The organism is Puia sp. P3 (assembly GCF_050632245.1).
Taxonomy (GTDB): Bacteria; Bacteroidota; Bacteroidia; order Chitinophagales; family Chitinophagaceae; genus Puia.
The window spans coordinates 7280687-7335713 of record NZ_CP192583.1; the positions used below are offsets into that span (position 1 = coordinate 7280687).

Below are 55027 nucleotides of genomic sequence, written 5' to 3' on the forward strand. Positions count from 1 at the left end.
TTGCGGGCCCCGGGTCCGCCGGCCCAAATAAAAATGTATGCTAAGTAGCGCCCAAAAGTCCGTGCCTACGATAAAGCAGTTCAGACAACCTTATTTTATGCATGTTGCCCCGAACGGGGCCGTCACGTCCACATGCACCCGGTTTGCCGCCTTACTGAAAAGAAGGAATATCCATGACTTTTTAGGGGTTAGCATATTGGAGGTCTTCGCCCGCCTGGGAAAGACCGATCCCCAGCCCGGCCCCGACAGCCATGGCCAGGGAATGCCCCGCACCATCGACCTTTCCGTCCAGACTCCCGGCGCCAAATCATTTATTATCCGCTGGACACCCATTCCCCGCTACGGCATGGAGCCGGCCGACGGCGGCTGGCAGTTCACCGGTCTGAAGATCTATGCAGACCCATTCCCGGCGCCGGCAGCAGGAAAGACCCTCGTCCAGGAAGAGATGCCAATACCAGCGGGTCTTATCAGACAGGTATCCGATATCATCATTACCACAGATACACAGGGACATATCGTCTATTGGAACAACGCAGCGGAGAGATTTTACGGTATCCCTGTCCGGGAGGTCATTGGTCAGCGCCTGAACCATCTGGTCCGTTATGACTATGCGAATACCACGGAAGAAGAGGTGCAAGCCCTTCTTCGCGACAACGGCTTTTGGGAAGGCGAGGCGACATATCTTTCCAATGACGGAAAAAAATCGTATCTTATTTGCTCTTTCCGTTATGTCAGGGATAGTGATCGGCGGATTTCCGGGGTTATGATCCTCAACAAGGATATCACAGAGGTCAAGCCGGTACAACCGAACCAAATAAAGGCCGGGCTCCAGCTGCGTCGGTCTGCCGGACAGATCGCCGACATCCTCGAAAGCATAACGGATGGGTTTTTTGTGCTGGACCAACACTTTAGGGTAAAACTCTGGAACCGTGAGGCCGAGAGGATCACAGCAATTTCCGCCGCTGAGATCGTAGACAGAACTATTTGGGAGAAATTACCTGGGTTGGTCGATACAGATACCTGGCAGTCCTTTCACAAGGCCTTCAAAAAGAAAATGACGGTCACGTTTGATCAATACAATGAGCGTTCGGATCGGTGGCTCGAAATGAGCCTCTATCCCTCCGACAAGGGCTTGTTTGCGTATTTCAAAGACGTGACGATCCGCAAAAAACAGGAGGCCCTGCTGGCGCTCGAGAAAAAGTCCTCGAGCTGAACACCGGCAAACGAATGAGTCTCCGAGCTATCCTCAACAATTTCCTCAAAGGCATTCAGAGAATATTCCCCGGCATGTATTGCTGTGTGCTCACCCTCGACGAGGACGGCAGCAGCGTGAGACTTCTCTCCGCGCCGGGACTTCCCGCCATCTACGCCCACGCGATTGACGGACTTCCCATCGGACCCCGCGCCGGCAGCTGTGGCACGGCCATGTACAGGAAAGAGACCGTCATCGTCAGCGACATCGCCACCGACCCGCTCTGGGAAGACTACCGCGACCTGACCCTTCGGTTCGGTCTCCGCGCCTGCTGGTCTATACCGGTAATGGATGACCGCGGCGACGTGCTTGCTGCTTTCGCGGTCTACTACGACACGGCCAAATCACCCACGGACGTCGAAATGGACACGTTCGAAAGGATCGCCAACCTGGTCGCCGTCATCATCGAAAGCAAAAGGATGGAGGATATCCTTCTCCGGCAGGAGCTCGACAAACAAAAGATGGTCGCGCAGGCAATGGTCGACGCACAGGAAAAGGAAAGGGCGGAGATCGGAAAAGAACTGCACGACAACATCAACCAGATCCTTTCCACTACCAAGCTATACCTCGAGCTGGCAAGGAACGACAACGACGAACGACTGAACCTCATCACCCGCAGCGCGGGCAATATCCATCACGCTATCCACGAGATCCGCAATATTTCCGGGTCCCTCGTCCCATCCAGTATCGGAGACCTTGGGCTCCAGTGACTCGATCGTCGACCTCGTTGAAAGCATAAAGATGACCCGCGCTATCCATATCGAATTCTATCCCATCGGTAATTTCGACGAGAAGATCAGCGACAAGGCGAAGCTCATGCTCTTCCGGATCATCCAGGAACAGACCAACAACGTGATAAAACATTCCGGCGCCCGTCACCTCATCATCGAACTGACCTATGAAGAGACCGAGAACAATATCGAACTGAGCATCACCGACGACGGGAAAGGCTTTAATCCGGAGAAGGTCAGGAAGAAGGGCCTGGGCCTGTCCAATATAATGAGCCGGGCTGACCTTTTTGGAGGAAAAGTGACCATTCAGACCGCGGAGGGCCGCGGTTGCAAGCTAAGAGTGCAGGTACCGGTAGAGCGGAGCACGGGTCCGCTGGCGCAGTGATTTAATAAAAATGTATCTTAAAACAATCCTATATGAGTAAGATCAATATTCTGATTGCCGACGACCACAAGCTGATCCGGGAGACCTGGAGTTATATCCTGAATAGTGACGCGCGGTTCCAGGTCATAGCTGAGTGCGGAGATGCGCAGGAGGCAGTGGAGCTGGCAAAAACCAAACGTCCCCATGTCGTCCTGATGGATATCAATATGACCCCTTTTCCGGTCTGGAGGCTACCCAGCGCATCCGGAAGATCTCTCCCGGCTCGAAGGTCATCGGTGTCTCCATGCACTCCCAGCCCGCCTATGCGAAAAAAATGCTGCAGATGGGGGCCCGTGGCTACGTCACCAAGAACTCTTCCAAGGAAGAGATGATCAAGGCCATCCTCGAGGTCAACCACGGCAACAAATACATCTGCGACGAGATCAAGAACATCATCTCCGAACAGCTGCTGGACGAAAAGGAGGACTCGCCGAATATCAATGCACTGACGGAAAGAGAGATGCAGATCATCAACTTCATCAAGGAAGGCCTCTCATCAAAAGAGATAGCCACCAGCCTGAACATTTCCCTCAAAACGGTGGAAGTGCACCGGCACAATATCCTCAAGAAGCTGAAACTTAAGAACTCGGCCTCACTCGTCAACTTTATCAATACAAACGCCACTTATATCTAGAGCAACATATTCATTATTAAATTGTTATATCCGTACGAGGGTGCAGAACGTCAGGGTTAACACTTAAAATTGACCGGGTTTTCCCCTAAACCGGCCAATTCCCTTCCGTTTTTCTTCATAAACTAACCGCTTTAGTGCATTTTTACAGCATGAAGTCGCTCATAAAGATTTTATTATCCAATCCTTAGAAAGACCGATGGGATTTTCGGTTCCCAAAAAAGAGTGTTCAAATTCCTGTTGTGCACCGCCCCCAAGCCTATGAAGACTGGGGGTTTTTTGACGGGGGTCCCCCCTCACCGCTAACGGTGTTAACTTTTCTTTTTCTTTAACTCTTTAGTCACTAACTTTGCGGCTTCTTTCGGGAATTCACCCATCTCCCGGGGGAGGGCCAAAGCATGAGCGATGCAATAAAACATGAATGTGGGCTGGCATTCATTAGGTTACGCAAGCCGTTCTCTCATTATCTGCAGCAATACGGCACTGTCCTCTACGGTCTGAACAAGCTGTACCTGCTAATGGAAAAGCAACACAACCGCGGTCAGGACGGCGCAGGGGTCGCAGCGGTAAAGTTGAATGTAGAGCCCGGTCACCCCTTCCTCCACCGCATCCGAAGCGCCAACAACCAGCCCATCGCGGACGTTTTCTCGAAGATCATGGGTGAGGTCAAGGACCTCGAACTATACCAGCCCGACGTCACCAAACACCCCGGCCTGATGAAAGGCCATATCTCCTTTGTAGGCGAGCTGCTGCTCGGCCATCTCCGGTATGGCACTCAGGGGAGGAACAACGCCGAATTCTGTCATCCATTTATAAAGAGGAATACCATCCCGGCCCGCAATCTGGCCCTGGCCGGCAACTTTAATCTGGTCAATACCGACGAGCTGTTCGACCTCATCGACATCGACCCCGGCGAATTTCAGAAACAGAGCGACCTGGCTGCCATGATGGAGGTCATCCACCAGCTTTCAGGTCAAGGCCGACGAAGCCGCACCAGGCAATCTCGATCTGGTAGGACTCCTGAGAAAGGCCGTCTCCCTGTTCGACGGCGGATTTACGGTAGGGGGTCTCGTAGGCAACGGAGACAGTTTTGTCTTCCGCGACGCCCACGGCATCCGCCCGGCTTATTATTATATCAACGACGACGTCGTTGTAGCCGCCTCGGAACGCTCTGCCATCCGCACGGTGTTCAATGTCGGCGAGAACGAAGTAATGGAACTGATGCCCGGAAAAGGCCTGATCGTAAAAGCAGGCGGCGAGGTCTCCGTCGAGACGATCCTCGAACCCAAAGTGCGGCGCGCCTGTAGTTTTGAGCGGATCTACTTCTCTCGCGGCAGCGACGAAAAGATCTACCGCGAACGCATTGCACTGGGCTATAACCTCAGCGAACAGGTGCTTAACGCAGTCAACCACGACCTCAAGAATACCATCTTCTCTTTCATCCCCAATACCGCGGAAGTCGCATTCTACGGACTCTGGAAAGGCGTCGACGACTACCTCGAAAGCGTCAAGATCCAGCGAATTCTGTCGTGGGGCAACGACATCAATAAGGACAAGCTGGTGGAAATGCTGAGCCGCAAGATCCGCGTCGAAAAGGTCGCGATCAAGGACGTCAAGATGCGCACCTTCATCACGGAAGACACCAGCCGCAACGAAATGGTGCAGCACGTCTATGACGTCACCTATGGCACCGTCCAGAAAGGCGTCGACACCCTGGTCGTCATCGACGACTCCATAGTCAGGGGAACGACGCTGAAGGAAAGCATCGTCCGGATGCTCACCCGTCTCGAACCTAAGAAAATAATCGTCGTCTCTTCCGCGCCCCAGATCCGCTATCCCGACTGCTACGGCATTGATATGAGCAAAATGGGCGACTTCATTGCCTTCCGCGCAGCAGTGGAACTCTGGAAGGAAAGGGGCAGGGAGAGCTGTCTGCAGGAGTTTTACGAACGGTGTAAGGAACTCCAGCGTACCGGTCAGCTGCACACGGAAAACGTGGCCCAAAAGGTCTACCAGCCCTTTACCGACGAAGAGATCTCCAATAAGGTCGCACAGCTCATCACACCACCGGATATTACTACTCCCGTACAGGTGATCTTTCAGACGATCGATTCCCTGCACAAAGCATGTCCTACCAATACAGGGGACTGGTATTTTACCGGTAATTATCCTACTCCGGGAGGTAACAGGGTCGTTAACAAGGCCTTTATGAACTATATGGAAGGAAAGAACGTCCGCGGATACTAACCCCGAAGGATAGTCCCCGGAACTTTAGCGCGGCATGGCTTCAGCCGCAGCCTCCTGGGGTAATTACCCATATACCCCCGCGTAATAATCATAACCGGCTCAAAATGATCCCAGTCCGATAAAAAAATTAAAGTACTAATTGGGGTTATCAGAGAAAATCCTTAATATTATATAAGTTTACCTGCTAGTACCCAAATCCCCTTAAAAGAATCTGCACTGGTTTAAGCGCTCCGTTAGTAATGCCTGATCATTTTGTTTTCAAAAGTTAAGCGTTATGAAGAAAGTTTCTATTATGATCGTTGATGATCATACGTTAATCCGGGAAACATGGAGTTTTTTATTGGGAAAAAATGAAAACTTCGATGTTGTAGCTGAATGTGGTGACGGTGAAAGAGCCGTTGAACTGGCAAGGGACAAAAGACCCGACGTTGTCCTGCTGGATATCAACATGGCCCCCATGAGTGGGTTCGACGTGCTCAAGATGATCCGTAAATATTCCCCCGGTTCAAAGATCATCGGTGTATCCATGCACTCCCAGCCCGCCTACGCAAAAAAAATGCTCCGTCTCGGGGCAAAAGGCTACGTGACAAAGAACTCCCCCGACAGGAAATGCTGACAGCCATTGCGGAAGTGAGCAATAATCATGTATACATCTGCCAGGAAGTAAAGAATATCCTCTCGGACCAGCTCCTCCACGGAGACCAGGCCAATCCGGATATCAACAACCTCTCCGACCGTGAGATGCAGATCGTCAGGGCGCTGAAGGAAGGCCTCTCTTCCAAGGAGATCGCCTCCGAACTCAGTATATCCCTGAAAACCGTGGAGGTTCACCGGCACAATATTCTCAAAAAGCTCAAGCTGAAGAATACGGTGTCGCTTATTAATTTTATCAATTCCCAGGCCTTTGACATATAATTTACGCTAATCACTGCCGCCGCGGGCCCGCTGTCAAATATTATCGTAGATTGAGATGGAATAAGCCCTCTGATGAAGACCCTTTTGATAGTAAGACACGCGAAGAGCAGCTGGGACGACGCTGATATGAAGGACTTCGACCGCCCTCTCAATGACAGGGGCCGGCGGGATGCGCCCGCCATGGCCAATAGGCTCATCGGAGACGGCGTTTCGATCGACCGGTTCGTATCCAGCCCCGCCAAAAGGGCCCGCCAGACCGCCGAATTTTTTGCGGAGGCCTACGGTATAAAACACCGGGAGATCCAGTTCATCCCCGAACTCTATCATGCTACACCAGAGATTTTCCGGACGGTAGTGACCGACCTCGACGACAAAGACGAGGCCGTCGCGCTGTTTTCGCATAATCCCGGCATCACCGCTTTTGCCAACATCCTCAGTACCGTCCGGCTGGACAATATGCCCACCTGCGCGATCTTCGCCGTTAGGGCCGGGGTCGATCACTGGAAGGACTTCCTTTCCGCCACTGCGCAGTTCTGGTTCTTTGACTATCCCAAGGCCGGGGTCACGACTAATCTGCCGGTTCACGCCGGTCACGGTCCGCTTCCCAGCCCGTCACGGTTCAGGTCCCAGCCCGTCACGGTTCACGCCCCAGCCCGTCACGGTTCACGCGAAACTCCTGGTTCACGATCAGCCTCTGGTTCACGCGCGGCGTCCAGTTCACGCCTGACCATGGCCAAGACTTCGGCTACCGCCTGCCGTAACAACCCTTCCCCCGCCGCCGGGTCAGGCAACTGCCGCACACCCGGTATATCCATCTCCCTCCCCTCCCCTGCGCCCTGTTCCCCCCATTCCCCCTTCGCCGCCGCCAGCGCATCCATCAACGAAAATCCTTTCTGGTCGATACAGACCGCCCAGCCCCGCGCCGCCAGATAGTTCCCCAGATATTCCTGCTCGGTCTGGCCGGGGGTCGGGACCATTATCGCCCGCCTCCCCAGCCGCACCAGGTCCATCACCGTACTATATCCCGACCGGCAGATGATCTGCCCCGCACCGCGGATCAATTCCTCCAGTTCATCCGCCGGCAAATGATCGTATACCCTTACCCGCTGGGGCAAGTTTACCCTCGGCGACGCGCCCGTCGGCCCTTCCGGGAGCGTCGCGGAAACACCTGTAGCCGGAGCCCCGGCCGGCAGACCCCTCACCAGCACCACCCGGCCGGAATAGTCCGCCATTTGGTCCAGCAGGCGCCTCTCCAGCAGAGTCCGCTGCGGTTCCGGACCCGATAGCAGTATGAGCAGATCGACGTTATCCCCCCGGCCGCCCTCCAGCCCCCATGGACCCGTACCGGGCCCTGCCGACGCCGCGCGACCGCCCCCCTGGCCAGCCCCCGCCGCACGACCCGCAAACCTCGACAACCACCCCACATAACGAACAGGCATATCCGGCATCTTCCCTGGATGGGACAACTCCCCAGCCAACCCGTCCTTCCCCTCCACGTCCGGTACCCAGCACATCCGGAACCGCCGGATCAGCGAATAATTCATCCGCTGCAACCAACGGTCAGCAATACCCCCCAGGGCGTCCGGATCTGCAGCTGGTGGGTCATAAAGACCGAAAATACTCCCGGCGCATAGAGCCCATAGCGGTTGTCGGAGATGATCAGGTCCGGGCGCTCCAGCCGCGCCCAGCGCCTCATCCACGCATTTTCCCGCTTGACGCGGATCAATATTTTTGGAATGGAAAAAATAAGACGAAGGATCGTGAGGGCACGGTTTTTGTCATATTTTATGTTGTAACCCGGTATTTCTACGATGACGAGATCCGGGATTTCCCTGACCAATACCTCTTTCTGAACACCCGAAACCGCGGCGATCACCGTACATTTCTGATTTATTAATTCTTTAATTATTGGGATACACCTGGTTGCGTGCCCGAGGCCCCAATCCAGCGGCGCTAAAACTACCTTTAGGTCTTTAGCAGGGGGATTGTTAATTTTTACTGGATTCGGCAACCGGGGATACTATTTTTAAGACAAATTAGTTAATTTAGGAGGAATAAGACAATGAAAACCACAAAGACAATATCGACTCTATTGTTATTATTTAGTACCATTGTATTGTTTAGCTGCAGCACCGGACGTGGTAGCATGGGTGGAAGCAGCAAAAAATGTGGTTGCGGAATAACAAAAGGAATGTCTGGTTATTAAAATCTAATAGAAAATGAAAGCTTGTAACAGGGATTTGCTTGTTCTGGTGAAAGATGAACACATGAACGAAAAATCGATGGAACGAGAGTTGGAACAATTGAACGACCTGCTGTTCCATTTCGAGACATTCGAATCATTCTGCACTGCCCACGAAGTGTTCGATGTCAACCGCCACAAAACGCTCTGCAAAAGAGAAAGCATCCAAAAGATAGTTCGTCAGAAAGAACTGAAACCTTTTTTCTTTATCTGTAATAAGAACTAAGCGACAAAACTTTTACACCAACCTGCTCATCGCATCCCGTAATTTTCCGATCATTTCAGGAATGTCTTCCAGTTTGCACGTACCGACCGAGAGTCTGTACCACGGCGAAGTCTTTGACGCACCAAAAGCTGAGAACGGCACGATCGCCAGACCCGCCTCATTCAGCAGATAAGACGTAACGTCGGACTGTTCCTTCAACATCACACCCTGCTGGGTCTTCTTCCCTTTCAGGTCGATCTTTATCGTAAGATAGATAGCCGCCTCGGGCGCCAGCACGTCTACGCAATAGCCATCCTTCTTCAGCGCCACAAAGCTTTCGTATATCTGTTGCAGCCTCGACGACACGGCTCCCTTGAAACCGGCGAGGTAAGAATTGATATTGTCCTTCTGCAGCAAATAGACGGCAGTCGCCTTTTGCTCCGCCATCGGCGCCCACGACCCGATATGCGTCATGATCGCCTTCATCTTGCCGATGATCTCCGCGGGACCAAAAGACCAGCCCACACGTACACCAGTAGCCGCAAATGCCTTGCTGATGGCGTCGATAAAGATCGTATACTCCCGCATCGCAGGGTAGAGGGAGACGGGATTGAAATGTTCTATCGCGCCGTAGGTCAGCTGCCAGTACATCTGGTCATAGAGTACATACAGCTTCTTCTCGTCCGGCCCGCGACGAGCGTTCTCTTCCAGCACCAGCTCGCAGATCGCCGAAAGGTCCTTTCGGGATATCGTCGTCCCCGTGGGGTTCTGCGGCGAGCAGAGACAGACGAGCGTAGCTTCCTTCACGTGGGGACGCAGTGCATCCGCCGTCGGCATGAAATTATTCTCCGCCGTTGCCTCGACGACTATATGCTCCCCGCCGTTGAGATGAGTATAGTGATTGTTGTTCCAGGACGGCACCGCATAGATGACTTTGTCACCCTTGTCGATCAGGGTCCTGAACAGCGAATAGATCAGCGGTCGTCCTCCGCTGGATACGAGGATCTCGTCCGTGTTATAGACGAGCTCTTCCCTGTCTTTCAGGAAGACGGCTATCGATTCGCGCAGGTCCAGGTTGCCCTCCGCCGCCGGATAGTTGGTGAAATGCTTTCTGTAAGCGTCGATAATAGCGTCTTCCAGCTCTTTTGGGATGGGAAATATAGCGGGATCAAAATCGCCTACCGTGAAATTGTAGATCTTTTCTCCTTTCCTGATCTTGTCCCTGATCTCTCCACCTAGTTTGACGATCTCCGAGCCGATCAGTGTCTCTGCCAGATGCGATAGCTTCATGGATAGTGACGTCTTTGTTGAAGTTTGAGCCAACTATCGGAATCGAACCGACGACCCTTTCATTACGAATGAAATGCTCTACCAGCTGAGCTAAGTTGGCTGATTGACCACCCTGGACAACCGGAGGCCGGCCAGGGTGGAATCGGGGTGCAAAAATACAGGCTAACGACCTGCCTGCAAAATATAAATTACTTACCGGCAACATACCGCAGTATCGCCGAAAGGTCCTCATCTCCAAGTCCTTCCGCTGCAGCCCTGCGATAACTGTCCTCGAGCACAAGCCCGCCCGGTGTATGCAGCCCCTGCTCTTTGGCCAGCCGCAGATCCTTGGCCATCAGCCGCAGCGCAAAAGCGGCGGGATGCTGGTCGTTTACCAGATTGGGTGTCTTGAGCTTTGTGAAAGCATTGCTCAGCGCGCTCTCGTTGATGGCTGCCATCATATCCGCTGGCTGTATGCCGTTCTCCTTCGCAAAATTTACCGATTCGGCCATTCCCTGCATATTGAAGGCCAGATACAGATTGATGGCCAGCTTCGCGGCATTCCCCGCGCCCTGCGGCCCCATATAGAATGAGACCTTGCCCAATTTTTCAAATATCGGCAGCGCCGACTCGTACACGGATCGCTTGCCCCCCGCCATAACGACCAGCTGCCCGAGCTCCGCGGGCTTGACGCTTCCCGAAACCGGCGCGTCCAGATATTCTATCCCTTTCGCAGCGAGCCGGGCGGCCAGCTCCCGCGTAGTGGCGGGAGACACTGTGCTCATATCGATCACCAGCTTGCCCGCGGGGGCTGTCGCTTCCAGTCCGCCGTCGTGCACCTGTTTTAACGCATTGTCGTCCGAGACCATCGTGATGACGACGTCTGCATTTCCCCAGAGTTCCGCAACATTGCCCACGACCGAGGCGCCCGCTTCCCGGAGCGGCTCGGCCTTCGCCGCCGTCCGGTTGTAGACTGTTACCGCAAAACCCGCCTTTACCAGATTCTTTGCCATGGGCACGCCCATATTTCCAAGGCCGATCCATCCAATTCTTGTTGTTGTCATAGCTTTTAGTTCTTGTGTTCGTCGTTATATTTTTTCTCCGCGTCCTGCGCCTTTTCAAAGTCCAAAACTACTCCGTTGATGCAATACCTCAGTCCCGTCGGTGGAGGCCCGTCGTTAAAGACATGCCCCAGGTGGGACTTACAACGGCCACACGTCACTTCCGTCCTGTCCATCCCATAGGAATGGTCGGCTGTATAAATGATGCTGGCCTTACTGATCGGCTCGTAAAAACTGGGCCAGCCACACCCGCTCTCGAACTTGGCGTCGCTCCGGAACAGCGGATTCCCGCACACGGCACAGTAGAACGTGCCGATCTCCGTGGAATGCTCGTAAGGGCTGCTGCCGGGCCGCTCCGTGCCCTTCATCCGGGCTACGGCGTAGACGTCTTTAGACAGGATCTTCCTCCATTGTTCATCCGTGATTGTGACCGGGGTCGAATCCTTGTGGGAATAGACCGGGTTGTTTTCCTTTTTAGCTGTATCCATATCGCTGTTTTTTTGCGTAATCGGTTTTATTTCAACAATTCCATCCCTTCCGGGTTTACGAAACCGCTGTAATTCTACCCTAATTCAATCAATTTTCACCGAAGAGTCAAAAATTGTTAAAGAATTTTTAAGGTGTGTGAGTTATATTTGTCACTCACAAGGGTAAGTAGTACGTATTATGTTCAATTTAATTTTATTTGGCCCTCCCGGCAGCGGAAAGGGCACGCAATCGGAAAGGCTGATCTCGAAATATGGTCTCAAACACCTGAGTACCGGGGATTTGCTTCGCAGCGAGATTGCTGGTCAGACCCCTCTGGGACTGGCTGCCAAAAGTTTTATGGACAAGGGACAGCTGGTTCCCGATGAGGTCGTCATCGAAATGATCAGCTCGGCTCTCGACAATAACCCGCAGGCCCACGGCTTCCTTTTCGACGGCTTCCCCCGTACCACCGCCCAGGCCGAAGCCCTCGACAAGCTGCTTAACCAGAAAGGCACATCCATCGCCATCGTTCTGGCGCTCCAGGTCAGCCAGGAAGAGCTGATCAAGAGGCTTCTCAACAGAGGTTTGACCTCCGGCCGTTCTGACGATGTCAACGAGGAGATCATCGCCGCCCGTATCGGTGAATATGAGAAGAAGACCGCGGCCGTCGCCGACTACTACAAGAAGTATGACAAGGTTGTCTTTGTCCACGGCGAAGGGGATGTCGACGAGATCTTCGGCTCACTCAGTAAAGAGATCGATATCCGGGACCGCGCGTAGCTGGCCTCTTCGTGAACCGCGAATCAGGCCCCGGTCTGGCGGCGTGATCCAAGCGTGAACCAGCCGTGTCCCTGGCCGCCGAATCTACCTCATTTCCGCCGGGATGGCGTGTAGCAGCAATTTCTGACCATTCCGGAGCACGCCGAGCTCGACCGAGCGTCCGATCGCATCGGCCCCCAGCTGCTTGTGCAGCTCATCTACCGTACCCACTGGCTTCCCATTGAAGGAGACGATAATATCCCCCGTCCTGATCTCATTATTGTAGGCCGGCTGGTCGGCAACGACCTCATATACGTAGACTCCGGTATTCTTTTCCAGTCTGTTGGCGGCGACCATCCGACCCGTGAGGTTGACGACCTGCCCGGCGATCCCCAGATAGGCCCGCTTTACGCGGCCTTCCATGATCAGTTTCCCTGCCACAAATGCAGCTACATTGGCCGAAACGGCGAAGCACAGGCCCTGTGCCGACAGGATCGTGGCGGTATTGACGCCGATCACCTGCCCTAGCGAATTGACCAGCGGCCCGCCCGAATTACCCGGGTTCAGCGAAGCGTCGGTCTGGATGATATCGTCGATTAACCGTCCATTGCTGGCCCGCAGCGTCCTGCCCAGCGCGCTGACGACTCCCGCCGTCACCGTATGCTGCAGCCCGAGAGGGTTGCCGATGGCGATAGCTATCTGACCCGGCTGCAGCCTCTCGGAATCCGCAAAGCTCAGCGACTTCAGGCCGCTGACGTCGATCTTCAGCACGGCAATATCCGTCGAAGGGTCCGCGCCTTTCAGCTCCGCCTGGACCGTGCGCCCGTCCGCCAGCGAAACGCTTATTTCTTTTGCATTCTCGATCACGTGGTTATTGGTGACTACGAATCCATCCGTGCTGATGATAAACCCCGAACCCGATCCCGGCGCCAGCCTGGGCTCCCCGCCCCGGACCTGGGGCAGCCGTGAACCACCAGGCCCCCCGGCCTGCCCCCTGCACGTTCCTCCACCGGCTTCATCACCTGTATATGCACGACCGATTCGGCCACCTGCCCCACCACTCCCGTGATCGTCCGGGAATAGCTGTCAAGCAGCTCAGCATCCCGCTGAGGTGCATAGTCGATCCATGAATATGTACTTTCCATAGCACCAACAGGGACAAATTGCTGACCAATCTTTTCTTCCTGTCAGAGTGGCACCGGCCTGCTAAACTTTACTACCTTCGACAAAACAACGATTGACGTCTATGCTGAAGCTTGAGAACTATATCACCGGATCCTGGATTTCCGGCGATGGCGAAGGCCAGCCTCTATATAATGCGTTCAACGGAGAAGTCATCACCAACGCCACCACAAAAGGGCTCGACTTTGCCGGCATCCTGAACTACGCCCGCAGGACCGGTAACCCGGCCCTGCGCCGCATGACCTTCCCGGAAAGGGGAAGGATGCTGCGGGCCCCGGCCATGCACCTGCGCGAACACCTCGATCAATTCTACCGCATCAGCTATCTCACCGGCGCCACCCGGGCCGACAGCTGGATCGACCTCGAAGGGGGTATCGGCAATCTTTTCTCCTATGCCTCCCTCCGCCGCAAATTTCCCGATGAAACCTTCTGCCTCGACGGAGAAGGACATAACCTCGGTAAGGCCGGCACCTTTATGGGCCAGCACCTGCTGGTGCCGAAAGAAGGGGTCGCCATCCATATCAATGCGTTCAATTTCCCCGTTTGGGGCATGCTGGAGAAAATAGCGGTCAACCTGCTGGCAGGCGTGCCCGCCGTGGTAAAACCCGCCACCGTCACCTCCTTTCTGACCGAGGCGGTGGTACGCGAGATCGCCGCATCCGGGATCCTGCCGTCCGGCGCCCTGCAGCTGATCTGCGGCAGCGCCGGCGACCTCCTCGACCACGTGGAGTCCCAGGACGTGGTCACCTTTACCGGATCGGCGTCCACCGGCCAGCTGCTGAAGGCCCACCCCCGGATCCTGAAAGAGAATACCCCTTTTAATATGGAGGCCGACTCCCTCAACTGCCTGGTACTCGGAGAGGACATTATGCCCGGCAAGTGGGGAATGGGACCTGTTCGTCAAAGAGCTCCGGAAAGAAATGACGGTCAAGGCTGGCCAGAAATGTACCGCGGTGAGACGGATCTTCGTCCCTGAGAACCGCCTCGAAGACAGCTGGAAGGCCCTGACAAAGGCGCTCTCCCAGACCACCATCGGCAATCCGGAGAACGAAAAAGTGAGGATGGGCTCGCTCGCCGGCCAGTCCCAGCGGGAGGAAGTGCGGACCCAGGTTCGCCGACTGCTGGCCAGCTCGCAACTGGTCTATGGTTCGCTGGACAGTGTGGAAGTGATCGACGCCGACTCTCAGAAGGGCGCATTTATCAGCCCCCTGCTGTTGCTGAATACGACCCCTTTTACCAGCGAAGAGCCACACGAGATCGAAGCCTTCGGCCCCGTCAGTACGCTGATGCCCTACAAGGGAATGGACGAGGCCATCGAATTGTCCAGAAAAGGGAAAGGGTCGCTCTGCAGCTCGATCGTCACGGCCGACACAAATATAGCCCGCCGCTATGTCCTGGGCGCCGCCACCCACCACGGCCGCATACTCATCCTCAACGAAGAATGCGCGAAGGAAAGCACCGGACACGGCAGCCCCTGCCGCTGCTCGTTCACGGCGGACCGGGACGCGCAGGAGGAGGAGAGGAGATGGGAGGCATCCGCGGCGTAAAACACTATATGCAGCGGGTTGCGGTACAGGGCTCGCCAACCATGATCACGGGGCTCACACATACCTATCAGCCCCGTGCCCGCCAGGCGGTTGACGAAAAGCATCCTTTCCGGAAGTACTTCGAGGAGCTGCAGATAGGGGATACGGTGATCACACATAAAAGAACCATCACGGAAGCGGACATCTCCAATTTCGCCAACCTGAGCTGGGACCACTTCTACGCGCATACGGACCATACCTCCCTCGAAGGCACCCTCTTTGAAAAACCCGTGGCCCACGGTTACCTTATCCTCAGCGCCGCCGCCGGACTGTTCGTAGACGCCGGCAAGGGACCCGTCATGCTCAACTACGGGCTGGAAGAATGCCGGTTCCTGAAACCAGTTTATGCCGGGACGACCATCGGCGTAAAGCTGACCTGCAAAGAAAAATACCCCAGGAAAAAACTGGATACTGATATCCCCCGGGGCATCGTTAAGTGGTATGTAGATGTCTATGATAATACGGGGGAGTCCGTAGCCATAGCGACTATACTGACGATGGTTCAGGCGAAGGCCGAGCCAGGGTCCGCCGGGCCCGGGTACGCAGTCGTCAGACATTAGCCAACGATCCTAAAACCACCTCTCATATGCACCACGCGATCAAAGAAGGACATGTACAGACCGAGACCCACAATGGCGTAACGACGATCGAGTTTTTCCACCCGCAAAGCAATTCCATGCCCGGCGCGCTGCTGGAAGCGCTGACCCGCGAGATCCACAGCGCAGGCAACGACCAGCATACAAAGGTTATCGTCATCCGTAGCGGCAGCGAAAAAGCGTTCTGCGCGGGGGCGTTCTTCGACGAACTGCTCGCCATCGAGACCGCCGACCAGGGTATACAGTTCTTCAGCGGCTTCGCGCACCTTATCAATGCCATGCGCAAGTGCCCGAAATTCATCATCGTTCGCGTACAGGGCAGATGCGTGGGCGGAGGGGTCGGTCTCGTAGCCGCGGCGGACTATGCCATCGCCGTCAGCGGCGCGGACGTCAAGCTGAGTGAGCTGGCCATCGGCATCGGCCCGTTCGTGGTCGGACCCGCCGTCGAAAGAAAGATGGGTGTGGCGGCCTTCAGCAGCCTCGCGATCGACGCCACCATGTGGCGGGACGCCGAATGGGCGAGGAGAAGGAACCTTTATTGCGAACTGCATAGCAATGTGGCCGAAATGGACGAGTCCATCCGCCGCCTGTCCGAGAACCTGGCGCACTCCAACCCTGAAGCTATGGCCTTATTAAAACAGAGCCTCTGGAAGGGCACAGAACACTGGGACCATCTGCTGCTTGAGAAGGCAGCTATCAGCGGCCGCCTGATCCTAAGCCCCTTCAGCCGCAACGCGATCCAGAAATTCAAAAAGAAATAGCTGCCATACCTGTCCGCCCGACCTATCCACACAAGCCGACCCGCTGCTCCTGCGACGCTAAATACGAGTTCAGGGGCCTTTTCCGACATTTTAGAAGATTAAAATCATACTTCGATAAAAAAATACAGCGACTTCTTTACTTTTTTATGAAAGTTATTTAACTTAATGTTAAATTAGCGGACCAAAACGGCGGAAATGTCCAAAACTGTATTTTATAAAAGACAGATTATAAGGGAACTGTACTTCGCCAAGACCTTATCCTGCTCCGACCTTAGCCTACAAACAAAAAAAGTCTCCCGCTCACTACGAAAATGGTCAATGAGCTCATCGAAGAGCAATACATTATTGAGATCGGCTATGCCCCGTCGACAGGGGGACGCCGGCCACTGATGTACTCCCTCCGGCCCGATGTGCTCTACGTAGTGTCGGTAGCAATGGACCAGCACTTCAGTCGCATAGTGATCATGGATATGAATCACAAACAGGTGACGGAATGCGAACGGTTTCAGCTGCCGTTGGGAAAAAATCCGCAGGCGCTGGAGACGCTGCTGGAAAAGGTCGAATCGCATATCAGCCGCTCGGGTATCCGGCGCGAAAAGATCGCGGGTGTCGGCATCGGCATGCCGGGATTCGTGGACGCGGCAAAAGGGATCAACTACTCGTTCCTCGAATCCAATGGGAGGTCCATACCCCAGTATCTGAGCGAACGACTGAAATTGCCCGTACATATCGAGAACGACTCAAGCCTTATCGCCCTGGCAGAATACCGGTTCGGAGCCGCAAGGGACAGAAAGAGCGCGATGGTGATCAACCTCGGATGGGGTATCGGTCTGGGACTGGTGATGAATGGCGAGCTGTTCCGGGGTCACGAAGGTTTCGCGGGTGAGTTCAGCCATATCCCGCTGTTCTCCAATAATAAGCTCTGCTCCTGCGGCAAGAGCGGATGCCTCGAGACCGAGGCCTCTTTGCTGGTCGTAGTCGAAAAAGCGAGGGAAGGAATAAAAGAAGGGAGGGTGACGACACTGAAGAGCGAGCAGCTGATGGCCGATCTGGACATGGCCTCGATGGCTGTGATCAAGGCGGCGGAGAAGGGGGACAAATTCGCGGTCGAGCTGCTGTCCGAAGCCGCTTACCATATCGGCAGAGGCGTAGCGATCCTGATCCACCTGCTGAATCCGGAGGCGATCGTGCTCAGCGGAAGAGGCTCATTCGCCGGGAAGATCTGGAGGGTACCGCTGCAGCAGGCGTTACACGAGCACTGTATACCCAGGCTTTCGGCCAATACGGTCATCGAAGTGTCCGAGCTCGGGCTGGACGCGGAACTGATCGGAGCGGCGGCACTGGTCATGGATAATTACGAAAAAGGACACACTAAGAAAACAAATAACACAGTGATGGCGCTGTGATAAGGTTACCAGCCATACGGAAATAGTTTCATTTTCTTAAACCAAAACAATAAGTCGATGAGAAAGTTAAAGGCTCATTTGCTCCTGCTACTGCTATGCACATGGAGCGCGGCACTACTTGCCCAGGACCGGATACCAGTGACCGGTAGTGTAAGGGACAGTGTCGGAAATCCCCTCTCAGGAATCAGTGTTTCAGTCAAAGGCGCCAAAGGCGGTACGTCGACCGACGCCCTTGGAAATTTCAAGATCAACGCAGAAAGAGGCGGACATCTGTTGTTTTCTGGCATCGGTTTCCTGTCTCAGGAAGTCAACATCACAGGCAGCACGATGACTGTCGCGATGCACAATGACCCCAAGAACCTCAACGAAGCTGGTGGTGACCGGTTTCGGTACGAAGACCAACCTCCGCAAGGTTCCTTACTCGGTTACCCAGATCAAGGGCGACGAGATCACCCGCGCGAATAACGCGAACTTCGTCGACGCCCTTCAGGGTAAGGTCGCCGGTGTGTTCATCGGCCAGGGCGCCGGTGGTCCTTCCTCCAGCGCCAAAATCCGCATCCGTGGTAATGCGAGTCTCAAACCGAATACGCAGCCGCTGGTCGTCATCGACGGTATCCTGATCCAGCCCGGAAATACCGGAGCCGACTCATGGGGCCAGAACCGCGACATGGGAAATATCATTAAGGACCTGAATCCCGATGACTACGAAAGCATCGACGTACTGAAAGGTTCTGCCGCTACCGCATTATATGGCAGCAAGGGCCTGGACGGCGTGCTGCTGATCACTACCAAAAAGGTCGCGCCCGTAAAGACCTCGGCATCAGCATCACGCATACCGAGTCTTTCGACCATGCCTACAAGCTGCCCGACTATCAGAATACCTACGGCGGTGGTATCAAACCCACTTTCGATAAGGACGCTCAGGGCAACGACATCGTCGATCCGCTGAACGCGAGCATCTACAACACCCCCGACGCCAACCAGTCGTTCGGACCGAAATTCGACGGTCATACGGTCAAGGACATCAACGGCCAGATGGTGCCCTGGGTCGCCAACAATCCACTGAAGTTCTTCCAGACAGGTAAATATATCAATACGAACCTGGCAGTAGAAGGCGGCAACGAAGGCAGCACTTATCGTTTCTCAGTATCCGATCTGCAGAACAATAGCATCATGCCGAACAACAAGTTGCAGAGAGATGCCTTCTCGCTGCGGGCAACCCATAAGATAGGCAGTCTCATCAACCTCGACGCCAGCGTCAGCTATACGATGTCCACGATCAAGAACCCGATCTGGCAGGGTGGCAACTACAGCCCGCTGTTCGCCTTTACCTATTTCATGCCGCGTAATGCGCCGATCGAATGGTGGAGGAACAACTATATCGACACGATCAACGGTGGCCAGAAGACCGGCCCCAGTGGCGACCCCTACTATCTCGCGCACACGATGTGGAACTATTTCCAGGACAATAGCACCCAGAAAGAGAATAATCTGCTCGCCAATATTGACCTGACCATTAAATTGGCACCCGGTCTGTCTGGCCTGGTAAGGAGCAACGTGAATACCTACAATGACAATTCGGAAGAGAAGGTCAACGGCACAGGAAGGGGATTCTCCGGTGGCAGCTACGTCCTTACAAAGAGCAGCTACCAGAATGTCCGTGTGCAGGGTCTGTTGAATTACACCAAAGACTTCGGCGAAGATTTCAACCTGAATGCATCCGCGGGTGGCGAAACATATCGCAGACTTGGCGGGCAGTCTATCAAGCTGGAGACGCAGGGTGGCCTCCTCGCTCCGGGCCTTTATAATATAGCCAATTCCGTCAGTCCGGCGAAAATAACGGTCAATAACTATGATCCCAACGTAGACGCACCATATCTCAAATTCCGGAATGATGCCGTCTATGTGATGGGCGATCTTACCTGGAAGAATATGCTGACGGCCAATTTTACCGTTCGTAATGACTGGGTCTCTTCTTTGACCTACAAGGATGGTCACGGTAAGTATTCCATTGTCTACCCGTCCTTTGGTCTGGCCTGGACGTTTACGGAGCTGCCCTCCATCAAGAACTCGAACACCATCCTGTCCTTTGGTAAGCTGAGGGCAAGTCTTGGTTGGTCAGGTTCATATCCGACGGCCTACTATACAAATACTGCAGGGTTCTACTCGGCAAACGGGACTTTCAATACAAGGAGCAATTCTACTCAACAGTTGTTCACCTTCCAGTCCTCAAGCATAGGGAACCCGAATCTGATCGCCGAACGCGCCCGCGAACTGGAATTTGGAGCCGATATCCGCTTCTTCCACAACCGGCTGGGCTTCGACGTGGCATGGTATAAAAAGAATTCTTTCAACCAGATCCTACCCCTCAACACTCCTGTTGAGAGCGGCGCAAGCTCGCAGGCGATCAATGCAGGCAATATCCAGAACCAGGGTCTCGAAATATTGATGACGGCCACTCCGGTCCAGACAAGGGACTTCACGTGGAACTCCTCCATCAATTTCACCCGGAACAGGAACAAGGTCATCAGCCTCTATCCCGGCGTGACCTCCTATGACCTTGAACTAGCCTTCGGTGCGGACGAACATGCACAGGCTATTGCGGGTAAGAGCTATGGTACTGTCGTCACGGGCTATGGCTATGCCATCTACAACGGCAAGAATGCCGCCGCTACGGGTCAGAAAGTCCTGGGTCTTGCTCCCTACGGTACTACCGGCGGCTACTACTCCTATCTGCGCTCGCAGGACTACGACGGCAGCACCAAACAACTGGGTTCCATCATGGAGAACTGGCTGGGAAGCACGACACAGTCCTTCCGCTACAAGAACTTCAACCTGAGCGTTCAGGTCGACGCCAAATACGGTGGTCTGATGGCATCTGCCAGCCACCAGTACGGCTCCGCGGGCGGGTCCTTCAAGAATTCGCTGAAAGGCCGCGACGCAGCATCGGGCGGTATCGCCTACACGGATGGGTCCGGTTCGCACAACGACGGTATCATCCCCGACGGCGTATTTGCCGACGGCATCACGATCAGCGGCACGGACGTCAGCGGTATGAGCTATGCGGACGCCTACAAGGCCAAGTTGGTTGGACCGGTTCCCGCCTATGCCTACTATGGCAACCTGTCCCAGTGGTCCAGCGGTATCCGCGAATATTCGACCTTCGAAAACTCATGGATCGCAGTTCGCGAAGTATCGGTTGGCTATGACCTGCCTTCGAGCATCTACAAGAAAGCAAAGTTCAGCTCGCTGCGTGTGACTGTCACCGGTCGCAACCTCGGCTATCTGTACAAGACGGCGAAGGACGGTATCAACCCCGAAGGCTTGTATAATAATAATTCAGGAGGTTTCGCGGAATACGGCGGTCTGCCCTATACCCGCAGCCTTGGATTCAGTGTTAAAGCCGGTTTCTAAAGTCTAACAACACGAAAATTGAACTTATGAACAAGAGAAAATATATTTTATCGATCTCAATAGCCTGTCTGGCGTTTGGGGCCTGTAAAAAGTCCGCATTCATCGAGACTAACCTCAACCCCGACGTGCTGTATTCAGTTGACCCAGCCGACCAGTTCCCGGCCGCGGCTGCGGGTTGCCAGGACGACTTTGAATATTTTTATGACGTGTACCGACTGGAGAATAACTGGATGCAGTACACAACAAGTCCAGCCGGCAATACCCCCGGTTTCGCAAGGGTGGGTGGCAATTTTAATGAAAGGTATTCCAAGATCTTTTATGGCCGAGTTGGAACCTATCTGACAGACATGACCAACCTTGTCTCCCAGATGAAACCGGGCGACCAGGCGAAAAGGGTGTATCAGCTGAATATCGCCGCTATCTTTAAAGCGTACTATGCATTTTATGTGTCGGATATCAACGGCGATATCCCGTACAGCCAGGCGTTTCAGGCCCGTTATGGCGGAACATTTACTCCTGTATATGACCGCCAGCAGTCGCTGTTCGATACGCTGGACGCCCAGATAAAGGCGGCCGTAAAAGTTCTCGAAACACCCCAGACTGCGACGCAGACCCCGATAAATGCCAAGGACCCTTTCTTTCCTCACGGCATATCTGATGCTTCGAAAGAAGCCGCGCAATGGGCGAAGATCGGTAACGCCGCTCGTCTGAAAATGGCCATGCGTCTGATGAAGCGTAATCCGACGAAGATGAAGGCGATCGTTACAGAAGTCCTGGCCGACGCGTCGAACCAAATGGCTTCGGTAGACGACAGCTGGGTATTTTATGCGGGCCCCGCTTACGCCAACGGCACGGGCAACTATAACCCGGTAGGATTCTGCGCGGGAAAACCCGTCATCGATTTTATGAACGCGACTGGCGATCCGCGGGAAGCGATCTTTTATCAACCTGCGGTCAATACCGGCACTTTTGTCGGCGCCCCGACAAGCCCCGACGATGTTGCTGCTAACCAGAATAACTTCCTGCACTCCGACGTCGTTTATTCGCAACTACAGCACAGGCTGTTTGCCCCGAACTATGACGAAGGCAGCGGCGCCGGCACAGGCGTAGCTTTCTTCCCGCTGATTACTTATGCCGAGTATTGCTTTATCCGTGCTGAGCTGGGCAACAGAGGAATAACAGCCGATGCGCCTGCTACCTGGTACAACAACGGCGTGACGGCTTCCATCACCTTCTACGACCAGCGTGCACAAGAGGCCGGCATTGAAGGGTATACCAAGATCGGCCCAACCGCCATCTCCGACTACCTGGCCAAGCCCAAAGTCACTTACTCACCCGCTACTGGTCTCGACCAGATCATCTGCCAGGCCTATCTGGACTTCTTCCGTCAGCCTAGCGAAGCCTGGGCATGGTGGAAGCGGACGGGTTATCCCAATACGACCTCCACGATCGCATGGGAAGCGCTCACGACCAGCGGCACGCCAATCGCCCTGCCTCGTCGTGCGGCTATTACGATCCTGACTACCGCGGACCGCAACTACGACAACCAGCAGGCCGCCTTCAAGGCCATGGCCTCCGACGGCAACTGGGGTACTGGTCCCAACGACTTCTCGGGTCGTGTTTGGTGGGATGCGCCCTAGTCTTTAGAAAAAAATATAGGACTCCGGGCTGTTTTCAGCCCGGAGTTTTTTAATTTGAAGGACAACGAAAACCGGACACATGAAGAAATTCCTCTTGTCGATGCTGGCATCGTCCGCAATGCTGTTCTCCGGAGCTTCCGCTCAACCGGCTACAACCCAGCCGGCCCAGGCCAACCTGCGGGTCGTCGTCTTTCTTTCCCCGGAATGCCCCCTCTGCCAGAACTACAGCTTACCACTGAACCAACTTCAGAAACAATACGCCGGCAAGGTCGAATTCTCGGGCGTCGTCCCCGGAAGAGCCTACTCTACCGCGGAAGTCTTGGCATTCACCACCAAATATCATATCGCCTTTCCTGTCACGATCGATTCCTCCAAAAACCTGTCCGCGTCCCTCAAAGCCACGATCACACCCGAAGTATACCTGCTGGGACCAAAAAAGAAATTCTATACCACGGCTCGATCGACAACTGGATAAAAGACCTTGGGATGCAGAGCGCCCACCCAACCGCATTCTATCTGCGGGACGCCATCGACCAGACCCTCGCGCACCAACCCGTCCGTATACCCTATAACAAGCCCGTAGGCTGCCTGATCAACGATTACTGATATGAGAATAACCCTGCTGAACATCGCCCTCTTCCTGGTTCTCGCCGCACCCCTTCCGTGCCTCGCCCAGACCTTTACGGATGTAGCCCCAATCATCCGCACCAAATGCTCGACCTGTCACAAGCCCGGTCAGACCGGACCCTTCTCACTCCTCACCTATGAGGACGTGACCAAAAGACTCTCTTTTATCCGGGACGTCGTACAGAGAGGATATATGCCGCCCTGGAAGGCCGACAACAGCTACGTCCATTTCGCCAACGACCGCACCCTGACCGACAGAGAAAGATCACTGCTCCTGCAATGGATCGACAACAAGGCCCCCCGCGGCAAAGGCCCGGACACGGCCCGGCTGGAAGTAGCCTCCATCCCGGGCACCAGTTATTACCGCAAGCCTGACCTCGTGCTGAAAGCGAAAGACAGCTTTCACGTCACGGGTGACAATATCGAACGCTATATCATATTCAAGATACCGTTTGAGCTGAAAGACTCGTTCAACGTAGAAGCCATCGAGTTCTACTGCAACAACAAGAAACTCATCCACCACGCGAACTACGCCATCCACTCCGTACCGGACCCGTCGATCGATATTGACCATACCGATTCGCTGATCAACCTCACCGAGGACGACCGCCGGAAATTCGACCAGTACCAGCCCTACCGGAAGACCATTACCTACTACGGCGGCTGGATCCCCGGCACGAGCTACGAGTCCTATCCCAAAGATATCGGCTGGGTGATGCCCAAACGCGGAGTGATCCTGCTGACCGTGCACTTCGCCCCCACTGCCGTCGACGAGACCGTCCAGCTCGGCGCCAACCTTTTCTTCAAAAAACTCCTATACAGCGCAGGGTAAAAGTGGTCAGCTTCGGCTCGGGCGGCATCGGAGAAAAACAAATAGATCCACCCTTCTATATAAAAGCGGGACAGGTACAGAAATTCACGCTCGAAGTATCCAACCCCAGCGACGACCAGTCCCTCCTCTACGTCTGGCCGCATATGCACCTGATCGGGAAGGAATACCTGGCCTATGCCATCCCTCCCGGCGGCGGCGATACGATCCGGCTCGTGCATATTCCCCGCTGGGACTTCCGCTGGCAGGAGATCTACCGGTTCCGAAAATTAGTGAGGATACCAAAGGGTTCCGTGATACACCTCGAATGTACCTATGACAATACAGCCGACAATCCCTTTAATCCGAACAACCCTCCGCGCAACATCTTTTCCTATGGAGATATGAGGACCACCGACGAAATGATGACCCTCATGATGATTTTCATGCCCTATCAAAAAGGGGACGAGAATATCGAACTGCAATAAACTCCATGTCTTGAAGCTAACTACACCATCCGTCCGCACGGCCATGCCCGTGCTTTTCGCCGCAGCCCTGCTGGCGGCCGCGGGCGCCTGCGCGCAGACGCCGGCGCACCCAGGTACGCAAACACCGATCTTCACCCGTCTCGACCCGAAGCAAACCGGCATCTCCTTCCAGAATACCATCCGGGAGGACGACTCGGTCAACGTCATGCGCTATGAATACCTCTACAACGGCGCGGGCGTCGGCATCGCCGACCTCAACAACGACGGCCTCAGCGATATCTTCTTCTCGGGGAATACCGGCCCCTCCAAACTATACCGCAACAGGGGCAACCTCAGTTTTGAGGACATAACCCACAAAGCTGGCGTCGCGGGCAATGGCACCTGGGCCACGGGCGTCAGCATCGCCGACGTCAACGGGGACGGTCTGCTGGATATCTATGTATGCCACTCGGGCAAGTACACCGACCCCGCGAACCTGAGCAACCAGCTCTTTATCTGCCAGGAGATAAAAGACGGCATACCCGTATACAAAGACATGGCCGCCGCCTACGGCCTCGACGCGCCGGGCACGCAGTCCACCCAGGCCGTGTTCTTTGACTACGACAGGGACGGCGACCTCGATATGTTCCTGCTCAACCACTCCAACCATACCTACAATCCCTTCCTCAATACCCGCAAGATCCGCTCGACACCCGACATGCGGTATGGCAACAGGCTGTTCCGCAACGACGGCGGTCATTTCACCGACGTGACCCTCGAAGCAGGCGTCGTCAACAACGCCCTCAACTTCGGCCTCAGCGTGACCGTCAGCGACCTCGACGGGGACGGATGGCCGGACATCTACACCACCAGCGACTACACGGAAAAAGACTGCTATTACCACAACGACCACAACGGCCATTTCACGGAATCCCTCGCCAAATCCTTCACACACATCTCTAAATATTCGATGGGCAGCGATATCGCCGACTACAACAATGACGGCCGGCCCGACGTCCTCACCCTCGACATGCTTCCCGAAGACAACCACCGCCAAAAACTGCTGAAAGGACCCGACGAATACGACGAATACCACCTCCTTATCGACAGCGGCTACTACCACCAGCAGATGCGCAATATGCTCCACCTGAACGAGGGAGTCGACGCCGGCGGCAACCTCCGGTTCAGCGAGATCGGTCAGCTCGCGGGCATTTCCAATACGGACTGGAGCTGGGCAGGACTCTTTGCCGACTTCGACAACGACGGCTGGAAGGACCTTTTCATCAGCAATGGCTATCTGCGGGACTTCACGAATATGGACTTCCTGAAGTACATCGTCCCCGACGCCAAGGTACAGGCCGCGAAGGCCGGACGCCAGAACTTCCAGACCTACGATCTCGTGAAGCAGATGCCCTCGAACAAACTCAACAACTATCTTTTCCATAACAACGGAGACCTGACCTTTACGGATGTTACGACGGGGTGGGGGCTTTCGACGCCGTCGGTAAGTAACGCCGCCGCCTATGCGGATCTCGACAATGACGGCGACCTCGACCTGGTGGTCTGCAACAACAACCAGCCGGCCGAGGTCTATCGCAACGACGAGGACAGGACAAAAAAGAACCACTGGCTGCGGCTTCGCCTGACCGGCGACGGGCTGAACACCCGGGCCTTTGGCGCAAAAGCCACACTGGAAACCGGCGACGGCATCAGACAATACCAGGAGCTATACCCCGTGAGAGGCTACCAGTCGACGATGGCGCCCGAACTGTTCTTCGGCTTCTCCAGGACCGCCTCCCCGAAGACCCTCACCGTCATCTGGCCCTCCGGCAAAACAACCCGCCTCACCGACCTGCAGCCCGACCAGATACTCCAGCTGGCGGAAAAGGACGCCGGACAAGGCGACCCGTCTCCTGCAAAACCTGCCGCTCTCTTTACCGATATCACGGAGGCCTCGGGCCTCTCCTTCCACCACCACGAAAACGATTTTGTCGATTTCAAAGCGGAAGTTCTCATACCCTACGAGCTGTCAAGAGAAGGACCAGCCCTCGCTAAAGCCGACGTCAACGGCGACGGCCTCGAAGATCTCTATCTCGGCGGGGCGATCGGACAGCCGGGCGCCCTCTATCTGCAGACGGCAGAAGGCCGGTTCAAACAATCGCCATCGCAGCCACGGGACACGGACTCGGTACACGAGCAGGTGAATGCCCTGTTCTTCGACGCAGACAACGACGGGGATCCGGACCTGTATATCGTCTGTGGCGGCAACGAATATGCCGATCAGTCGGAGGAGTACCAGGACCTGCTGTATATTAACGACGGCAAGGGTCATTTTACAAAAGCACCGGCCGGCGCACTTCCTCCCATGCTGAGCAGCAAGCTGACGATCGCAGCCGGAGACTTTGACCACGACGGCGATATCGACCTCTTCATCGGCGGGCGCGGCCTGCCCGGCTCTTTCCCGCTGCCCTCAGGGAGTTACCTCCTGCGCAACGACGGCGGACATTTTACCGACGTGACCGATCAGCTCGCGCCGGCCCTGCGCCTGCCCGGAATGGTGACGGCCGCGGCATGGGTCGACCTAAACCACGACCAGTTTCCCGAACTGCTGCTGGCGGGGGATTGGATGCCGGTCATGCTGTTCGACAATAAGAATGGCCGGCTTACGGATGTTTCGGCATCCGCGGGTCTCAGCGGCACAGGAGGAATGTGGGCGTCCGTAACGCCGCTGGCCGGCGGCGACCTGCTCCTCGGTAATGCAGGCTACAACGGCCAGTTCAGGGCTTCAGGCCGCGAACCAATGCGGCTGTACGTCACCGATATCGACGGCAACGGGACGATCGACCCGCTGTTCTGTTACTATATAAAGGGGAAAAGCTATCCGATGGCCTCCCGCGACGAGCTGCTCGATGAGGTGACGGCCCTTCGGAAGAAATTCATCAAATACGGCGACTATGCCGACGCCACGGTAGAAGATATTGTTCCAAAAGACGCCCTCCAAAACGCAAAACTACTCACCTGCGAACAGCTGGCCTCCGGCATCCTCCACAGCGCGGGAGGCGGAAAGCTGGACTTCAAACCCCTTCCCGTCCCTGCCCAGTTCTCGAAAGTCTTTGCTGCGGTATCGGACGATTTTGACGGAGATGGCCTAGCCGATCTGCTGATCGCCGGTAATTTTTCCCGTACCGCGCACAACTGGGACGGTGTGACGCAAGCCTCGGCCTGCTGCTGAAAGGCGGCGCTTCGGGCTATCAGCCTGTTGATCCCGCAACCAGCGGCCTGTATATCGGCGGTGACGTCCGTAGAATGGTGGAAATAAAAGACCCGTCCGGCCAGCGCCTGCTGGTGATCGCAAAGAACGACGATTCGGTTCAGGTACTAAAAGTCAACACTAAATGAGAAACGCCTTAGTCATATTCTTCCTCATCACCGGGTACGCAACCCTCGCACAACCCGACGCATCCCCCTGCACCGTGCCGAAAAGGCCGTCACCGATATCATGGTGCACGACATCTTTTCCCCACCCGTCGCCAGCCGGATCTATCTGTATACCAATATCGCCGCCTATGAGGTGCTGGTCAGGGCCTGGCCCGGCAAACACCGCAGCCTTCACGGCCAGATATACGGCTTTCCCGATCTGCCCGCGCCGCGCGGGACTGTCGATGGCGGCCTCTCCGCCGTCTGTGCCTTCCTGTTGGTCGGGAAAAAACTCCTCTTCAGCGAAGCGGTCGTCGAGGACTCGCTAAGGGCAATCCTCGCAGGATTCAAACACAACGCGACATACGAAGCCTCTTTAAGATACGGCCGCCAGGCCGCCGACTCGGTCATCGCCTGGGCAGACAAGGACCAGTACAAAGAGACCCGCAAACTCCCGCGCTATCGGTTCATGAAAAAGGAAGGCAAATGGATACCCACACCGCCGGCATATATGTCGGCGGTCGAGCCATACTGGAATAGAATTCGCACCGTCGTACTGGACAGCGCCAGCCAGTTCAGACCCGCGCCGCCTGTCGAATTCAGTAAGGACAGCGCCAGTGCCTTCTACCGCCAGGCATACGAAGTTTATGAGGTCGGCAACCACCTGACGACAAGCCAGAAAGACGTCGCCAATTTCTGGGACTGCAACCCCTTTGCGGTTACCATGGAAGGACACCTCAACTATGCCGTCAAAAAGATCTCTCCCGGCGGTCACTGGATCTCGATAGTGGCTATCGCCGCGCGGAAGAAAAAGCCGATATGCTGGAGTCTGCACTGCTCTATACCATGAGCTCGATCGCGCTGTTCGACGCCTTCATCGCCTGCTGGGACGAAAAATACAGGAGCAATGTCATCCGGCCGGAAACCTATATCGACTCCTACATCAACGAAGGCTGGCGCCCTCTCCTGCAAACGCCGCCCTTTCCCGAATACAACAGCGGACATAGCGTGATCTCTCAGGCTACCGCCACAGTCCTGGAAGGGCTGCTCGGCGATCATTTTGCATTTGACGATACTTCGGAAGAAGAATTCGGACTGCCGGTGCGCTCATTCACGTCCTTTCACGCCGCCGCGGAAGAAGCGGCCGTGTCAAGATTCTACGGTGGCATCCACTATAAGGCCGCCATTTCTGGCGGCCTGGTTTGCGGCAAAAATATCGGGCAATGGATACTCGGAAGGATCCACCTATAGGTCATCATATCTATACAGCGGATCGAGTCCTGCTCCCGGCTCCATCTCGAAGACGTTCTTGATCAGACCGTCCTTCAGTCCATAGATCCATCCGTGCAAATGCGGCCTCCGGTCGTATTTCCATGCGCGCTGAATAATGGAGGTCTTGGCCAGGTGCAGCAGCTGCTCCTTGACGTTCAGTTCGGCCAGCCGGTCGGCGCGTTTGTCCATATCCGGGATAGCCTCCAGCTCGTCGTTGTAAAGGCGGTATACGTCCTTGATATTCCGAAGCCACATGTTGAGCACATACTTGAAGTCGTGGTTGGTCATTGCCGCTTTCACGCCCCCGCATCCATAGTGTCCGCAGACGATCACGTGATTTACTTTCAGGTGATTGACCGCAAAGTCCAGCACGCTCAGCAGATTCACGTCCGTGTGGATCACCAGATTCGCGATATTGCGGTGTACGAATATCTCGCCGGGCTGCGTGCCGGTGATCCTGTCCGCGGGTACCCGGCTGTCGCTGCAGCCGATCCAAAGGAATTGCGGCGTCTGCAAATGCGCAAGGCGCTCGAAATAGGCGGGATCATCCGACTTTACCTCCTCGGCCCAGGCCTTGTTTTCCAATAATAATTTCTCTATAGGTGTCATTATTAAGCTGTTTTCTTCTAAATATTATGCAATATAGTCAATTAGGACGCTTTCGTGGTTCACGCGGGTCTCGCGGGTCTCGCGGTTCACGTGGTTCACGCGGTTCTCGCGGTTCACGCAGGTCTCGCGCCGGCTCCGCAGAGCCGGTTCACGCGGTTCACCCCCGGGGCGGTTCACGCCGCCTTTACATCGGACTCCCCCTGTACCCCCACCGCCTGATGCGCGGTCTTGTACAGACTCTTCCTGATCTCGACGCGGATATTCTTCAGATGAGCGTGGTGCATGAACTCATTGATCACGTCTACCACGTCCTTGTCGATAAAATCCGCCCGCGTAAGATCGATCAGCACATATGACTCCCCGGGAACGCCCTCCAGCTTGTCCTTTACGATAGGCTTGTTCAGGAAGGATACGTCTTTCCGGAAACGCAACAGGTACTTGTTCTGGTCGTGTACGATCATCACCGCCGAGCGAAAATTGCTCCTCACAAGGAAGAAAAGGGCTACTCCGATGCCGATCAGGATCCCGATCAGCAGGTCGGACAAAAGAATGGCAATTATAGTCACTACAAAGGGCACGAACTGATCCCAGCCCCTCGAATGGAATTCCCTGAAGAGGGTGGGCTTGGCCAGCTTGTAGCCGGTCATGATCAGAATGGCCGCCAGCGCACTCAGCGGAATCGCATTCAAAAGACCCGGTATCAGCAGGACAGACAACAGCAACAACATGCCGTGCGTAATGGTCGAAAGACGGGACCTGGCGCCGGCATTCAGATTGGCGGAGCTACGAACGATAACCGAAGTTATAGGCAGCCCGCCCAGCATACCCGAGACGAGGTTCCCGATGCCCTGCGCTTTCAGCTCCCTGTCGGTCGGAGTACTGCGATTGTAAGGGTCGAGCTTGTCGATCGCCTCGATGCTCAGCAGGGTCTCCAGGCTGGCGACGAGCGCGATAGTCAGACCGGTTACCCACACATGATAGTTGCCGAGATACTGCCAGTCGGGCAGCCGGAAAAAGCCAACAAAACTTGAAAAGTCCTTCGCTACCGGCAGGCTGACGAAATGGTTGGCAGCCAGATCCCAGTGCCCGCCGACACGCTGAAGCCCGATGCTGATGAGCGTCCCCACGACGACGACGACCAGCGGCCCCGGGATGAACTTGAACAGCGGCCTGCTCTTGAAAAATGGCAGATCCCACAGCAGCAATATCCCGATGGATATAAGGCCGATGACGACGGCGCCCAGCGACAGGAAGTTCAGCGAATACAACAGCTCGGAAAATGTGTTCTCCCGGTCGATCTGGAAGAAGGCCTCGTCTCCGGAAAAGTTCTTGTCATACCCGACAAGATGCGGCAGCTGTTTGAGGATCAGGATGATCCCGATGGCGGCCAGCATTCCGCGGATCACGGAGTTGGGAACATAGTCGCCGACGATACCGGCCTTTATAAAGCCAAAAACTACCTGCAGCACGCCTGCAATGACCACGGACAACAGAAAAGCCTCATATACCGGCAGCTTGCCGATAGCCACGACCACTATGGCGGTAAGACCCGCGGCCGGACCGGCAACGCTAAGATTGGAACCGCTCAGACTGCCGATGACCACGCCACCGACGATGCCGGCGATGATACCCGAGAACAACGGGGCGCCGGACCCCAGCGCAATACCCAGACACAGCGGCAGCGCAACAAGAAATACTACAACGGCCGACGGTATATCCGCCGCTGCATTACGAAACAAATTTTTCATAATAGAATTAGTTAGGATAAAATAAAATAGAAGCCTGTATGTATCCTAACAATTCGGTGGGGAGTGGGAATATCGTCCGCATGCCGGCTGGGGAGCTCGACGACGATGACATGCGTCACCTTGGATTCGCTCTGCGAGCTCAATTGGACCAGGGTAGGAGAATAAACGGGCAGAAAGTTTTTTGAAGATCATCTCCGGGACGGGCAGAAGAATCATCGGCATGCACCAACTCTTCCGTGACCTGACCGCCAAGCAGCCAGGCAATAGTTTGCCTCAGCGGTAACAGCTGTGCGCTTAATACCACCAGAAGAAAAACAGATATGATCTTTCGAGCTCTCAAGAGCCGTAAAAATAGGCAAATTTGGTCAAAAGGGCCAGAGGACCGGCCCTTTTACAATTTCTTTATATATTCAGCCCCCCGCAGGTGCTGATGACCTGTCCTGTTATATAGGAACTCATATCACTCGCTAAGAACAATGTCGTATCGGCTATCTCATCGGCCCTGCCAAAACGGCCCAGCGGAATGCTTTCGAGGAACTTCTTCGCCCCGTCGCCTTCCTTCAGGTAGTGCGTCATATCGGTCTCGACAAACCCGGGAGCGATAGCATTGCAACGGATATTCCGGCTGCCCAGTTCTTTCGCGACAGATTTTGTAAAGCCGATGATCCCGGCCTTTGACGCGGCATAGCTGCTCTGACCCGCATTCCCGCTGACACCGACGATCGAGCTCATATTCACGATAGAACCCTTCTTCGCCTTCATCATCGGACGGATCACCTGCTTGGTCATATTATAGACACTCTTCAGGTTGACATCGATCACCTCGTCCCACTGTTCGGGCGTTAGACGCAGCAGGAGATTATCTTTGGAGATACCCGCGTTGTTGACACAGACATCAACCGTACCGAATTCTTTTGTCACATCGTTGACCAGCGCCTCGCACTCCGCATAGACGGCGGCGTTGCTCTTATACGCTTTTGCTTTTACCCCGAATCCTTTTAGCTTACTCTCCAAAGCAAGGGCTTTTTCTTCGCTGCTCAGAAAAGTAAAGGCGACATGTGCTCCATGTTCCGCTAATTTGATGGCGATGGCTTCTCCGATGCCTCGGCTTGCGCCGGTAACGATTGCTATTTTATTTTCGAGTAATTTCATGCGCCAAATATATGAACTCCTTATGAATCGCCCCCCATCCCGGCTGACCGCCCTGTCTCATCGCCTTCGCCGCGGAGACCCTTAGCGTCACCTGGTGCCTGAAGCCCCCGGCTGGGCGCCCCGGCTGTCCATTCCCTATTTTCTGTCCGGGATCGCCATCGCCATTTTCCTGCTGAGGCTACCCGTCCTGAATATACCCCGGCTAAACCTGCGCGGACGGAAAGACCCCGTCACCGTCTACCGCCTGGCCGCTATCGGCCTGATGGGCATGATCCTCTACACCTGGTGCCGCATCTGGTTCGAAGACTGGACCATCGATATCGCCAATGCCGATATGCTGCCCGTCATAAAGGTGATGGGCGAACGCTTTCTCGCCGGCGAGCACAGCCATATCTACGACCGTATTCCGTGGATCTGGAACGGCGTACAGCCCATCTATCTCCCCGCCATGTGGCAGCCCTATGTGCCCTTTATCGCCATGGGCCTCGATATGCGCTGGGTTACCGCCGCCTGCCTCCTCTTCTCCTTCGGGGTCTTCGTAGCGATCTACCGCCCGCAGACACACCGCTACCTGTCCTTTTTCCTGGCGGTGATCGCCTTTCTCCTGTTCTGGTGGATAGTAGCCGACAATACGGCGGGTATCATCAGCGTGTCGGAAGAGGGAACCGTCATTGCCTACTATGTATTGCTGGTCCTTGCCCTGGTCTCGGGCAGGCTCCTGGCTGACCGGCATCGCCGCCTCGCTGTGTATGCTTAGCCGTTATGCCTTTATCGGATGGATCCCCGCATATCTCCTGTACCTGGTGCTGGAGCGCCGGTGGAAATATCTTTTATGGTTCGCGCTGTCGGGTGCCGCCTGCTTTGTCCTCTTTTTCCTGATCCCCGTCGGTTGGAGCACCTTCGTCCGGCTGGCCACCCTGCCCGGCGACTATATCGCCTTTGCCGCCCGCGTATGGAAAGACAGCCCCGACGTCTTTACCACCGCGCCGGGACTGGCGTGGTTCTTTGGCCCGCGCCGGATAGCCGAGCTGCACCGCGTGCTTGTCATCGGTAGTTTTACCGCGCCATTGCTGTTCATGGCTTTTTCTTACTGGAAATTCCGGGAGAAGCGACCGGCCAACCTGCCCCTGGCGATGCTCAAGCTGACGCTGGTGGTCTTTTACTGTTGTATCGACGTGCCGTATCTCTATCTGTTCTATACCTCGTCGATGGTGAGTCTTGTGGCGGTGACGCTTGCCCTTAGAGAGAAGGTAGCAACGCCTTGATCTCGTCGATATATTTTCTATCATTCGACAGCCGCGGCACCTTGTGCTGTCCGCCCAGCTTGCCCTTGCTTTTCAGCCACGCGGTGAACACACCCTTCCCCAGCGCATGCACGATCGGCAGGCCCAGCGCGATATTCTTGTGCCGCTTCGCCTCATAGTCGCTGTTGATGCCCTGAAGGGCCTTGTCCAGTTCTTCGACAAAGGCCGGCATATTGCCCGGCTCCTGCTCGAACTCGATCATCCACTCGTGCGCCCCGCTGCCGCCCTCCGAGCTCAGATAGACCGGCGCCGCCGTATAGTCATTCACCACCGCCCCCGTCTTCTGACAGGCAATGGCAATGGCCTTATCCGTATTGTCCACGATCACCTCTTCCCCGAAGGCGTTGATAAAATGTTTCAGCCGCCCGCTGACCTTGATCCGGAAAGGGTAGCGGCTTACAAATTGGATCGTATCCCCCAGCAGATAGCGCCAGAGTCCCCCGTTGGTATTGACCACCAGCGCGTAGTTCCGGCCGAGCTCGACATCGGCCAGTCCGATCGTCTCGGGGTGTGGTTTGCCATATTCTTCCACCGGCATGAACTCCATGAAAATGCCGTGGTCGAGGAACAGGACCATGCCGTCGTCGTTCGGATTCCCCTGTGCGGCAAAAACCCTTCGCTGGCATTGTACATGTCCAGGTAGTGGATGTCCTTTCCGATCAGCTTTTTGAATTGCTCCTGATAGGGGGTAAAAGCGACGCCGCCATGGATATACAGCTCCAGCGAAGGCCAGACCTCCGAGAGCGAGCCCTTGCCCGTTATCTCCAGGATCCGCCGGATCAGCACCAGCGTCCAGGTCGGCACCCCCGAAATGGACGTCACGTTCTCTGCGATGGTGTTCCCCGCCAGTCGCTCGATCTTGTCCTCCCATTCGTCCAGCAGGGCTATACTCAGCTCGGGCGTCCGGATCCAGTGGCCCCAGAAAGGCGAGTTCTGCAGGAGCACGGCGCTCAGGTCGCCATAGTGCACGTCCTCATTGACCTGGCTGATGGTATGGCTGCCTCCGATGACGAGACCCTTGCCCGTCAGGAGGTCGGACTCGGGGTTGAAATTATAGTACATGGTCAGCACGTCCTTGGCGCCCTTGTAGTGGCAGTCCTGGAGGCTCTCTTCGCTGACGGGGATGAATTTGCTTTTGTCGCTGGTCGTTCCGCTGCTCTTGGCGAACCAGTTGATAGGCGTGTTCCAGAGGATATTCTGCTCACCGTTCATGATCCGCTGGATATACGGTTTCAGATCGTCGTACTCGTGGATGGGTACGGCGTTCTTGTATTCGCGGATCGAGAAGATTTTGGAAAAATTATACTTCCGGCCAAACTCGGTGTATTGGGCCGAGGTTACCAGATGTTGCAGGACTTCCCTCTGCACATCGATAGGGTTATTCATCCAATGATCGATGCGCTCCTGGCGAAATCTGGCAAGTCTTGATATGGCCGGGCTCAATAACTTCATATCTGTTCACGTTCACCGGCAAAATAACTAATCGGCGGGACATGGCGAAGAAAATCGGGCACTGGCGCGGCCGGCCTTCCTATTCACTGTGGCTTGACCGCACCACATCTTCCAGACCTTTGCGGGCTTCTTCGTGGAGATAATCCTTACGTTTGAGTTCGAAATTCCGGCCCAGATAAAGCCGCCGGACCTGTTCGTCCTCAGCCAGCTCTTCTGCCGTGCCGTGCTTGAAGATCTTTCCGTCTATCAGCAGATACGCGCGGTCGCAGATGGAGAGGGTCTCGTTTACGTTATGGTCGGTGATCAGAATGCCGATATTCCTGAATTTGAGCCGCGCTACCACGGTCTGGATATCTTCCACCGCAATGGGGTCAACCCCGGCAAAAGGCTCGTCGAGGAGGATGAATTTGGGGTCTACGGCCAGCGCCCTGGCGATCTCGGTCCGCCTCCGCTCGCCCCCGCTGAGGGAGTCCCCGTTGTTCTTCCGGACATGGTGCAGGTGGAATTCATCGAGCAGCGCTTCCAGCTTCTCTCTCTGCTGGGTCTTGCTGAGTTTGGTCATCTCGAGCACCGACCGGATATTGTCCTCTACAGAAAGCTTCCGGAATACCGAAGCCTCCCTGGGGAGATAGCCGATACCCATCTGGGCCCGCTTGTACATAGGCAATCGGGTGATATTGACGTCGTTGAGAAAGACGTCCCCGTCATCGGGCTTGATCAGCCCCACGACCATGTAAAAAGTGGTCGTTTTCCCCGCTCCGTTGGGGCCAAGCAAACCCACGATCTCCCCCTGTTCGAGCTTCACTGAAACATGGTTTACCACAGTACGGTTGTGATAAGTTTTTACAAGATCCTCGGGAATGAATGATAAGACTCAAATCAACTCGTTTTGCCCGCAATTTACGCCCCGGACGGCAAGCTACAAGCTAATCCGGTAAATTTATAGGTGTTTTAAGACATATCGATTATTTTGCGCCCAAAAGCAAGGAATAGCCGCCATGAAGGTCATCGATCATATCCAGCAAGCAAAATCCACCCTCGTCTCTTTTGAAATTCTTCCTCCTCTTAAAGGCAAGACCATCAGCTCTATTTACGAGCACCTGGACCCTCTGATGGAGTTCAAACCCGCCTTTATCAACGTTACCTATCACAGGAGCGAGACGATGTTCAAAAAGAAGACGGACGGGACATTCGAAAAGGTCGAGGTCCGCAAACGGCCTGGTACCGTAGGTATTTGCGCGGCCATAATGAACCACTACAAGGTCGACGCCGTTCCCCACCTCATCTGCGGCGGTTTCGGCAAGCGCGAGACGGAAGACGCCCTGATCGACCTCCATTTCCTCGGAGTGGACAACGTGCTGGTACTCAGAGGCGACGCCGCGAAGAACGAGAGCTCCTTCGAACCCGAGCCCAACGGCCACCGCTTCGCCATCGACCTTCTGAAACAGGTGGTTTGCCTCAACCAGGGCGTCTACCTCGAAGAAGACATCAAGAATGGCGGGAAGACCAATTTCTGCATCGGCGTCGCCGGCTACCCCGAAAAGCATTTCGAAGCCCCCAACCTCGATACCGACCTGATGTATCTCAAACAAAAAGTCGAGGCGGGTGCCGAATACATCACCACTCAGATGTTCTTCGACAATCAGAAATATTTTGATTTCGTAAAGACCTGCCGCGAAAATGGTATCAACGTACCCGTCGTCCCAGGTCTCAAACCCATCACCAATAAGAAACAGCTTAGCATGCTCCCGAAGGTATTCCACGTGGACCTTCCCACCGAGCTATCCAGCGCGATCCTCAAATGCAGGACCGACGCGGAAGTTGAGGTTGTCGGAACCGAATGGCTGATCCACCAGAGCCGCGAGCTGAAAGCGGCAGGCGTCCCCGTGCTGCACTACTACACGCTGGGTAAGCCAAAGGTTATCGAGACGGCTGTAAGGGCAGTGTTTTAACTACCTGTTCATCTATTTTTACGGGGTATTTTTTCTTCAGCGCTTCCACCCACTGGTCTTCGAGCCAGCTCTGGTAGTCGTTGATCACGAATCCGCGTGCGTCCCTGTAGTTACGGGGCGACCGCTGCGGATACGCATTCAGGACATAGGCAAATCCCACGGTATTATCCGCATTATTCGTGACAAAGGAGGTAAAGCCACCGGGACTGACAGGACCACCGCCCGCAACACCGGGTATCTGGGTCAGTTCGTAACGGCCGCTGTCTGCCTGCACGGAAACGCCGGCGCTGTCGGCCCATTGCCTCCAGTTATGGACACCGTGCGTCTGCAGTTTGGTCTTCAGGTCTTCCGCCATTGTCTTGTTGGCACACGTGAACAGCAGGGCGTCGGCGCTGCTCTCCCACCAGTATTTGTTCTTGTGGGATTCGTAGTAGTTGTGCAGCCCCGCGCTGTCCGTGGAAGCCTTGTCCCATATCTTGCGCTGCATGATCTCGAAAAGGAGATTCCCTTCTTTGAACTCCGTCAGCTGAAAGGCAAAGTCCTTATTGTAGTCCTCGAGATGACTGCGGTAATAGTCCATGGCGACCCGCTCGACCCAGCGCTCGTAGAGGTCTTTGTTTCCCTGCAGGCCCGCTGTCCGGGGTCCTCTCACCGTACGCACATAGTCCAGCCAGTCTTTTATGGAGTACGACCGGCGCGCAAAGGATATGAGGACGGTGTTGAAGTTGAGGCTTCCGTAAGAGCTGAAGCCCATATTTCGCATAGCGCTGTCCGTGAATGCCGAGAGATCCGTCTCCGGCAACGAAGCGCGCTGCATTTCCGTCTGCTGATAAATGCGCGCGTACAGCGCCCTTCTGGAAACCTCTATCCGGGGATCGTTGAGGACCTGCTGCTTCAGGCTGGCGTCGGCCTCTTCGTCGTACTGTTTTGGGAAAGGTTTTTTAGAGACCAGCTTCAGTATATGATAGCCAAAATCGCTGACAAAAGGCCTGCTTATCGCGCCTTCCCTGTCCAGGGCAAACGCCGTTGCCTCGAACGTGGAATCATAACGGCCGACACCGAATTCGGGGAGCTCCCCACCCAACTGATAGGAGAGATTGTCTCCGCTGTTGGTTTTGGCAAGGGTCGCAAAATCGACCCCTTTCTGCAGGAGGGCATAAATGGAATCCGCCCGGTGGCGCGTAGCGGCTTTCACGGCATCGGTAGCGCCCGGAGGGAAGGCCACCAGTATCTGCGCGATCTTGATCCGGCCAAGAGCCTTTCGCTCGCCTTCGTTCTTAAAAATATGGTAACCGCCCTTACTGCGGAATGGTTTGGAATACTGTCCCGCCGGCGTCGAATACGCCAGGTTCTCCAGCACATAGGGCAGCGTAAAGACGGTGATATAGCCAAGGTCCCCCCCGTTGCCCTTCGCCGAAGGGTCTTCCGAATACGTCTTAGCCACTTCGCCGAACTTCTTTCCCCGTCGCAGTTCGCCATAGGCGAGCATCGCCTTTTCATAGGCCCTGGCGGTGTCGAGTACCGACGCATTCTTAGGAAGGGCGAAATAAATATGGGCGATATGGACGTCCTTTTGTCCCCGGATAAACGCTTCTTTTACCAATCGGTCGAGGCTGGTCTCGTCCTTGAGATAGTTCTCCGCCACCTGCATCCGGAAATTCTGCAGCTCCGTACGCTGGCCGGCCAGGGTATCCAGCTGCGCCTCATAGGCCGCACGGACTTTTAATTTGTAGCGGATATATAGTTCGAGATAGTCGCGATAGGCCTTATCGGAAGGCTTACTGCCGTTGTTGTTCTTGTTATAGGCTTTCAGGAACTCGTCCCTGCTGATGCCGGAACCATCGACAGTAAAAAGAGGCTGCGCCCGGGCCCGGGCAATCAGAAGGAAAAGGACAGGAGTAAGAAGTATCTTTCTCACCGGTAAGCTCATAATCAATTGGATTTTGCGTGCTGCATTTTCAGGTTAATAACTTCGTCCAGCTGCTGATACGAAAGTTTTTTGGCAATGATCCGTTTGTCTTTGTCCAGTAAATAGAGGATGGGGGTTTGATAAACATCGTACAGCTGGCGGAAATTGGGTTGCCCCGCTTTTTCCGTCGCCTCCTGATGTTCCTTCGTTTCATAAACGTGTATCCAGTCGTTTAAATTGTGATCTTTAATGAATTGCGTCCAGGCCTCCCTGCCACCGTCGACCATCACTCCATAGAGTTTTACCCCTTCGCGCTTCCATTTTGCCTGGAAAATGGAGTCCACCTTCGGGACCGTCTCCTTACAATGACTACAGGTAGCGTCCCAGAAACAAATAACGACAAAGGGCGCCTGCACGTCGTACAGCGGCATGGGCTTCCCGGCACTGTCGACCATCTCCAGATTGGGAGCGGGCTGTCCGATCAGATTGGCCATCAGGCTATAAGCCCTGTTGTTCAGGAAGGTTCGGTATTTCTCGGTAAAGAATTCCGTCTGCCCGGTATTGATATATTTCTCGAACAGATGTACGAATACGGCGTCCTGGCCCATATACTCGGGGTTGACATACTTCTGTACGAAGTAGACCATCAGATACTGGAACATCGGCTTGCTTACCCTTGCCTGCAACAGCATCATGTCCGCCTCCCGCTGGATAGAATCCGCTTCCGGCGCGACCAGGTTCCGGAAATATTTGTCCAGCCTCGGTTCGAACACCGGTGTCCGCGCCAGCCTTTCGTCAGTAAAAGAGATCCCGTCCCAGTAGTGGGTTTTGAAATACCGGTAGGCGTAATTGCTGTCGTATTTGCCCCCCGGCTGCTTTGCCGCGGGAGGGACATCTGGCTCTTTTAACAAATGGAACAGCGTTGTCAGGAGCCCATTGGGGTATTTGGTGGCCAGCTGCTCGCGATAGTTCTGGATATCGGTGTTCAGTGTCTTTATTTTATCCCTCAGTTTCGTGGAATCGGCTTTGCTATGCGCGGAGGCGAGCTGGGTTGTCGCGGCCATGATTGCCGCTCCCTTTTCGGCCGTATAACGGGTATACCCTGGAAGACGATATTCTCCTGTGATCCGGTAAAAACCACACTGTTCGGCAGGCTGGCCGTATCGGCGGCAATGGAGAAATGCTGTGCGCTGTCGATCAGGAGCTCGAACAGGATCGACCTGGCCGGGCTAACGACAAAATAAACCCCTCCCGGGAGTCTGTCCTTTCCGCTGAACACCCCTTCACCGCTGGCGTTGAGCTGGGCAGAGTCGGCAAGCGCCTTGATCTTTCCGTAATAATAACCCAGATATACTTTTCCTGCCGTATATGGCTTGAGATGAAGACGGATGGAGTGACCGGCCTGAGCCTGGGCCTTCACCAGACACAGACAGGCTGCCAGGGGACAATAGGATTTTATTCATACTCGCGTAAATTTAGCCATAGATTTGCAGCTGTGAGAAAAAAAACAAAAACATAGTCCTGTCGAAAGTTCTGGATCGAGGACTACGCGGCAGAAGGTAAATCTCTCGCCAGGGTGGACGGTAAGGTGATATTCATAGAAAATGCCATACCCGGAGACGTCGTGGATGTTAAACTTTCCAAAAATAAAAAGGACTGGGCCGAGGGTTTTATCACCGCATTTCACGAATATTCACCCGACCGGGTAGAGCCTTTCTGCTCCCATTTCGGGGTCTGCGGCGGCTGCCGCTGGCAGATGCTGCCCTATCCCCGCCAGCTCGCAGTACAAACAGCAACAGGTGGCAGACGTCCTGGAAAGGATAGGGAAGGTTGAACTGCCGCCGATCAGTCCGATAGTCGGCGCCGAGAACCCGAAATACTATCGCAACAAGATGGAGTACACCTTTTCCAGCAGGCGCTTCCTGCTGCCCTCCGAGCTCCACGATCCCAATGTCAGCTCCGAAAAGAACGTGGCCGGATTCCACGCCAAAGGCCTTTTTGATAAGGTCGTGGACATCGACACCTGCTGGCTGCAGGGCGAGCCGACCAATTCCCTCCGCAAGGCCGTCCGCGACTATGGACTAAAGAACGGCCTGTCATTCTATGATATCAAGGCGCACCAGGGCTTCCTCCGCAACCTGATGCTCCGGATCTGCACCACGGGTGAGGTGATGGCCAATCTGGTCATCGGGTATGAGGACGAGGATACGACCCGCAAATTGGCCGATCATTTGCTGCAACAATTCCCCGAGTTGACCACACTCTTATATACCGTGAACGGCAAATGGAACGACAGTATTAACGATCTGTCGCCCAAAGTCCTCCACGGGAAGGGCCACGTGATCGAGAAACTGGAGGATTTTAGCTTCAAGATAGGTCCCAAGTCCTTCTTTCAGACCAATACCCGGCAGGGAGAAAGACTCTATCAGGTGACCCGTGAATTTGCGGAGCTGACGGGACGGGAGACGGTTTATGACCTGTATTGCGGCACCGGCAGCATCGGCATCTTCGTCAGCCGGCAGGCGGCGCGGATCGTGGGCGTGGAGGTGATCGCCGAAGCGATCGGGGACGCCAGGGAGAACGCCACGCTCAACGGCATCGGCCATGCGTCGTTCTATGACGGAGACGTGGTGGACGTGTGCGGCGACGGATTTTTTGAGACCCACGGAAAGCCCGACGTCATCATCACCGACCCGCCCAGGGCGGGCATGCACGAAAGGCTGGTGAACAAGATCCTCGGAGATTGCGGCGCCGACCGTCGTCTACGTCAGCTGTAATCCGGCGACCCAGGCACGCGACCTGCGTCTGCTCAACGCAAAATATGCCGTGACCAGGGTGCAGCCGGTGGATATGTTTCCGCATACCCATCATATTGAGAACATCGTGCAGCTAAAGTTCAGGTAGTGGCGGGCCGCCGTTACTACCGGTGAAAAGCGTTATTTTTGAAAGAATAAAAGACTTATAATAGGAATAGCTTATGTATGGACTTCGATTTCCGCCGGTAATCAAGAATCTGGTAATTCTCAACATACTGATCTATCTGGCCCAATATACCATGGGCGCCGCCTGGGACGCCCGGCTGGTCAATCTCTTTGGGCTTCACGACGTACACTCGGTCTATTTCCGTCCCCACCAGCTGATCACCTATGCTTTTCTGCACGGCGGCTGGGATCACGTGCTTTACAATATGCTCGGTCTTTGGATGTTCGGCGCCATGCTGGAGACACACTGGGGTGCCAAACGTTTCCTGATCTTTTATGTCGTCAGCGCCGTCGGTGCGGCGGTCGTTCACCTGGCCGTGCTGTATTTCGAGATGGTGCCGGTGATGGCCGAGTTCCATTCCTATCCGATGGCCGTCCAGCAGGAATACCTTTATAGCCCCGCTCTGGCGGTCAATATTCCTACGGTCGGCGCGTCCGGCGCTGTCTTTGGCTGTCTCGCCGCTTTGGCCTGGGTCTTCCCGAATGAATACATTTACTTCAATTTTCTCTTTCCCATTAAAGCCAAATGGCTCGCATTGGGCTATGGATTGCTGGAGCTCTTCTACGGCGCCCGTGCCAGCGCCGGCGATAATGTGGCCCATTGGGCCCACCTCGGAGGGGCCTGATAGGCCTGATACTGGTTATATACTGGAATAAGACAGACAGGCGAAATTTTTACTAAACTCTTATAGGTGATCAGGTGTTAAGAAAGTAACTTCACAAGTATAATTTTTATGCGGGTAATGGAAGATAACTATCGCAAGAGGATGGGATTGGGACAGGATGGGAATGCTCTCGTTCAGTTGGTGGTGATCAATGCGGTGCTGTTCGCTATCCTTCAGTTCATTTCGGTTATTTATTCCATGAACAGCATCCCGGTCGGCCGTTTCAACGTCAATATCCGCGACTGGTTCTATCTCCCCCAACATTTGACAAGCTCTCCTCCCGTCCCTGGACAATCCTGACCTATATGTTCTCGGATCTGTCCGTATGGCGTTTTATCGGCAACATGTTCTGGCTTTGGGGCTTTGGCTATATCCTCCAGGACCTTACCGGCAACCGCAAGCTGATCCCGATCTATTTCTACGGAGGTGTGGCCGGAGGCCTCCTCTTCGTACTGGCCTATACCGTTCTGCCCGGTCTGCACACCTGAGGTCGTCGCCTCCCAGCAGCCCGGCGCGGATCTTATCACCATGGGAGGGGCAGGCGCCGCGATCATGGCCGTGGCCGTGTCTACTACGACCGTCGCCCCCGACTACCGCATCTTCCCGATGATCAATGGCGGGATACCGCTGTGGATCCTGACATCCGTTTTCGGGCTGGTGCAGATGGCCAGCATCCCCCGCGGCGACAGTGCGGCTTATATCGCCAGCCTCTCGGGCGCAGGCGCCGGCTGGCTCTTTATTTTCTTCCTCCGCCGGGGATATGACGGCAGTATTTGGATCAATCGGTTTTTTGACTGGGTGAACGACCTGTTCAACCCGAACAAAAGGAAAAGGGGCCGTTCTCCCAAAGACGAGTTCTATTACAAGGTCTCCGGTACCCAGCCTTTCAAGAAGATACCCAACGTCACCCAGCAGCGTATCGACGAGATACTCGACAAGATCAACCAGCAGGGTTACCGGTTCCTCACCGACGAGGAAAAAGAGATCCTGAAAAGGGCCGCGGACGAAGAAGATTTGTAACTTAGGGTAAGTCATGGCGAACATTGGAAAATTCACCCGGCGGGCATTTATCGCACTGAACATTGTTGCTGTAGTCCTCTTCCTGCTGGCATGCGCTAATCCTTATCTGCATCCCGGGAAATGGTGGTTTGTCGCCCTGCTGGGACTTATTTTCCCGCTGCTGCTGCTCGTGACCGGCGGCTTTTTTATTGTCGGCCTTTTCATCCCCTCCTACAGACCCTGGTCACTGCTTTCTCTTGTCGCATTGATCATCGGCTGGTCGAGCATCCATAGTTTCATGGCGTTCCATCCCGGGAAGAAATTCGATATAAAAAAGGACTCGGCTTCGCTGCGGCTGATGACCTGGAACATCCGTAGTTTTGACGAGACCATCACCAAAAAAGGGGCGCCAACGGGCACAAGGCAAAGATGCTGGCCTTTATCGACAGCCTGCACCCCGACGTACTCTGCCTGCAGGAGTTCTATCAGTCCGGTCCGCCCGGCAACGCATTCTCCAATATTGCCTGGATCCGCGACCACCTCCATTTCCCCTATTTCTTCTTTTCCCGGGACTATGTCCGTGCGGACAAAATGTATGAACAGGGCGTCATCATTTTCTCCCGCTACCCCATAATCGACTCCTCCATGCTGCGCTACTCCCGCCCCGACGGCATCCGCGCCACCGAAAGCCTCCTCGCCGCGGATATAAAGATCGGCGACGATACCGCAAGGATCTTTACCACCCACCTGCAGTCCGTCCTCTTCCGCAGTAAGGACTTCCACGATATAGAGATCATCAAGAACGTCGACGACAGCATGCTCTCGGCCACCAAATCGATCACCAAAAAGCTCCGCTATGCCTTCCGCCACCGGGGCGACCAGGCCCAGCAGGTGCGCGAACAGCTGGACAAATGTCCCTTTCCCGGGCTTATCTGCGGCGACTTCAACGACGTTCCCAATTCCTATGCCTATCATACGATCCGCGACGACTGGCAGGACGCCTTCCTCAAAAGGGTTTCGGCATCGGCCGCACCTATGTCCATATTTCCCCGACGCTGCGGATCGACTATATCCTGGCCAATGACGGATTTGACGTGCGGCAGTGTACGCGGTTTGTAACGCCCTGGTCGGATCACCATCCAGTGGTGGCGGACCTTGTCTTTTCGTCGCGCTGACGCGGTCCCCCCAACCAGCCTGCACCACCCCACATTCTCCCCGCACCACCCCACATTCTCCCTGCACCACCCCACATTCTCCCTGCACCACCCCCACCTTCTCCCCGCACCACCCCCACAGTCTCCCAGCATCTCCCCCCTTGCACTTGTCCCGCGGTTCACATTTGATTCACGTTTGTCCTCCGGGGCGGCACCCACACCGCGGCCCCCGTAAAATAGAAAATTGTATCTTCGGGCCCATATGAGCGTATTAAAAGTCCATAATTCATATACCAGACAAAAAGAAGAATTCGTCCCCCTGACACCCGGCCACGTTGGAATGTATGTGTGCGGTCCCACCGTCAGCGGAGAAAGCCATCTGGGACACGCCCGTCCCTTTATCACCTTTGATTTCATCTACCGCTACCTGCTCCACCTGGGGTACAAGGTAAGGTACGTCCGTAATATCACCGACGCCGGCCACTTCGAAGAGGAAGGCCGTGAAGCCGAAGATAAGATCGCCAAAAAGCCGTCGTCGAAAAGCTCGAGCCGATGGAGCTCGTGCAGAAATACACCAACCTCTTCCACTGGGCCATGCATCAGTTCAACAACCTGGAACCCAGCATCGAGCCCACCGCTACCGGCCATATCGTCGAACAGATCGGCATGATCGAGAAGATCATCGACGAAGGGTACGCCTATGTGGTGAACGGCTCCGTCTATTTCGACGTAAAAAATACGCGGCGAAATATCCGTATGGCAAGCTCAGTGGCAGGATCCTGGACGATCTGCTCGAGACCACCCGTGACCTGGAAGGACAGGACGAGAAACGCAACCGTCAGGACTTTGCGCTGTGGAAACTGGCGCCGCCCGAGCACATCATGCGCTGGAACAGTCCCTGGGGCGAGGGCTTCCCGGATGGCACATCGAGTGCTCCGCCATGAGCACCAAGTATCTCGGTACGGAGTTCGATATTCATGGAGGAGGGATGGACCTTCAGTTTCCCCACCACGAGAGCGAGATCGCGCAGAGTACTATCTGCAACAACCACGTCCCCGCCCGTTACTGGCTGCACAATAACATGATCACCATCAACGGGAAGAAGATGGGCAAGAGCTATAACAACCAGATCAGGCTGACGGAGATGTTCTCGGGGAACCATCCTCTTCTCCAGCAGGCCTATACGCCGATGACCATCCGGTTCTTCATCCTGCAGACCCACTATCGGAGCACCCTCGACTTCAGCAATGAGGCCCTTCAGGCCGCGGAAAAAGGGCTCAAGAGGTTGTGGGAGGCCTACGACCTCCTGAAGAAGATGGAAGTGGACGAGACCATCGGCGGCTCCTCGACCGATCTCCCCCCAACCGGCGGCGCCTCGACGGCCTCCGACCCGTCCCTCGACGACCAGGTCAGAAAGCTGCTGCTGGGCCTGGACGAATACATGAGCGACGACTTCAACACCGCCAAGGTCCTGGCCAATATCTTCGAGCTGGTCCCCGTCATCAACTCGCTGAAGGGCGGCCAGATCCGCCGCGACGCGATCAGCCCCGCGACCCTCCGGATGATGAAAACCTATTTCACCGACTACCTTGAGAATATCCTGGGCCTTCGCGGTGAGACTGCCGCCGACGACCAGAAGCCGACAGGTGTCGTCGACCTGCTCATCGATATCCGCCGCGATGCCCGCAGCCGTAAGGACTATGCGACCTCTGACAAGATCCGCAACCAGCTGCTACAGCTGGGGATCGTCCTCAAGGACGAGAAGGATGGGGGAGTGAGTTATACGTTTGCCTGACGAGGGGTGGACCCCACACTCCCCAAAAAAATTTAGTTTCCCAAAACTAAAAAACTACTAAATTTAGCAACAATTTGCTAAAAAACCCGACATGGAATATCTCCTCCACCTTGCAAAGGACAAACAGCTGAAAAAGCTCATCGAAGGCCACCAACCTCTTACTGTGGAGAGAAGAAAAGACGTTCTCTTTTATCTCATCGCCTCGATCATGAGCCAGCAGCTGTCCACAAAGGTGGCGGATTCCATCAAACATAAATTTCTCGCGCTCTATGACGGTCGTATACCTCTGCCGCAGGAGATACTCGATACTCCTTCCGGGACCCTGCGATCGATCGGCCTGTCCAATGCCAAGGTTAGCTATGTGCAGAATGTGGCGCGCTTTGCCCTGGAAAAAGGTCTTGACTCCGACGTTCTTCACGAAATGGATAATGAAGAGGTCATCGTTTATCTGACACAGATAAAAGGGGTAGGACGGTGGACTGCCGAGATGCTCCTGATGTTCGCACTTGGCCGCGAAGACGTCTTCGCCATCGACGACTGGGGCGTCCAGAACGCGATGCTTAATATTTATCGGCTGGATCGTACCGACAAGAAGGCCTTCCGCGAGGCCCTGCTGACTATCTCGCAGAAATGGAGCCCCTATCGTACTTATGCCTGTATGCACCTCTGGCGCTGGAAAGACAATAGCCCGCTGGCTGCCGCGAAAAAGCCCGCGGCTCCAAAAAAATCCGCGGCCCCGAAAAAACCAGCGACTCCGAAAAAACCCACGGCCTCAAAAAAGTCCCCAACTGGAAAACCCTCTTCCCCAAAAACTCCCAACCCCAAAAAACCCACGAAACCCACCGCTAAGAAAACCCTCTCCAAAATTTAACCGGCAAAAAAATCAATTTCGCCGAATTCCGATAGACGCACCGGTCCAATCTCACGTATCGCCAGTTAACTGGACGAAGTCCAATATTCATTAATCTTTAAAATTATAGTTGTGAGAAAATTGAAGATCCTCGCGCTACTGAGCCTTGTAGCGGGTGCCCTTTTTACGTCGGTCGGCTGTTCCAAAAGCAATAACAGCAGCAGCAGTAACAAAGACAGCGTCATGTACTCCGCCTGGCAGGCATTCAACATGAAGTATGAAGGTCTGGACAACAACAACGACTCGGTCTATGACCAAACGATTACCGCAAGTTCCATCACGCAAAGCATCGTGGATAAAGGCAGCGTTGTCGTCTATATCGCCGACGGATCAGGAGACTACGCCAACGCAGCAGACGCAGGATTCTCCGTTACATTTGGAGTGGGCCAGATCTATATCTCTACTTACGGCTCGATCCCAAACGGATGGACATACCGGTATGTCGTCATCCCCGGAACTATATCGGTCACCAGTCAGGGTTCGGTCAAGACCTATACTCCCAATCAACTAAAAACTATGACATACGACGAAGCATCCGTTATCCTTGGCATCAGCAAAAAAATAGGCTCCCTGTAAAACAGGGGCCTATTTGAATATGGCGCATCGCTTACTTTACTTCTTTAACTTCTACGTCTTCGATGAAACGGCTATTCGCATCAACCTCGAACCGCTGTACGCTGTTATCGGCAAGATTACGGATGATAAAAGTCAGCCCGCCAAATTCTTCCGGCTGAGCCAGCCTGAACTTTTTGTCAAACTTCTTGTCGGAATACAGGCTCTGGAACAGCTGATTGCCCTCGGCATCCTGTATCACCACACTAAATCGGCCGTTGGAAATATTGTTATAGACGACATTGAACAAATACGCGCCGTCACTCCCGGCAATGCATTTTACGTCTGCAGTGCCCGCAGCCGAAGCTGCCGGCCGATCCCTTCTTGCCTTCGTCGTTGCCGTTATTGGCCCGGCTCACCAGACTCGTACCAGCGAGGGTGAGCGTTATCAGAGAAAATGAAAGAGCTTTACGAATGTTTACGATTGTGGATTTCATAAAATGAGTTTTTAAAATTTATTGAATCAATGGATTTACAAATTCTCAGAGGACCCGCATCCGCGGCCATCCGGGGTCATCCGCGGCCATCCCATGCCATCCGGCGTTATCCCGATTACAACTTCCTGACGGAAACCTCCTGCGTCACACGGCTGTTCACATTTACTTCAAAAGTCTTCACCACGTCGGCGTCCCTGCCATTACGAATGATGAACACCAGCCTGTCCCGGTCGGCCCTGGGCAACCTGAATTGCTTGTAAAAAGCCTTGTCACTAAAAACGTTCTGGTATAACTGCGTCCCATCCTGATCCTTTACGATCACCTGGAACTTACCGCCGTCAGGATTGGCGTAACTAACGGTAAACACAATCAGGTCTTCCTGAGGCCCGAGATATTTTACTGTTGCATTCTCAGTTGAACCAGCACCCGTGGCGGTCGATTGGGCAGACACTGTTGCAGCAGCCAGGACAAAACAAACTCCAAAAAAGATCTTGCCGAAAACAGCGATAGATAGCGACTTCATATAATGGGTTTTTAATGACTGTTAAGGATATGGGGCAACCCGTTCGACAAGAATCGCTATGGCAGCAGGGTAGTAGAGGCAGATACAATCGGAAGAAACACTCTCATGGCGGGAAGTAATAGAGAGGCTGAAAACGCAATCAACGAGCCAATCAGGAACCAGCAATCGAAGAGAGCAAGAGCCGGCAATCGAAGAAACAATCAGGAGTCAGCAATCGGAGAAAAGACAAGCCGGTCGGCGGCAAACAGTCGGGAAGGTTCAAAAAGGCACGCGGCAAACAGTCGGAGAAGAAAACTGAATAATTTAAGAGGCTGGAGTCAATCGCCGGCACAACAATCGAATGGCAGGCTGAGAGGAGAGACATATTTACAAGAGCAAAAATATGTCCAAAATTGATTAATTGCAATAGTTCAATATGAAAAAAATGTTAAGCTCAATACATTTTTTGAAACACAATACATAAGTGCTTGACGATCGCTGTCGGGTTCACCCTCACAACCCCCCGGCTCACACCGTCACCCCAGGACTCTTCTGGTCCCCACCCGTCACCGGATCCTCATTTAAGATCTTCCACAAAAGATCTTTCAATTCCACCAACCCCTGCTGTGTAACCGAAGAGATAAAAAGATGCGGAACACTTGCCGGCAGCTCCTTCGCGATCTCCTGCTTCAATTCATTATCCAGCATATCACTCTTGCTGATAGCGATCACAAACCGTTTGTGCAACAGCTCCGGATTATACTTCTCCAGCTCGTTCAGCAATATCCTGAACTCCTCTCCGTGGTTGCTGCTGTCCGCGGGTATCATAAACAGCAGAACAGGATTCCGCTCGATATGCCTTAAAAATCGGTGTCCCAGACCCTTTCCCTCGGCCGCACCCTCGATGATGCCCGGCAGGTCAGCCATACAGAACGACCGGCCGTCCCGGTAATCCACCATCCCCAGCTGAGGGGTCAGGGTAGTAAAAGCGTAGTCCGCTATCTTCGGCTTGGCCGCCGTGATCACGGAAAGCAGAGTAGACTTACCGGCATTGGGAAAACCCACCAGACCGACATCGGCTAAAACCTTCAGCTCCAATACCTTCCAGCCTTCGACGCCAGGAAGTCCCGGCTGGGCGTGCTCCGGCGCCTGGTTCGTAGGCGTAGCAAAATTCGCATTGCCAAGACCACCCCGGCCCCCTTTTAGCCACACGATCTCCTCGGCCATCTTCCAGAATCTCGGCCTCGACCTTTCCCGTCTCCTCGTCCCTTGCCACAGTGCCGAGTGGAACCTCGATATAGATATCTTTCCCGAAACGGCCTGTGCAGTTGTTGCCGCTCCCCCTTCTCCATTCTCCGCCAGGACATTTTTGTAATAGCGCAGATGCAGCAGGGTCCACAAGTGCTTGCTTCCCTTCAGGATAATATGCGCCCCGCGGCCCCCGTCACCGCCATCCGGCCCCGCCATGGCACTGAACTTGGTGCGCATAAAGTGCTTACTGCCAGCACCTCCGTGCCCGCTTCTGCAAAAGATCCTGATCTGGTCGACAAAGTTTGATTTCTCCACTACTGAGTCCCTGTTTATGTTTGGCCTGCAAAGATACTTCTTTTAACCCGCCGAAAGCGGCTTTATCCGGGGAGAAAGCGCTTAACCATGTGTCAGCTTTGGAATCGCGTTTCCTCATATATTTCCTTAAGCGGTACCCTCGTACCCGTCGTCTCGATCAGAAGATCCTCCTCCAGACTTTCGATTCTTCGTGACTGCCATACTCCCTCCGCATTTTTGACCATTTGTTGCACCATCACCATTTTGGAGTCGATCAAAATATATTCCCTGAAAGAAGGCAGGCTCTTATACAATTCAAATTTCGTGTTCTTTTCGTAGCCTTTCGTAGAAGGGGACAGCACCTCGAATAGTACCTTTGGATTCATAAGATTGTATTGGTCGTTTTGCCGAAATTCCGGTTCACCACAAAAGATCAATGCGTCTAGATAGGTGAACAGGTCTTCCGCTTCGATAAAGACCCGCATATCGCTGCCAAGTACGTGGCAGGTTTTGTCACTGAATCGCGAACGCAACCTGAATAGCAGGTTGCTGCAGATGAGATTATGATCAAAGGTGGCGGAAGCCATTGCTATGACCTGGCCCTTATGGTATTCGTGCTTCACCGGTGAGCTGTCTTCGATGATAAAGTATTGTTCAGTAGTATGCCATTGCCTTCCATATGCCGGCACAGCCTCCCCGACCTTATTTTCACCGGAATGACTATCCTTCCACGGCTTGTAGTCATACTCCTTCCCTTTCTCCAACCTGATCTCGCTGGGCCCCCCGGATGCAGGGGCCCCTCCCTCCACCGGCCCCCAATATTTCCTCATCTCCCCGGGCAACGCCTGATAAATCGCGGTCCCCTCCGTCTTCCAGTTCAGCATCTCGTCACTGACCTCCTTGATTATCTTCGCCGGATTGCCAGCCACCACGCTTCTCTTCGGGATCTTCTCCGCCGCCTTGACAAAGCTCAGCGCACCGATGATGCACTCGTCGCCGATCTCGGCATTGTCCATGATAACGCTGTTCATCCCGATCAGACAATTCCGCCCGATCTGCGCGCCGTGGATGATCGCCCCGTGTCCGATATGCGCGCCCTCCCTCAGCCTCACCACCACACCCGGGAACATATGGATCGTACAATTCTCCTGGACATTACAGCCGTCCTCTATGACGATGCCGCCCCAGTCGCCGCGAATAGCAGCGCCGGGACCGATATAGACATTCTCTCCAATGGTGACATTCCCGGTGACAGCAGCCTGGGGATGCACGAAAGCAGAAGGATCTACCAAAGGCCGGAACCCTTTAAATTCGTACAGCATAAATTTTGTTTTTTGGATTGGAGAGACTCATTCTCCCTTATACGCCGGCGGCCTTTTCCCGAGGAAGGCCTTCACCCCTCCGCATAGTCTTTTGTCATCGAAGCCTTTTGCTGCAGCTCATCTTCCAGCAAAAGCTGCTCCTCCAGTGTATTTACCGCGGAATAATTGAAGGCGTGTTTTGTATAAGCCAGCGCCTTCGTCGCAGCTCCACCCAAAGTTATCACAATCCCCCTTGAAATTTCCGAAAACGTTTCATCCTCCACTACCTTGTACACCATCCCCATCTTCTCCGCCTCATCCGCACTGATCTTGTCTCCCAGCATCGCGATCCCGATCGCTTTCTGCCATCCCACCAGCCTGGGCAGGAACCATGTTCCGCCACTGTCGGGTATCAGCCCGATCTTTGAAAAAGCCTGTATAAAACTCGCCGATCGCGCCGCCACCACAATGTCGCAGGCCAGCGCAATATTTGCCCCGGCGCCCGCGGCAACACCATTTACCGCCGCCACCACCGGCTTTGGCAGGTTGCGTATCCGCGTTATAATGGGGTTGTAGTGCTCGCTCAGTATCTTATCCATACCCGGACCATCAGGGGCAACGATCTCGGCCAGATCCTGACCCGCAGAGAACGCCTTCCCCGCACCGGTCAGATAAACGGCCCTTACCTCGTGCAGGCTCGCGCACTCGTCCAGCCTGTTCTGTAACAATAAGGCCATTTCCCGGGTAAATGAATTCAGCTTATCGGGTCTGTTCAGTGTAATAAAGGCGACCCGGTCCTTGATCTCAAATAAAATAGATGACATATGATCAGTGACATTTGAAGTAATCAAAAGGTTCGCCGCAATCCTCACAACGGTACAACGACTTGCACGCCGTACTCCCAAACTCGCTGATCAGCGTGGTATGCCAGGAATTACAGCGCGGACAGGCCACCGCTTCCTCCCTTACAAAAAGACCCGGATGACACACCTGCTGCAAAGGCAGGGGAGGCGCTATGCCATAAGCCTTCAGCTTCTCTTTCCCTTTCTCGCTCATCCACTCCGTCGTCCAGGCCGGAGACAATACCGTCGTCAGCCGGACATCCGGGTAACCGTTGCTCAGCAGAACCATCCGTATATTCATCCGGATCGCGTCCATCGCCGGGCAGCCACTATACGTCGGCGTTAGCACGACCTCGGGTATGGTTTCGTTCACTTCCCTCACATCCCTTATAATACCCAGATCAACTATCGACAACACCGGAACCTCCGGGTCATTGACCTGTTCTAAAAGGGACCATATCTTCACCGTATCTACCATTCGTTGCCCGGATATGCTCTTTGTAAAAATTGCATCTCTGCCAGCAAATACCCCAGATGCTCGGTATGCCTTCCTTCCTTTCCCCCGTCTGCTGCCACCCTGCGTCGGGCATAACCAACCCCGCCTGCCGGAAAACGTCACCGACCCGATCTTCCCACGCCGGTCGCAGCGCAGCAAGATCCACGGCGATCCCCCCGCCTCCAGCGCTCTCTCATAGGACGCAGGCGCGAACAATTCACCCGTCAGCTTCCACAGCTGGTCAAGCGCACCGACCATCCGCCGGTGACTTTCTTCCGTGCCATCACCCAGCCGGATCACCCACTCGCTGCTCCAGCGCAGATGATAACTGACCTCCTTGAACGATTTTTCGGCGACGGCCGCCAGGTCCCGATCCTTCCCTTCCTGCAGCTGCTGGTAGAAATAATACTGGTAAGCGCTGAAAAAGAACTGCCGCAGAATGGTCTTCCCCCAGTCCCCGTTGTCCTGCTCGACCAGCAGACAATTCTTAAAATCCCAGCTATCCCGCAGATAGGCCAGACCATCCTCGGTCGCGACACCCGCCGGCACGGCGGCCACCCCTGTCGCACCGGTCACCCCCGACACTGCACCCACGCCTTGCTCGTGGCCCGCATTCAACAGCGCCGCGGCATACTGATAAAGATATCTCGCCTGGCCGATCAGGTCCAGCGCAATATTCGACAGGGCGATATCCTGTTCGAGTATCGGCCCATGCCCCGTCCACTCGCTGTTGCGATGACCCAGCACCAGCGCATTATCCGCCAGATGCAGCGTATAATCGATAAGTGACTCCTTCATCATCTTACATATGTTTTAGTTCATCCGGCAGATCGTAGAAGGTCGGATGACGATATACTTTATCATTGGCGGGATCATAAAAAGAACCGGCCTCATCCGGATTGGAAGCATGAACATATTTGCTCTCCACTACCCAGATGCTGACCCCCTCCATCCGCCGGGTATACACATCCCTCGCATTTTCGATGGCCATCGCCGCATCGGCCGCATGAAGACTTCCCACATGCTTATGGTCCAACCCCTGCTTGCTCCGGATAAAGATCTCCCACAACGGCCAGACGCCGCGATCTCCACCTCCCGGGCCACGATCCGCGCCTCCCAAATTATTTTGATTCTTTTCCATATTATGCCGCCTCCTCTTTTACAGCCCGTTTCTGCGCATGGGCCAGCGCCGCCTCCCTGACCCAGGCCCCGTCCTCGTGAGCCTTCACCCGCGCCTCCAGTCTTTCCTTATTGCAGGGACCATTGCCACTGATGACATTCC

The 55027-nt window shown here is 54.7% G+C and carries 65 protein-coding genes, 1 tRNA gene and 6 pseudogenes (1 of these 72 only partly in view); 44 read left to right on the forward strand and 28 right to left on the reverse strand.

Annotated features, from left to right (window positions below):
- Positions 1-37 precede the first annotated feature (37 nt).
- The 10 genes and pseudogenes from ACQ86N_RS45995 to ACQ86N_RS46040 all read left to right on the forward strand — a co-directional run.
- Positions 38-1213, forward strand: a complete 1176-nt coding sequence (locus ACQ86N_RS45995; protein WP_431212924.1) for a PAS domain-containing protein — start codon at positions 38-40, stop codon at positions 1211-1213.
- Positions 1214-1227: 14 nt separating this feature from the next.
- On the forward strand, positions 1228-1962 hold the full coding sequence (locus ACQ86N_RS46000) for a GAF domain-containing protein (protein ID WP_431212925.1): 735 nt from the start codon (positions 1228-1230) through the stop codon (positions 1960-1962).
- Entirely contained in the window at positions 1949-2368 is a 420-nt protein-coding gene (locus tag ACQ86N_RS46005; protein ID WP_431212926.1) for a sensor histidine kinase, read from the forward strand. The genes ACQ86N_RS46000 and ACQ86N_RS46005 overlap by 14 nt, the downstream gene beginning before the upstream one ends.
- A 32-nt stretch (positions 2369-2400) precedes the next feature.
- On the forward strand, positions 2401-2739 hold the full coding sequence (locus ACQ86N_RS46010) for a response regulator (RefSeq protein WP_431212927.1): 339 nt from the start codon (positions 2401-2403) through the stop codon (positions 2737-2739).
- The gene (locus tag ACQ86N_RS46015; RefSeq protein ID WP_431217874.1) at positions 2640-3041 is read left to right on the forward strand and encodes a LuxR C-terminal-related transcriptional regulator; all 402 of its coding nucleotides are present in this window, start codon (positions 2640-2642) and stop codon (positions 3039-3041) included. Before ACQ86N_RS46010 ends, ACQ86N_RS46015 begins: the two co-directional genes overlap by 100 nt.
- 395 nt (positions 3042-3436) lie before the next feature.
- Positions 3437-4345: a hypothetical protein gene (locus ACQ86N_RS46020; protein WP_431212928.1), complete on the forward strand. Its 909-nt coding sequence runs from the start codon at positions 3437-3439 to the stop codon at positions 4343-4345.
- Positions 4251-5285, forward strand: a complete 1035-nt coding sequence (locus ACQ86N_RS46025) for a hypothetical protein (RefSeq protein WP_431212929.1) — start codon at positions 4251-4253, stop codon at positions 5283-5285. The genes ACQ86N_RS46020 and ACQ86N_RS46025 overlap by 95 nt, the downstream gene beginning before the upstream one ends.
- A 274-nt stretch (positions 5286-5559) precedes the next feature.
- On the forward strand, positions 5560-5901 hold the full coding sequence (locus ACQ86N_RS46030; RefSeq protein ID WP_431212930.1) for a response regulator: 342 nt from the start codon (positions 5560-5562) through the stop codon (positions 5899-5901).
- The gene (locus ACQ86N_RS46035; RefSeq protein WP_431212931.1) at positions 5895-6200 is read left to right on the forward strand and encodes a response regulator transcription factor; all 306 of its coding nucleotides are present in this window, start codon (positions 5895-5897) and stop codon (positions 6198-6200) included. Before ACQ86N_RS46030 ends, ACQ86N_RS46035 begins: the two co-directional genes overlap by 7 nt.
- A 126-nt stretch (positions 6201-6326) precedes the next feature.
- Positions 6327-6437, forward strand: a pseudogene (locus tag ACQ86N_RS46040) (SixA phosphatase family protein); the annotation flags it as partial.
- Positions 6438-6856: 419 nt separating this feature from the next.
- Here ACQ86N_RS46040 and ACQ86N_RS46045 read toward each other — a convergent pair.
- Positions 6857-7744 (reverse strand): glycosyltransferase, encoded by an 888-nt coding sequence (locus ACQ86N_RS46045; protein WP_431212932.1) that lies wholly within the window; start codon positions 7742-7744, stop codon positions 6857-6859.
- Positions 7741-8076 (reverse strand): hypothetical protein, encoded by a 336-nt coding sequence (locus tag ACQ86N_RS46050; RefSeq protein WP_431212933.1) that lies wholly within the window; start codon positions 8074-8076, stop codon positions 7741-7743. The genes ACQ86N_RS46045 and ACQ86N_RS46050 overlap by 4 nt, the downstream gene beginning before the upstream one ends.
- Positions 8077-8452: 376 nt before the next feature.
- Here ACQ86N_RS46050 and ACQ86N_RS46055 point away from each other — a divergent pair, with 376 nt between their 5' ends.
- On the forward strand, positions 8453-8668 hold the full coding sequence (locus ACQ86N_RS46055; RefSeq protein WP_431212934.1) for a hypothetical protein: 216 nt from the start codon (positions 8453-8455) through the stop codon (positions 8666-8668).
- Between the two features lie 12 nt (positions 8669-8680).
- Here ACQ86N_RS46055 and ACQ86N_RS46060 read toward each other — a convergent pair whose 3' ends face one another.
- The 4 genes from ACQ86N_RS46060 to msrB form a co-directional block, all read right to left on the reverse strand.
- Entirely contained in the window at positions 8681-9937 is a 1257-nt protein-coding gene (locus tag ACQ86N_RS46060; protein WP_431212935.1) for a pyridoxal phosphate-dependent aminotransferase, read from the reverse strand.
- 27 nt (positions 9938-9964) lie between these two features.
- Positions 9965-10037, reverse strand: a tRNA-Thr gene (locus ACQ86N_RS46065).
- 88 nt (positions 10038-10125) lie between these two features.
- Positions 10126-10980, reverse strand: a complete 855-nt coding sequence (locus tag ACQ86N_RS46070) for an NAD(P)-dependent oxidoreductase (protein ID WP_431212936.1) — start codon at positions 10978-10980, stop codon at positions 10126-10128.
- Between the two features lie 5 nt (positions 10981-10985).
- Positions 10986-11465: a peptide-methionine (R)-S-oxide reductase MsrB gene (msrB, locus tag ACQ86N_RS46075; RefSeq protein WP_431212937.1), complete on the reverse strand. Its 480-nt coding sequence runs from the start codon at positions 11463-11465 to the stop codon at positions 10986-10988.
- Positions 11466-11643: 178 nt separating this feature from the next.
- Here msrB and ACQ86N_RS46080 point away from each other — a divergent pair, with 178 nt between their 5' ends.
- The gene (locus ACQ86N_RS46080) at positions 11644-12225 is read left to right on the forward strand and encodes an adenylate kinase (protein ID WP_431212938.1); all 582 of its coding nucleotides are present in this window, start codon (positions 11644-11646) and stop codon (positions 12223-12225) included.
- Between the two features lie 84 nt (positions 12226-12309).
- Here the strand turns inward: ACQ86N_RS46080 and ACQ86N_RS46085 are convergent, their stop codons facing one another.
- Complete coding sequence (locus ACQ86N_RS46085) at positions 12310-13071, reverse strand: S1C family serine protease (RefSeq protein WP_431212939.1); 762 nt, start codon at positions 13069-13071, stop codon at positions 12310-12312.
- A gap of 14 nt (positions 13072-13085) precedes the next feature.
- Positions 13086-13349, reverse strand: coding sequence for a hypothetical protein (locus ACQ86N_RS46090; protein WP_431212940.1), 264 nt, complete (start codon positions 13347-13349; stop codon positions 13086-13088).
- A gap of 101 nt (positions 13350-13450) precedes the next feature.
- Here ACQ86N_RS46090 and ACQ86N_RS46095 point away from each other — a divergent pair, with 101 nt between their 5' ends.
- The 15 genes from ACQ86N_RS46095 to ACQ86N_RS46165 all read left to right on the forward strand — a co-directional run bounded on the left by ACQ86N_RS46095 (position 13451) and on the right by ACQ86N_RS46165 (position 29359).
- Positions 13451-14362: an aldehyde dehydrogenase family protein gene (locus ACQ86N_RS46095; RefSeq protein WP_431212941.1), complete on the forward strand. Its 912-nt coding sequence runs from the start codon at positions 13451-13453 to the stop codon at positions 14360-14362.
- Positions 14307-14933 carry an aldehyde dehydrogenase family protein gene (locus ACQ86N_RS46100; RefSeq protein ID WP_431212942.1) on the forward strand — a complete coding sequence of 209 codons (627 nt, stop codon included), beginning with the start codon at positions 14307-14309 and terminating at the stop codon, positions 14931-14933. Before ACQ86N_RS46095 ends, ACQ86N_RS46100 begins: the two co-directional genes overlap by 56 nt.
- A complete protein-coding gene (locus tag ACQ86N_RS46105; protein WP_431212943.1) occupies positions 14828-15532 on the forward strand; it encodes a MaoC/PaaZ C-terminal domain-containing protein in 705 nt (234 codons plus the stop codon). The genes ACQ86N_RS46100 and ACQ86N_RS46105 overlap by 106 nt, the downstream gene beginning before the upstream one ends.
- 26 nt (positions 15533-15558) lie before the next feature.
- Positions 15559-16329, forward strand: a complete 771-nt coding sequence (locus ACQ86N_RS46110; RefSeq protein WP_431212944.1) for an enoyl-CoA hydratase/isomerase family protein — start codon at positions 15559-15561, stop codon at positions 16327-16329.
- Positions 16330-16640: 311 nt separating this feature from the next.
- Positions 16641-17735 carry an ROK family protein gene (locus ACQ86N_RS46115; protein ID WP_431212945.1) on the forward strand — a complete coding sequence of 365 codons (1095 nt, stop codon included), beginning with the start codon at positions 16641-16643 and terminating at the stop codon, positions 17733-17735.
- 57 nt (positions 17736-17792) lie between these two features.
- The gene (locus tag ACQ86N_RS46120) at positions 17793-18200 is read left to right on the forward strand and encodes a carboxypeptidase-like regulatory domain-containing protein (protein WP_431212946.1); all 408 of its coding nucleotides are present in this window, start codon (positions 17793-17795) and stop codon (positions 18198-18200) included.
- On the forward strand, positions 18082-18684 hold the full coding sequence (locus tag ACQ86N_RS46125) for a TonB-dependent receptor plug domain-containing protein (RefSeq protein ID WP_431212947.1): 603 nt from the start codon (positions 18082-18084) through the stop codon (positions 18682-18684). Before ACQ86N_RS46120 ends, ACQ86N_RS46125 begins: the two co-directional genes overlap by 119 nt.
- Positions 18685-18770: 86 nt before the next feature.
- Positions 18771-21149, forward strand: a complete 2379-nt coding sequence (locus ACQ86N_RS46130) for a hypothetical protein (protein WP_431212948.1) — start codon at positions 18771-18773, stop codon at positions 21147-21149.
- Positions 21150-21175: 26 nt separating this feature from the next.
- The gene (locus ACQ86N_RS46135) at positions 21176-22789 is read left to right on the forward strand and encodes a SusD/RagB family nutrient-binding outer membrane lipoprotein (protein WP_431212949.1); all 1614 of its coding nucleotides are present in this window, start codon (positions 21176-21178) and stop codon (positions 22787-22789) included.
- A 79-nt stretch (positions 22790-22868) separates the two neighbouring features.
- Positions 22869-23264, forward strand: coding sequence for a redoxin domain-containing protein (locus ACQ86N_RS46140; protein ID WP_431212950.1), 396 nt, complete (start codon positions 22869-22871; stop codon positions 23262-23264).
- Between the two features lie 132 nt (positions 23265-23396).
- On the forward strand, positions 23397-24248 hold the full coding sequence (locus tag ACQ86N_RS46145; RefSeq protein WP_431212951.1) for a hypothetical protein: 852 nt from the start codon (positions 23397-23399) through the stop codon (positions 24246-24248).
- A gap of 2 nt (positions 24249-24250) precedes the next feature.
- The gene (locus tag ACQ86N_RS46150; protein WP_431212952.1) at positions 24251-24712 is read left to right on the forward strand and encodes a hypothetical protein; all 462 of its coding nucleotides are present in this window, start codon (positions 24251-24253) and stop codon (positions 24710-24712) included.
- A 10-nt stretch (positions 24713-24722) separates the two neighbouring features.
- Entirely contained in the window at positions 24723-27923 is a 3201-nt protein-coding gene (locus ACQ86N_RS46155; protein WP_431212953.1) for a VCBS repeat-containing protein, read from the forward strand.
- A 267-nt stretch (positions 27924-28190) separates the two neighbouring features.
- Positions 28191-28958 (forward strand): hypothetical protein, encoded by a 768-nt coding sequence (locus ACQ86N_RS46160; protein WP_431212954.1) that lies wholly within the window; start codon positions 28191-28193, stop codon positions 28956-28958.
- Positions 28928-29359, forward strand: a complete 432-nt coding sequence (locus tag ACQ86N_RS46165) for a vanadium-dependent haloperoxidase (RefSeq protein WP_431212955.1) — start codon at positions 28928-28930, stop codon at positions 29357-29359. Before ACQ86N_RS46160 ends, ACQ86N_RS46165 begins: the two co-directional genes overlap by 31 nt.
- On the opposite strand, the gene ACQ86N_RS46170 is transcribed toward ACQ86N_RS46165, so the two are convergent.
- The 3 genes from ACQ86N_RS46170 to fabG form a co-directional block, all read right to left on the reverse strand.
- A complete protein-coding gene (locus ACQ86N_RS46170; RefSeq protein WP_431212956.1) occupies positions 29354-29989 on the reverse strand; it encodes a carbonic anhydrase in 636 nt (211 codons plus the stop codon). The genes ACQ86N_RS46165 and ACQ86N_RS46170 overlap by 6 nt on opposite strands.
- A 173-nt stretch (positions 29990-30162) precedes the next feature.
- The gene (locus ACQ86N_RS46175; protein WP_431212957.1) at positions 30163-31737 is read right to left on the reverse strand and encodes a SulP family inorganic anion transporter; all 1575 of its coding nucleotides are present in this window, start codon (positions 31735-31737) and stop codon (positions 30163-30165) included.
- Positions 31738-32139: 402 nt separating this feature from the next.
- Positions 32140-32889, reverse strand: coding sequence for a 3-oxoacyl-[acyl-carrier-protein] reductase (fabG, locus tag ACQ86N_RS46180; RefSeq protein ID WP_431212958.1), 750 nt, complete (start codon positions 32887-32889; stop codon positions 32140-32142).
- A gap of 94 nt (positions 32890-32983) precedes the next feature.
- On the opposite strand from fabG, the gene ACQ86N_RS46185 reads away from it, so the two are divergent.
- Both ACQ86N_RS46185 and ACQ86N_RS46190 read left to right on the forward strand, forming a co-directional pair.
- Positions 32984-33646: a hypothetical protein gene (locus tag ACQ86N_RS46185; RefSeq protein ID WP_431212959.1), complete on the forward strand. Its 663-nt coding sequence runs from the start codon at positions 32984-32986 to the stop codon at positions 33644-33646.
- Complete coding sequence (locus ACQ86N_RS46190) at positions 33639-34154, forward strand: hypothetical protein (RefSeq protein ID WP_431212960.1); 516 nt, start codon at positions 33639-33641, stop codon at positions 34152-34154. Before ACQ86N_RS46185 ends, ACQ86N_RS46190 begins: the two co-directional genes overlap by 8 nt.
- Here the strand turns inward: ACQ86N_RS46190 and ACQ86N_RS46195 are convergent.
- From ACQ86N_RS46195 to lptB, 3 genes and pseudogenes are all read right to left on the reverse strand, one after another.
- Complete coding sequence (locus ACQ86N_RS46195) at positions 34129-34770, reverse strand: hypothetical protein (RefSeq protein WP_431212961.1); 642 nt, start codon at positions 34768-34770, stop codon at positions 34129-34131. The genes ACQ86N_RS46190 and ACQ86N_RS46195 overlap by 26 nt on opposite strands.
- Positions 34771-34904: 134 nt before the next feature.
- Positions 34905-35645, reverse strand: a pseudogene (locus tag ACQ86N_RS46200) (GH3 family domain-containing protein); the annotation flags it as partial.
- Positions 35646-35724: 79 nt separating this feature from the next.
- Positions 35725-36450: an LPS export ABC transporter ATP-binding protein gene (lptB, locus tag ACQ86N_RS46205; RefSeq protein WP_431212962.1), complete on the reverse strand. Its 726-nt coding sequence runs from the start codon at positions 36448-36450 to the stop codon at positions 35725-35727.
- 193 nt (positions 36451-36643) lie between these two features.
- Between lptB and ACQ86N_RS46210 the strand changes: the two genes are divergently transcribed.
- Positions 36644-37597 (forward strand): methylenetetrahydrofolate reductase, encoded by a 954-nt coding sequence (locus ACQ86N_RS46210; protein WP_431212963.1) that lies wholly within the window; start codon positions 36644-36646, stop codon positions 37595-37597.
- Here ACQ86N_RS46210 and ACQ86N_RS46215 read toward each other — a convergent pair.
- From ACQ86N_RS46215 to ACQ86N_RS46225, 3 genes are read right to left on the reverse strand one after another with little or no spacing between them, the layout of a single operon-like run.
- Complete coding sequence (locus ACQ86N_RS46215) at positions 37566-39527, reverse strand: peptidylprolyl isomerase (protein ID WP_431212964.1); 1962 nt, start codon at positions 39525-39527, stop codon at positions 37566-37568. The two genes, ACQ86N_RS46210 and ACQ86N_RS46215, sit on opposite strands and share 32 nt — an antisense overlap.
- 2 nt (positions 39528-39529) lie before the next feature.
- Positions 39530-40570 carry a redoxin domain-containing protein gene (locus ACQ86N_RS46220; protein WP_431212965.1) on the reverse strand — a complete coding sequence of 347 codons (1041 nt, stop codon included), beginning with the start codon at positions 40568-40570 and terminating at the stop codon, positions 39530-39532.
- A complete protein-coding gene (locus ACQ86N_RS46225; RefSeq protein ID WP_431212966.1) occupies positions 40513-40926 on the reverse strand; it encodes a DUF4369 domain-containing protein in 414 nt (137 codons plus the stop codon). Before ACQ86N_RS46225 ends, ACQ86N_RS46220 begins: the two co-directional genes overlap by 58 nt.
- Before the next feature lie 168 nt (positions 40927-41094).
- Between ACQ86N_RS46225 and ACQ86N_RS46230 the strand changes: the two genes are divergently transcribed.
- The 7 genes from ACQ86N_RS46230 to ACQ86N_RS46260 all read left to right on the forward strand — a co-directional run bounded on the left by ACQ86N_RS46230 (position 41095) and on the right by ACQ86N_RS46260 (position 44172).
- Positions 41095-41340: a hypothetical protein gene (locus ACQ86N_RS46230; RefSeq protein ID WP_431212967.1), complete on the forward strand. Its 246-nt coding sequence runs from the start codon at positions 41095-41097 to the stop codon at positions 41338-41340.
- A complete protein-coding gene (locus ACQ86N_RS46235) occupies positions 41306-42283 on the forward strand; it encodes a class I SAM-dependent RNA methyltransferase (RefSeq protein ID WP_431212968.1) in 978 nt (325 codons plus the stop codon). Before ACQ86N_RS46230 ends, ACQ86N_RS46235 begins: the two co-directional genes overlap by 35 nt.
- A 28-nt stretch (positions 42284-42311) precedes the next feature.
- Positions 42312-42410, forward strand: coding sequence for a hypothetical protein (locus ACQ86N_RS46240; protein ID WP_431217875.1), 99 nt, complete (start codon positions 42312-42314; stop codon positions 42408-42410).
- Between the two features lie 73 nt (positions 42411-42483).
- On the forward strand, positions 42484-43113 hold the full coding sequence (locus ACQ86N_RS46245) for a rhomboid family intramembrane serine protease (protein WP_431212969.1): 630 nt from the start codon (positions 42484-42486) through the stop codon (positions 43111-43113).
- Positions 43114-43230: 117 nt separating this feature from the next.
- On the forward strand, positions 43231-43452 hold the full coding sequence (locus ACQ86N_RS46250; RefSeq protein ID WP_431212970.1) for a hypothetical protein: 222 nt from the start codon (positions 43231-43233) through the stop codon (positions 43450-43452).
- A 5-nt stretch (positions 43453-43457) separates the two neighbouring features.
- On the forward strand, positions 43458-43640 hold the full coding sequence (locus ACQ86N_RS46255; RefSeq protein WP_431212971.1) for a rhomboid family intramembrane serine protease: 183 nt from the start codon (positions 43458-43460) through the stop codon (positions 43638-43640).
- Entirely contained in the window at positions 43579-44172 is a 594-nt protein-coding gene (locus tag ACQ86N_RS46260) for a DUF6576 domain-containing protein (protein ID WP_431212972.1), read from the forward strand. Before ACQ86N_RS46255 ends, ACQ86N_RS46260 begins: the two co-directional genes overlap by 62 nt.
- Before the next feature lie 210 nt (positions 44173-44382).
- Here ACQ86N_RS46260 and ACQ86N_RS46265 read toward each other — a convergent pair whose 3' ends face one another.
- Entirely contained in the window at positions 44383-44523 is a 141-nt protein-coding gene (locus ACQ86N_RS46265; RefSeq protein WP_431212973.1) for a hypothetical protein, read from the reverse strand.
- A gap of 45 nt (positions 44524-44568) precedes the next feature.
- Here ACQ86N_RS46265 and ACQ86N_RS46270 point away from each other — a divergent pair.
- Positions 44569-45270, forward strand: a pseudogene (locus ACQ86N_RS46270) (endonuclease/exonuclease/phosphatase family protein); the annotation flags it as partial.
- Positions 45271-45283: 13 nt separating this feature from the next.
- Here the strand turns inward: ACQ86N_RS46270 and ACQ86N_RS46275 are convergent.
- Positions 45284-45472, reverse strand: coding sequence for a hypothetical protein (locus ACQ86N_RS46275; protein ID WP_431212974.1), 189 nt, complete (start codon positions 45470-45472; stop codon positions 45284-45286).
- Between the two features lie 173 nt (positions 45473-45645).
- Between ACQ86N_RS46275 and ACQ86N_RS46280 the strand changes: the two are divergent.
- From ACQ86N_RS46280 to ACQ86N_RS46305, 6 genes and pseudogenes are all read left to right on the forward strand, one after another.
- A pseudogene (locus ACQ86N_RS46280) lies at positions 45646-45723 on the forward strand (hypothetical protein); the annotation flags it as partial.
- Positions 45724-45857: 134 nt separating this feature from the next.
- Positions 45858-45986 (forward strand): annotated as a pseudogene (locus tag ACQ86N_RS46285) (hypothetical protein); the annotation flags it as partial.
- A 128-nt stretch (positions 45987-46114) separates the two neighbouring features.
- Positions 46115-46515: pseudogene (locus ACQ86N_RS46290) on the forward strand (cysteine--tRNA ligase); the annotation flags it as partial.
- A 231-nt stretch (positions 46516-46746) separates the two neighbouring features.
- Positions 46747-47100, forward strand: a complete 354-nt coding sequence (locus ACQ86N_RS46295; RefSeq protein WP_431217876.1) for a DALR domain-containing protein — start codon at positions 46747-46749, stop codon at positions 47098-47100.
- 91 nt (positions 47101-47191) lie between these two features.
- On the forward strand, positions 47192-47971 hold the full coding sequence (locus tag ACQ86N_RS46300; protein ID WP_431212975.1) for a DNA-3-methyladenine glycosylase family protein: 780 nt from the start codon (positions 47192-47194) through the stop codon (positions 47969-47971).
- 111 nt (positions 47972-48082) lie between these two features.
- Complete coding sequence (locus tag ACQ86N_RS46305) at positions 48083-48586, forward strand: hypothetical protein (RefSeq protein ID WP_431212976.1); 504 nt, start codon at positions 48083-48085, stop codon at positions 48584-48586.
- 31 nt (positions 48587-48617) lie between these two features.
- On the opposite strand, the gene ACQ86N_RS46310 is transcribed toward ACQ86N_RS46305, so the two are convergent.
- The 9 genes from ACQ86N_RS46310 to paaA all read right to left on the reverse strand — a co-directional run.
- A complete protein-coding gene (locus ACQ86N_RS46310; protein ID WP_431212977.1) occupies positions 48618-48872 on the reverse strand; it encodes a hypothetical protein in 255 nt (84 codons plus the stop codon).
- Between the two features lie 10 nt (positions 48873-48882).
- On the reverse strand, positions 48883-49059 hold the full coding sequence (locus tag ACQ86N_RS46315) for a hypothetical protein (RefSeq protein ID WP_431212978.1): 177 nt from the start codon (positions 49057-49059) through the stop codon (positions 48883-48885).
- Between the two features lie 115 nt (positions 49060-49174).
- The gene (locus ACQ86N_RS46320) at positions 49175-49582 is read right to left on the reverse strand and encodes a hypothetical protein (RefSeq protein ID WP_431212979.1); all 408 of its coding nucleotides are present in this window, start codon (positions 49580-49582) and stop codon (positions 49175-49177) included.
- A 507-nt stretch (positions 49583-50089) separates the two neighbouring features.
- Positions 50090-51127: a GTPase ObgE gene (gene obgE, locus ACQ86N_RS46325; protein WP_431212980.1), complete on the reverse strand. Its 1038-nt coding sequence runs from the start codon at positions 51125-51127 to the stop codon at positions 50090-50092.
- 92 nt (positions 51128-51219) lie between these two features.
- Positions 51220-52428 (reverse strand): Uma2 family endonuclease, encoded by a 1209-nt coding sequence (locus tag ACQ86N_RS46330; protein ID WP_431212981.1) that lies wholly within the window; start codon positions 52426-52428, stop codon positions 51220-51222.
- A gap of 71 nt (positions 52429-52499) precedes the next feature.
- The gene (locus ACQ86N_RS46335; protein ID WP_431212982.1) at positions 52500-53231 is read right to left on the reverse strand and encodes an enoyl-CoA hydratase-related protein; all 732 of its coding nucleotides are present in this window, start codon (positions 53229-53231) and stop codon (positions 52500-52502) included.
- 4 nt (positions 53232-53235) lie between these two features.
- Entirely contained in the window at positions 53236-54546 is a 1311-nt protein-coding gene (gene paaC, locus ACQ86N_RS46340; protein WP_431212983.1) for a 1,2-phenylacetyl-CoA epoxidase subunit PaaC, read from the reverse strand.
- A 1-nt stretch (position 54547) separates the two neighbouring features.
- Complete coding sequence (gene paaB, locus ACQ86N_RS46345) at positions 54548-54886, reverse strand: 1,2-phenylacetyl-CoA epoxidase subunit PaaB (protein WP_431212984.1); 339 nt, start codon at positions 54884-54886, stop codon at positions 54548-54550.
- A 1-nt stretch (position 54887) separates the two neighbouring features.
- Positions 54888-55027, reverse strand: the end of a protein-coding gene (paaA, locus tag ACQ86N_RS46350; protein ID WP_431212985.1) for a 1,2-phenylacetyl-CoA epoxidase subunit PaaA. It continues 802 nt past the right edge of the window; only the last 140 of its 942 coding nucleotides appear in the window; the start codon falls outside the window, past its right edge; its stop codon occupies positions 54888-54890.

What these genes read in the sequence shown, in the direction of transcription:
- ACQ86N_RS46215 (WP_431212964.1), bottom strand. Translation starts at nt 39,527, where the DNA reads ATGAGCTTACCGGTGAGAAAGATACTTCTTACTCCTGTCCTTTTCCTT.
- ACQ86N_RS46245 (WP_431212969.1), top strand. Translation starts at nt 42,484, where the DNA reads ATGTATGGACTTCGATTTCCGCCGGTAATCAAGAATCTGGTAATTCTC.
- ACQ86N_RS46265 (WP_431212973.1), bottom strand. Translation starts at nt 44,523, where the DNA reads ATGTTCCAGGTCATCAGCCGCAGCGAAGCCGAGTCCTTTTTTATATCG.
- ACQ86N_RS46315 (WP_431212978.1), bottom strand. Translation starts at nt 49,059, where the DNA reads ATGAAATCCACAATCGTAAACATTCGTAAAGCTCTTTCATTTTCTCTG.
- ACQ86N_RS46145 (WP_431212951.1), top strand. Translation starts at nt 23,397, where the DNA reads ATGAGAATAACCCTGCTGAACATCGCCCTCTTCCTGGTTCTCGCCGCA.
- ACQ86N_RS46170 (WP_431212956.1), bottom strand. Translation starts at nt 29,989, where the DNA reads ATGACACCTATAGAGAAATTATTATTGGAAAACAAGGCCTGGGCCGAG.
- ACQ86N_RS46160 (WP_431212954.1), top strand. Translation starts at nt 28,191, where the DNA reads ATGGTGCACGACATCTTTTCCCCACCCGTCGCCAGCCGGATCTATCTG.
- msrB (WP_431212937.1), bottom strand. Translation starts at nt 11,465, where the DNA reads ATGGATACAGCTAAAAAGGAAAACAACCCGGTCTATTCCCACAAGGAT.
- ACQ86N_RS46165 (WP_431212955.1), top strand. Translation starts at nt 28,928, where the DNA reads ATGCTGGAGTCTGCACTGCTCTATACCATGAGCTCGATCGCGCTGTTC.
- ACQ86N_RS46300 (WP_431212975.1), top strand. Translation starts at nt 47,192, where the DNA reads ATGGAATATCTCCTCCACCTTGCAAAGGACAAACAGCTGAAAAAGCTC.
- ACQ86N_RS46335 (WP_431212982.1), bottom strand. Translation starts at nt 53,231, where the DNA reads ATGTCATCTATTTTATTTGAGATCAAGGACCGGGTCGCCTTTATTACA.
- ACQ86N_RS46025 (WP_431212929.1), top strand. Translation starts at nt 4,251, where the DNA reads ATGGAACTGATGCCCGGAAAAGGCCTGATCGTAAAAGCAGGCGGCGAG.
- ACQ86N_RS46030 (WP_431212930.1), top strand. Translation starts at nt 5,560, where the DNA reads ATGAAGAAAGTTTCTATTATGATCGTTGATGATCATACGTTAATCCGG.
- ACQ86N_RS46080 (WP_431212938.1), top strand. Translation starts at nt 11,644, where the DNA reads ATGTTCAATTTAATTTTATTTGGCCCTCCCGGCAGCGGAAAGGGCACG.
- paaC (WP_431212983.1), bottom strand. Translation starts at nt 54,546, where the DNA reads ATGATGAAGGAGTCACTTATCGATTATACGCTGCATCTGGCGGATAAT.
- ACQ86N_RS46095 (WP_431212941.1), top strand. Translation starts at nt 13,451, where the DNA reads ATGCTGAAGCTTGAGAACTATATCACCGGATCCTGGATTTCCGGCGAT.
- ACQ86N_RS46250 (WP_431212970.1), top strand. Translation starts at nt 43,231, where the DNA reads ATGGAAGATAACTATCGCAAGAGGATGGGATTGGGACAGGATGGGAAT.
- fabG (WP_431212958.1), bottom strand. Translation starts at nt 32,889, where the DNA reads ATGAAATTACTCGAAAATAAAATAGCAATCGTTACCGGCGCAAGCCGA.
- ACQ86N_RS45995 (WP_431212924.1), top strand. Translation starts at nt 38, where the DNA reads ATGCTAAGTAGCGCCCAAAAGTCCGTGCCTACGATAAAGCAGTTCAGA.
- ACQ86N_RS46105 (WP_431212943.1), top strand. Translation starts at nt 14,828, where the DNA reads ATGCGCGAAGGAAAGCACCGGACACGGCAGCCCCTGCCGCTGCTCGTT.
- ACQ86N_RS46045 (WP_431212932.1), bottom strand. Translation starts at nt 7,744, where the DNA reads ATGAATTATTCGCTGATCCGGCGGTTCCGGATGTGCTGGGTACCGGAC.
- ACQ86N_RS46120 (WP_431212946.1), top strand. Translation starts at nt 17,793, where the DNA reads ATGAGAAAGTTAAAGGCTCATTTGCTCCTGCTACTGCTATGCACATGG.
- ACQ86N_RS46130 (WP_431212948.1), top strand. Translation starts at nt 18,771, where the DNA reads ATGGTGCCCTGGGTCGCCAACAATCCACTGAAGTTCTTCCAGACAGGT.
- ACQ86N_RS46035 (WP_431212931.1), top strand. Translation starts at nt 5,895, where the DNA reads ATGCTGACAGCCATTGCGGAAGTGAGCAATAATCATGTATACATCTGC.
- ACQ86N_RS46330 (WP_431212981.1), bottom strand. Translation starts at nt 52,428, where the DNA reads ATGCTGTACGAATTTAAAGGGTTCCGGCCTTTGGTAGATCCTTCTGCT.
- ACQ86N_RS46110 (WP_431212944.1), top strand. Translation starts at nt 15,559, where the DNA reads ATGCACCACGCGATCAAAGAAGGACATGTACAGACCGAGACCCACAAT.
- ACQ86N_RS46115 (WP_431212945.1), top strand. Translation starts at nt 16,641, where the DNA reads ATGGTCAATGAGCTCATCGAAGAGCAATACATTATTGAGATCGGCTAT.
- paaB (WP_431212984.1), bottom strand. Translation starts at nt 54,886, where the DNA reads ATGGAAAAGAATCAAAATAATTTGGGAGGCGCGGATCGTGGCCCGGGA.
- ACQ86N_RS46210 (WP_431212963.1), top strand. Translation starts at nt 36,644, where the DNA reads ATGAAGGTCATCGATCATATCCAGCAAGCAAAATCCACCCTCGTCTCT.
- ACQ86N_RS46255 (WP_431212971.1), top strand. Translation starts at nt 43,458, where the DNA reads ATGTTCTCGGATCTGTCCGTATGGCGTTTTATCGGCAACATGTTCTGG.
- ACQ86N_RS46090 (WP_431212940.1), bottom strand. Translation starts at nt 13,349, where the DNA reads ATGGAAAGTACATATTCATGGATCGACTATGCACCTCAGCGGGATGCT.
- ACQ86N_RS46020 (WP_431212928.1), top strand. Translation starts at nt 3,437, where the DNA reads ATGAGCGATGCAATAAAACATGAATGTGGGCTGGCATTCATTAGGTTA.
- ACQ86N_RS46295 (WP_431217876.1), top strand. Translation starts at nt 46,747, where the DNA reads ATGAGCGACGACTTCAACACCGCCAAGGTCCTGGCCAATATCTTCGAG.
- ACQ86N_RS46175 (WP_431212957.1), bottom strand. Translation starts at nt 31,737, where the DNA reads ATGAAAAATTTGTTTCGTAATGCAGCGGCGGATATACCGTCGGCCGTT.
- ACQ86N_RS46000 (WP_431212925.1), top strand. Translation starts at nt 1,228, where the DNA reads ATGAGTCTCCGAGCTATCCTCAACAATTTCCTCAAAGGCATTCAGAGA.
- ACQ86N_RS46140 (WP_431212950.1), top strand. Translation starts at nt 22,869, where the DNA reads ATGAAGAAATTCCTCTTGTCGATGCTGGCATCGTCCGCAATGCTGTTC.
- ACQ86N_RS46190 (WP_431212960.1), top strand. Translation starts at nt 33,639, where the DNA reads ATGCTTAGCCGTTATGCCTTTATCGGATGGATCCCCGCATATCTCCTG.
- ACQ86N_RS46195 (WP_431212961.1), bottom strand. Translation starts at nt 34,770, where the DNA reads ATGGTCCTGTTCCTCGACCACGGCATTTTCATGGAGTTCATGCCGGTG.
- ACQ86N_RS46320 (WP_431212979.1), bottom strand. Translation starts at nt 49,582, where the DNA reads ATGAAGTCGCTATCTATCGCTGTTTTCGGCAAGATCTTTTTTGGAGTT.
- ACQ86N_RS46070 (WP_431212936.1), bottom strand. Translation starts at nt 10,980, where the DNA reads ATGACAACAACAAGAATTGGATGGATCGGCCTTGGAAATATGGGCGTG.
- ACQ86N_RS46125 (WP_431212947.1), top strand. Translation starts at nt 18,082, where the DNA reads ATGACCCCAAGAACCTCAACGAAGCTGGTGGTGACCGGTTTCGGTACG.
- ACQ86N_RS46060 (WP_431212935.1), bottom strand. Translation starts at nt 9,937, where the DNA reads ATGAAGCTATCGCATCTGGCAGAGACACTGATCGGCTCGGAGATCGTC.
- ACQ86N_RS46220 (WP_431212965.1), bottom strand. Translation starts at nt 40,570, where the DNA reads ATGGCCGCGACAACCCAGCTCGCCTCCGCGCATAGCAAAGCCGATTCC.
- ACQ86N_RS46100 (WP_431212942.1), top strand. Translation starts at nt 14,307, where the DNA reads ATGACGGTCAAGGCTGGCCAGAAATGTACCGCGGTGAGACGGATCTTC.
- ACQ86N_RS46135 (WP_431212949.1), top strand. Translation starts at nt 21,176, where the DNA reads ATGAACAAGAGAAAATATATTTTATCGATCTCAATAGCCTGTCTGGCG.
- ACQ86N_RS46010 (WP_431212927.1), top strand. Translation starts at nt 2,401, where the DNA reads ATGAGTAAGATCAATATTCTGATTGCCGACGACCACAAGCTGATCCGG.